The sequence below is a fragment of the Rhodospirillum rubrum ATCC 11170 genome (genome assembly GCF_000013085.1).
Lineage (GTDB): Bacteria > Pseudomonadota > Alphaproteobacteria > Rhodospirillales > Rhodospirillaceae > Rhodospirillum > Rhodospirillum rubrum.
The window spans coordinates 195,001-252,671 of the sequence record NC_007643.1 but is presented as its reverse complement, the minus strand read 5'-3'; the positions used below and the strand labels follow the sequence as shown (position 1 = coordinate 252,671).

The window sequence follows — 57,671 nt, the reverse complement described above, 5'->3', positions numbered from 1 at the left end:
TCGATCTGCCCAAGCTGTGGGCCTGTCATCCGCGCCTGCATTTCGTTGAGGACGGCGATCTGCCGGCCCTGGCCAGCCATCACCAGAAGATCGTCGCCATCGATGGCCGCTTGGCCTTCAGCGGCGGTCTCGACCTCACCACCTCGCGCTGGGACACATCGCGCCATCTCGCCCATGATCCGCGCCGGGTGAACCCGGACGGCGCCTTTGGCCGACCCTGGCACGATGTGCAGGTCATGGTCGATGGCGACGCCGCCCGCGCCCTGACCGAGATCGCCCGCCGCCGCTGGGAGCGGGCCACCGCCGAGCCCTTGCCCGCCCACGACATCCTCCCCGCGCCGGCCGAGGCCGTTTCCGATCCCTGGCCGGCCGCTATCGCGCCGGACTTCACCGATATCGCGGTGTCGATCGCCCGCACCGAACACGAATACGCCGGCCGCTCCGAGGTCCGCGAAGTCGAAGCCGGCTTTATCGCCACCTTGGAAAACGCCCGCGACTGGCTGTTCATCGAGCAGCAGTATCTGACCAGCGAGGCGGTCGGCGCCGTTCTCGAACGCCGCCTTGCCGAGGAGGACGGCCCGGAGGTCGTGATCATCCTGCCCCAAGGGTCGGATGGCCCGGCCCAGCAGGCGATCATGGACAAGGGCCGCGACGACATGCTCGACCGCCTGCGCGCGGCCGATCGCCATGGCCGTTTCGCCGCCTATTGGCCGATCGCCCGCGACAGCGACGAAGGACCGAACGGGGCGGAGAACGCCGAGGCCGCCGACCCCACCGATCCAACCGATCCGCCGGCCGAGCCCGAGGGCCGGGGCGTTTACGTTCATTGCAAGGTGATGATCGCCGACGGCACCAGCCTGCGCATCGGATCGGCCAATATGGCCAACCGCTCGATGGGCCTCGACACCGAATGCGACGTTATTTTGGAAGACGACGGCACCGCTGACTTCCACGCCAAGCTTTTTGCTTTGGCCTGTCGGCTGGCGGGCGATCTGCTCGGCCTTGATGCCCAGACGGTGGCGGCGCGGATCGAGGCCGAGGGCTCGTGGATCAAGGCGATCGAGGCCCTGCGCGACAAGCCCGGCAACACCTTGCTGCCCTTCACCCACCGCACCCCCACCTTGCTTGCCGACCTCGCCCCCGATCTTCGCCTGTGCGATCCCGACCGGCCGCTTGATCCCGACACGGCGGCGGCCATGCTGATCGCGCCGTCGATCGAAGAACTGCCGCCGGCCCCGCCGCCCGATCCTTCCGGCGGACGCAAGCGCCGCAAGGCGTGGCTGGCCCTGGCGGCGGTGGTGGCGGTGGGCGGCGCCCTGGGGCTGGCCTGGACCAATCCCGATCTGCTGAAATGGGCCGATCCCCATCGCCTGCTTGATGCCCTGGGATCGTGGACCAGCTCGCCCTTCGCGCCGTTGGTCGCCGTGCTTGGCATCGTCGCCCTGGGACTGGTCGGCTTTCCGGTGATGGTGATGATTCTCGGCACCGGCATGGCCTTTGATCCGTGGATCGCCCTGATCGTCAATCTTCTGGGGGTCGGCGCCAGCGCCTCGCTGTTGTTCCTGATCGGCCGCATGGCCGGCCGCGACGCCATCGAGCGCTTCGGCGGCCGGGCGATTCCGGCGCTCAGCCAGCGCTTGGCCAAACAGGGGGCGGCCACCGTGGCGGCGCTGCGCAATGTGCCGGTGATGCCCTTCACCCTGGTCAATCTGGTGTGCGGCGCCACCCATATCCGCTTTCGCGATTATCTGGTCGGCACCCTCCTGGGGATGGCTCCGGGCATCGCCGCCCTGTCGTTCCTGGGCGAGCGGGTCGCCGCCAGCTTGCGCGACCCCACCTGGGGCAGCTTGCTCGCCCTGGCCGGGGTCGGCATCACCACGGCGGTGCTCGCCCATGCCCTGCAGCGCTGGGCCGAAAAGCGCGAGAAGACCTCGGGCAAGCCGGCGGGAGAGACCGGGACGACCGCCGAGCCGGAGACCCGATCAGACGCGGCAGCCCGACCGGCCGCCCGCCCGGCGGAATGACGCTCCATCAGCCCAGTCCCCTGGTCCCGCACAGCACGTCAACGAGCGAGGGGTTCGCCGGTTCGATCGCCCTTCGCGTCGTCTGCTGGAACCTTCATGGCTGCGTCGGCACCGACCGCCGCCGCGATCCGTCGCGGGTGGCCAAGGCCCTGGCGGTGCTGTCGCCCGATGTCGTAGGCCTGCAAGAGGTCGATCTGCGCCGCCATCCCGGCGAGGCCGAGGATCCGCTGACGTTGATCGCCCGCGCCACCGGCATGCGCGCCGTCCATTCGCCAACGCTCAAACGCGACGGCGGCGCCTATGGCAACGCCATTCTCAGCCGCTGGCCGGTGGTCGCCGCCCTGCCGCTGGATCTATCCGTTCCCGGATGCGAACCGCGCCGGGCGATGGACGCCACCCTCGAGCATCCGGCCGGCCCGCTGCGGGTGATGGTCACCCACCTCGGCCTGGGCCGCAAGGAGCGGCGCTGGCAGGTCGGCCGGCTGGGCGAACGCCTGTCGCGACCGCTGGCCGGCGCCGACGGCCGCGACGCCCATCATCCGCTGATCCTGATGGGCGATTTCAACGAATGGCTGCCCTGGGGGCAAACGGCGGTGGCCGGCTTGAAGACGTGGTTCGACGCCGATTGCTCGCGCCGCACCTTCCCCAGCTGGCTGCCGATCCTGCGCCTCGACCGCCTGCTGGTGCGCCCCTCCCCCCGCCGCCTGACCCCCTGGCCAACCCTGCCCCAAGGCCAAGGCATCCGCCGCGCCTCCGACCACCTGCCCTTGGTCGTCGACCTGGAGTTTTAAGGGACGGCGGGCATGCGAAAAAGGCGCCCGGCTTTCGCGGACCGCCTTGAGGTTGTTCGGGTCTGGTTGCGGGCGCACAAAACTACCGATATCGGCATTCGCTTCAAGTCGCGGTTTAAAAGGACAAGTTCCGATAGCTTATTGGGCCAAGACTTGTTCAACGCCGCAGAACGATAACCTTAATCACAGAGATTGAAATGCACGGGCTCGCCGTTCCAAGCCCTGAATAAATCATGCCCGTTCCAGTACCTCACCTTTCCGTCGCTCACCGACCGCTTCGCGCGGAACACGTTATCCGCTGTCAGGCCCTCTAGGCATTTAGAGCCTATGTCAGGCACTTCAAAACCCTCCTGCCAGTAACCGGAGATCGTTCGCGAAGGAATCCCCATTAACAGGGCTGCGTACTTCGTTTCCTTTAGCACAACCGCGAACTGGTTCGTGATGACCGAGTAGCCAGTACGAGCGTAGACTATGCGGGAATCTTTCGACGAAAGATTCTGAAGCAAGTACGATACTGCTGATGGCGCGACAAGTTTTGATTTGTCACGAATAATCCCGTCGCTTGCATTCTGACACCAGTTCCGCACGTCGTTCGACGTAGCAAGTGTCATCGGAATGCGCGTTCGGCCAGCGAACTTGCGTGCTGAGGGTAGGTAATCGGATGTTGTCACGAAAATGCTCTTTTGCGCATTCTCGACATCTGCCACACCATGCAGTGCTGCCACAGCAGACATATCTATTTTGTTTCTCGGTGAGTATTTTTTTGCCTGAACAAGCGTCAGTACGTCCCCGAGAGGATCGCGCTGAAGCACGCGAACATCAATTCCCCCATCATTCGAGCCGGGGCCGAGCTCACACGTAAAGCCTTGGCTTTGAAATATTCTGAATAGTAAAATTTCAAACTCGCGCCATGTGAGCCGATGCAAATCGTCTGGTCGCTTGGCGAAATGCGAATACAGCTCCTCGTGAACATCGGCTATGTCCTGCTGTACCAGCCCGCATACCCATTGCCAGTTGACATAGTCGAGGAACGGTTGGAACAGAGGGCTATCGTCCTCAGGATAGATATGAACGCTCACCTCATCGATCCGATCGAACCAGAAACCATGCCGCGCGAGTAGCTCGATGAACTCGACATCGAGATCACCAAATTCCCCATCTAGCGCACGACCAATATCTCCATTGAAATGCAAAATAGTTGCAACAGGGGCTGCTTCAGGTTCACCATCCACTCGTTGGGCGTAAGTCTGAAAGCCGCAGTCGAACCAAAGCTCGTGCCTAGCCGCCCATTCTCGAATGGAATTTTGCAGTGATATAACCACTGCTTCCAACTCAGCATCAGAAGGCGTGGCTTTCACCTTACTTTCCTTGAACTCGTCGTTAGGCTTCATATTTCACCATCACAAGCGCAAGAAAGTGCCACCCATCTCATTATTACATAGTGCCAATATTCGCTGACATGTGCTGCTGTCTGGGCGGACGCTACGCTCCCCCCACCCCTCCGCCAGGGCGATTGGCGATGGTATGATCGTGCCCGTGAAGACACGAGGAGGGAAGCATGGAGATCGACACCGACCGTATCGACGAGGCCGTTCTGGCAGTGCTGCTTCTTGGCCTGCATAACAACGATCGGGCCTGGAAGGGGTTCGATTGGCAGACCCTGAACCGCCTGCACACACGGGGCGCAGGGCTGGCGCGCTCTGGGCCAGGGTGCCGGGGATTTGGCCTATGGCGAAGAAACCGCGTGGGGTGATTGCAAGGCCGGGGCGGGCGATGCGCGGTCTTGGCGCTCTTGCGCCCAGAGGGCCGTCGCGAGATCGGACAGCCCCGGCCCGCAGGTCGCGCCCTCCGCATCGGCGGATGGCCGCAGCAGGCGGGCAAGGGGGAAGGCGAGCCCGAGGGAGAGGAGCCAGAGGCGTGTGGCGGCCTCGCCCGAGGTCGCCAGTCCTGGGAACAGCGGCGTCTCCTGCCCGTCCACGGCGGCGACCGCCGTTGCTAGCGCCTTGGCAAGGGCGTCGATATCCTCGTCAAGCTGGGGGGTGACGCCTTCGCAATGCAGCCGCAGCTCCGCCATCCCCACCCTGGGCACCAAGGCCAGCAAGGCCGCCGCGCCGTGCCGATTTTTCGCTAGATCAAGAGCGCCGGGGGGCGCGCCGCCAAGCGCCGCCGCCCCCTCGGCCAGCTTGGTCCACGGGTCGCCCGCCGCTGCGGCGGCCTCTGGCGGAACGGATGGCGGAACGGACGAAGCCGCCCCCACCATCTCGCCGATCCAGGCGACAAGGCCTTGGCCCCGCGCCCTCTCCGCCCCGCCGAGAGCGAGAAGGGTCGCCCCATGGAGCAAAAGGCCGGTCAGCCTCTGAACGCCGCCGGCGAGTTGGGGGGCCGTGGGTCGGCGCGGATCGTCGAGCGCGATCACCCGGCCCGTCCGCGGATCACGGCCCATCTTCAGGCCCCAGCCATAGGTGACGCGCCGCGACGGCGACTCTTCCACCGCGACGATGCCGTCGATTTCGCCGGCATGCAGGGTCAGCCCCTCCGGCGCATGGCAGACGACGGCGGGGGCGCCGAAGGGCTCCACGGCGATGTCGCCCACCCATAATTCGCGCAGACCGGCGGGCACGGCGACAGCGGCGCCGCCGCGAAGACGCAGCCGATCGGCAAGGCCTCCCGTCGCCGCGCCGGTGGCAAGGGCCGGCGACATCGCCGGCTCTCCCTGCGAAACGGCGGCGGTCCCGGCGCCATAGCGCTGGACCAGGGCGACGTTGAGCACCTTCTGCCACACGCGGGCGCGCCCCTCGCCCATGAGATAGGCCTGCGACATCAGATGCAGGCGAAGGGGACCGCCGGCGCCAAAACCATCCAGCAGCCGGGCGGCCCGCCACTCGGCTTCAAGGAACGGCGCGGCAAGCACATCGGCGTCGCCGACGCCTTTGAACGCTCCGGCCGCCACCAGCCCGGGCAGGGTATCCTCCGGGGTCAGCGCCAGGATTTCGCTCCGCCGGTCACACCATTCGGGGCCGCAGAACTGGGCGAAGGACGCGGCCAGCGCTCCCTCCGCCCGTCCGCCGGGAACGACGCGGCGAAAATGATCGACCAGGAACGCCATGCGCTCGGCACGGAGGGCGAAGACCTGCCAGAGCCGCTGGCCATAGCCGATCCGCGAGATGAAATGGGTGCCGTGGTGATAAAAATAGTCGAGATAGCGCGCCATTTGCGCCTGACGCACGAACGGCCGCCACACGCCGTCGGCGTCGAGCCGTGTCGCCGTCGAGCGCAGGCGCGCCATGGCGCGCTTGCCCGCCTCCGTCCAATAGTCCGCCATATGAACGCGGTCATCGATGCCGATCGACGCCACATCATGGACGACCTCGCCATCGTCGCGGTCGAGGGTGAAGAGCAGATAGCCGGCGGCGGGGGCGCCGATCCGCGCCAAGAACGCCGGATCGGGGGCGATCAGCGCGGCGGCGTCGAGCCGGCGCTGCCCCAGGTGCTCGCGCGAGACATCGACCCTCACATCGAAAAGCGCCGTGAGCAGACCGCCAAGGCTCTCATGCAGCGTCACGGCTAGCGGCGCGAAGGGTCGCAAGGAGGGCGGTTGGGCGCGGGAAATGGCGATGAGCGGGCGCGGCCCCGGCGGCGGCGCCACCTCCCCCGCCACCGAGCCGAGTCCGGAAAGCACGTTGACCGGATCACCAAGCTGAAACATCGGCATGAGGGGTCACCCGAGCGGCTGGAAGGTGCAGGCCAAAAGCAGATCGGCCGGAGCGGCCACCCGGCCAATGGTGATGAGGTGGTCGGGAAAAAGCAGGTTTTCAAAAGCCAGCAGGCTCACCGGCGCGAAGGACACGCTTGTCAGCGAGTTCTGGATCGAGCCCTGCAAAATGCTGGAAAGCTGGGTCTTGACCTCGTTCTCGCAGGCCCCGGTGACTGAAACGCTGATGCTGCCCGGGGTGATGGCGATCCCCTGCGCCCTGCCCTGGCCGGAAAGCGCCATCGGATACACGCCGTTGACATCGATCGTCACCGGCAGGTTACCCCCGGTCTGAATGTGATCGTAAACCCGCAGACCCGGGCCGGGAAATCCACCAAAGATCAGATTGACGTAAATGCTGTAGGTGTCCGTATGCCGGTTGCAGCAGTCGCCATAATCAAAGCTGCCGGCGATGTGCATGGCGGGATAAAGCCGCATTTGCCAAGCCGCGCCGGATCCGCCATCGCGGAAGGCGGACAGGCTGAAGCCGGCCGAATTGTGAAAGCCGCCGGCCAGAATATCGTTCATCAGCCGGTAGGATGAGATCATCACGCTGCAAGTATAGCCATCGGCGGTGGGAATGGGTTCATCGACCAGAACGCCCAGGGTCGGCGGGATGGCGCCACTCGTCGAAATCATGATCTGCACCAGCGTATTGCCGCCGCGCGTCGTCACCACGTTGAAGCGGAACGCCCGCGGAGTCAGGCCCGGTCCGGCGCCGAAATCGCGCATGTCGACCGAACACAGGCAATAGCGCACCTCATGGGCGGCGAACCAGTTCATGATCTGATCGGCAATGACGGCCGGCGGTTGGCCAGACAGGGTCATATTGCCGAAGGTGAAGGCGCCCATGGCGAAATCCAGCACCACCGATTGGGCGCCGGGGGTGACAACCCCTGTGACCTCGCTCACCGGAACCGTCCCGGTCAGCACCGGCTTTTGACCAACATCGATGAGTTCAGGCGGGCCCCAGTCCACACGCGGATCATCGGGCTGGCAATCGCAGGTGCCGGGTTTGAAGCTCTGCGGCACGATCATCGAACCGACCGCGAGGGAACCGGCGAGGACCGCCTGACTGACGGTGACCTGGGCGGCCCCCGAAGTGAACTGGAACAGCGGCGGGCCGAGGGTCACCGTGAAGCGGCTGACCGTGGTGTAATACTGGTCTGGCGTCGGCGCTTTGTAGACGCCCTCGCACCAGACCATGACCATGGTCATCTGGCCCTGACCGGCGGTTTGCTGGTGCCAATGGCTTAGAAGAAAGGCGTCGAGCGCGCTTTGCAGCACGTTGACGACCGCGTCCCAGCCCTGAAGCACCTCTTGATTCTGGGCCATTTGGCCGACAAGACTGTCAAAGGTCGCCCCGGTCGACGGCATCGGTAAGGGTCCTTGTTGATCGTGCGAGGAAGGGCGGGTCAAAAAGCCGACGGTCAGCCGAATTCTCCGACCAGCACCATCTGGCCGAACAGGCCGCCACCGGTCACCCGCGGCGTCTTGTCGATAAGGCGGAGGCTTTGGGCCAGAAGCGCCGTCGCCGCCGACAGCGGAACGGCTTCCAACGCCTGCTTGAACGGGCCGTCAAACAGCTCGCGGACAATTCCCATCAGCGTTTCCTCGGCGATGCCCGCACCGGACACCCGCAGCTCGGAGCCTTTCAGCCTGAGCTCCGCCCCGCCGGCCGCGGCGACGCTTTCAAGGCCGAAGCTTTGGCAAAGATGAACGTCAATCTGAAGGGTGGCGCCGCGCGAATGGGTTTGCCGAACGGCCAAACGGCCGTCCGCGTCGCCGTGCAGTTCAAACCCCAGTTGCTCATGCTGTCGGCTGACCGGCGGGGCGTCGCCCCATTGGATCGTCCCTTGAAACAGAATTCGGTTCTGGCCACGCAGAAACCAGTCCATCGCGGCCTCCCCCGGCCCCCCCTCTCCTGGAGGGACCGCCTCGAGCTTGAGGTGATCGGAAAGGGCATTGAAGCCATCGGCGATCAACCGACGAAAGGTCACCTCGCCCGCAAGCGCAAAGGTCCAGTCGGTGCCGGCGAGGGGGGCGATGACCGGAAGGGGCACATCCGCGACTTGGTGCGATGCGCGAGGCGCGCTTCGCAGATTGAGAACCCGCCGGCCATCGATGGTTTGCCAAAACAGGCGCGCGGCCTTGGGGTCCGGCCCGCCGACATCAAGGCCGAGGGCCTGACCCAGCCCGAGGCCCCCAGTCCGCGGCGTGAGCGCCACCCCATCCCGGGCGGTGCCGATCAGGGATCGCAACGCCGGCGGCAGGGTCCCGGCCACACGGTCGAAATCGACCGCCAGCACGGCGCCCGGCCCCTGAAGCCTTGGAAGCGTCGCCCCCCATGATGCGAGCCTCCGTTCCTGATCGCCGGCCACGGCCTTCCCCCTTTTCTGAACGTTCCCAAACGCCTGGGCCCCACCCGGGCGACCCGCGCCCGGGTGGGGTCCGTCCCCCGTCAGGTTCCCACCCCAAAGCCCGGCGGCAGAAGCACCACCTGCTTGGGAGCCTTGTCGACGTCGGGCTGCACCACGACAAGCAGAAGGGTGCCCGGGTTGATGGTGCCGGCCTCGATATCGACCGTATAGGTCACCATGCCTCCCAGGGCGGGCTCGATCGGCCCGTATTGGAACGAGAAGGCCTTGGGCAGACCGCTGATCGTGGCGCTGCCGTTGCCCTGGCCGTTTTGGAAAGCGGTCGTCCCGAACACGCCCTTGGCCCCCGAGGAAGCCGAAAGGGTGACGTCATAGGCGGCGGCCGTCTTGCGCACCTTGTTATAGAAACTGCCGACCACCAGCAGGTCGCCCGGCACCGAGGCGTCGCGCATGTTGACCAGTTGATCGGCCGGAAACAGCAAGGACTCCAGGGCCAGAACCGAAATCGATTTGAACTGCACCTTCTCGATGCTGGCCTTCAACTTGGCCGGCACCGCCGCGCCGAGCGCATTGAGCAGGGCGATCTTCAGGTCGTTGTCGTTGCAGTCGCACGGTCCCTGCGGCGTAAGATTGGAGGCCTTGGAGAAGGTCACGCTCGGATTGGTGTTGGCGAACTCGACCACCTGCGCCAACCCTTGCCCCGTGGTCTTCAGTGGATAGCTGCCGGTCATGGTGACATAAGCGATGGCCGAGTTGTCGTCCCAATCGGTCCAATAGCCCGGGACATAGACCATGTCGTACGAGTAAGGCGGGATCCATTGGCTGTATTGGAAGGCAACCGTCGTTCCCCCCTCCGGCTTGGTGGCATCGCCGTTTGAGTAATAAAGATCATAGCCGCCGTGTTCCGAAGGCTTAAACTCCAGCCCGGCCAGATCCCAATTGATCGTATTGCCCGAGGCCGAGATCCGGTACTTCACCCGTGTTCCATGAACGTCATATTCACTCTTGAAATCGACGTTCGCCGCGACCGTACCGCTGGCGATCTTGGCGGTATAGGTTTGATAACCCTGGGCCGGAGCCACCGCCTTGGCCTGGAGGTTGGCCGATCCCTGGTTGAAGTTCGCGACGAAAACATGCTCGAAGGTGAGCTTGGAACTCAGGATCAGCGAGGCGGTGAAATCGCTGCCCCCCGGCACCGGATTGGCGGGATTATAGGGCACCGGCTCATCGACCTGAACTAGACCGGTCGATTGCGGTTTCTTCGATGTCGTCACGATCTGCATTTGCAGAATGTTGTTCCCGGCGCGGGTGGTGCCGGCGTGAAGCTTGAAGAGGCTCGGGGTCAGATGCGTATCGGCATTGAGGTTTTTGAGGTTGATCGTCTGCACGACGTATTTGATTTCGTGGAAGGCGAAATAATTGGCCAGCGCATTGGAAATCTGGGTGCCGTGTTTCTCGGGGTCCCAGTCCGGCGGGTTGACGCTGAACTGCTGGAAGGTGAACGAGCCCGACGGGAAATCAAGCAGCACCGTGCGGGTGTCATCCTTGCTGCCCTGACCATCGGGCGGCGTCACCACGCCTTCCACCTGGGCCAGCGGCACGCTGCCGCGGACATAGGGGTTTTTCGAAACGTCAATCTCATAAGGATCGTTCCAGTCGATGGCGGGCGAAATGGTGTGCGTGCCCGCCCCGGTATTCGTCAGCACGATCGGCTTGCCCCCGGCGGTCTCTGACACTTGGACCGTCGTCACTTTGCCCACCGTCTTCAGGGCGACGAGCCAATAGGTCTGGTCGCCCCCTTGCAAGGGCGCGGGCAGCGTGCCGGTGGAGCCCAGCGTCACCACCATGCCTTCGGCAAACACCGGGCTGACACTCAGCGTCAGGGTGCTGTCGCTCGGGTTGGCGGTGAAGGTCACCGGGTCGGCGGGCAGACTGCACTGCGCGGGCACGAAGGTTTTCTTGTCCACCTGCATGGAGCCGGTCTTGATCGTGCCGCTGATGATGGTCTGAATCACGGTCACGCTGTCGTTGCCGGGAATGAACTGCACCAGCGGATTGCTCAGCGAAAACGCCAATTGGGTTACGGTGGTCAGCGCCAGCTTGCCAAAGGGGATGACGTTATCGCAGTAGTAACTGGCGACGGCCATCTGATTGGTGCCGCCCGTCATCTGGTTGAACTGCCAGTACAAGAAGGCGTTGACCGGCCCCACCAACGTGGTGAACGCCGCATCCCAGCCCTGGAGCACCTCTTGGTTCTGGTACATCTGGGTTTGCAAGGAGGCGAGGGTCGGACCGCTGTCGCCGGCGGCCGCCAGGGCATTGGCCGTCAGCGCATTGGCCGCCAGCAGCTTGCGATTGGCCGCCCGCACCACGCGCTGGCGGCGAATCGGGTCGTCGTAATGGGCGGTGATATAGAAATCGACCTCGATATCGAGAAGGACGCGCGTTTCAAGGTCCTTGTTGCTGGCCCGGTCGGCCGGCAGGGCGATGTCCCATTCGGCAAAGGGCGTGACTTGGGTCACCCGGTTGTCAAACGGTCCCTCCGAACCACCGCTGATCAGGGCGCCAGAGGAGATATCGTAGACATAGGGGCCGAACTTGCGCAAATCCGTGGCGAAAAGCCGGGCCTTGCGGTTGTAGGCCCGATCCATGAACGGGTTCGCCGATGTCGAGAAGGCCAGTTCATAGCGCCCCGAGGCGCTGGAGCGGATGCCCTGGACGATGCGCGGCACCACGCGGCGCACGCGGACCATGTCATAGGTCAGGAAGGGAACGGCGGCGAGATCGATCTGGAAGCGGAAGGTATTACCGCCGGTCAGCCGGCTCGCCGGCACGTCGGTGATGCGGAAGGTGATGGGATCAGCGACATCCTGCGGCGGCGGATTGAGGTTGCCGATGCCGTGGATGGCATTGAGGTCCTGCTGCGACACCACCGCCAGCAGGTTCTGCAGCGAAAATGAGGTGATGATCGCCGGATCGCCGAAATATTCATATTGAACGGCGCCGTCCTGGAGCTCCAGCGTGTTGGCGAGAACCGAAAGCACTTGTTTGAGCTGGAACTGCAACGGGCCGGTCGTGCCGATGAGATCGATGCTGTTGATGTCGGGCGGGCGGGAAACACTGTTCAGATTGAGCTTATCGCTCAGCGCCGACATCGACGCCTGCTGTTGGCCATTGATGGTCTTCAGCCGGTTTTGATTGACGATCTCCATCGCCAGGGCCACCGACCGCGACTGTGTTTGAACCAGTGCGCTGCCGATATTGGAAAGCGTGTTGACGGCGGCGATGAGGTTGGCCTTGTCCTGATTGAGGCGGCCGCTGTCGGGCACATTGGTGAGCGCCGCCCGGACGTTTTCGGCGAGGGTCTGGAACTCCAGTTGCGTCGGCATCTGCAATTCATTGAGCTTGCCGGCGGCGGCGATGGTCTTGGACAGGTCGTTGAGACTGGCCACCTTGTTCATCGTCTTCAGCGCCGACTGCAGCTTTTCCAGCGTGGCGACGATGGCCTTGATCTTGTCATAGGTGTCTTTCAACGCCTTCAGCGCCTTCAGCACACCGCCCGCCGCTTCGCTGGGAATGGCGGCCATGGAGAGCCCGGCCGTGAACAGGCCCTCCACCACCGAAACCACGCAGGCGGCGACCTGATCGCGCGCATAATCGGCGTAGTCGTCTTGGAAGGTCTGAACGATGCCGGGGGGATCGCCGGTGTTGCTGATCACCACCCGCTGGGCATCAAGCTTGGCGCCGAGAGTGGCGATCTCCTTCAGCGTTTCCGCCTGCTGCTGGCCAAGTTGGTCGAGCACTTGGTCGTAATAGCCGTTCATGGCCTTCTGGCCATCGGCCAGCGCCTTGAAATACCCCGTCAGCACGCCGCCGATCCGCTTGACGTTGTCGTTGAGATCGGCCAGCGAGGTCATGACCTTATAACTGTTGATCGTGTCGCGGATCATGATTTCGTTGGCGATGATCGTCTGCGACAGGGTCTGCGCCTGGGTGATCATGCTCGACACGTAGGGTCGGTAGGTTTCATAGGTCACATAGGGCACGAAGACGATGTCGGTGCCGAAGGTCGCCACGTTTTCGGCGATGTAGAGGGCGTGCGAGCGCGAATAGGCCAGATCGAGATCCTCGGTATCGGCCGGGATGATGGAGGCGAGCCAGCGCAGATAGGCCTGCTCTATGCCGCGGATCCGCTCGGCGTCGTCGCTACGGGCATGCAGGAGCGACTCAGCCGCCGTCACCGACATGCCGATGCTGCCCTTGAGCTTGAGCACAAGCTCGGGCGACGGCGTGTTGGCGAGCGCGCCGGCGATGGCCACTCCGGCGCGCCCCGTCGCGGGCTGGACCGAGGTGGTTTCAAAGAGCAGGCCATCGAGCGCCGCCTTGCGGATCACCGCACCCGACCGCGTCGTGGCGGCGAAAAGCACGGCGCCGAACATGGTGTCGCACACCACGGTAAGACCAAGAAGCGCCGCCTCGCTCATGGTGAGAACCGGCGTTTCGATCGACCGGCTGGCGTCGATGGTTCCGGCGACCAGCACCACGCGATCGCTTGGCAGCATCACCGGACCGCTGCCCGCCGGCACATTGGCCTCCAGCACCTGGGAAAAGCAGGTAAAGGAGTTCATCTGGAAATTCGCGCCGACCACATCGGCGCCGAGGAAGGACACCCGAGAGATATCGACCAGTTCCTGATAGACGTCGATGGTCGGGGTGACGATACCCGAGGCCCAGGAGGCGTTGGCGTCGGGAAAGAAGGTGGACCAGTCGATATCGACCGGCGAGGGCTGGGGAATGCGCACCGCATCGCCCCATTTCTGCAACAGGGCGCCCTTGACGATCCGGTCCCACGGGCCGGCGACATAGGGGTTGGAGATCAAGGCGGCCAGCGGCGCCAGCACCAGGGCGCTCGGCACGACCGACTCGAAATCCTCGATAAGCCGGTAGTCCGTCGCATAGGCGAAGATCGAGGCGATGTCCTTGGGAACATAAGGGCTCGCCCATTTCCCCTCCGTGAGGGCGGCGTCGAGGGCCGGGTCGCGGCTTTGCAAACGCAGCGCGCCGTACTCGGACACATAGCCAAAGCCGTTGTCGGTGACCGGGGTGGTCCAATAGGCCCAACTCGCCGCCGGCGCGCCCGTCACCGCCAGATGGCCGTCGGCTTGCAGGGTCGCCTGACGCTGAAAGGCCGCCTCGATCACGCGGAAATGCTCGGCGTCAAAGGCGAAGACCTGGAACAGCACATCGCCGAAGACTTCGCTGGCGACGACATGCGAGCCGAGCGCGGTGATGGCGGCGAGATAGGACGCGGCGTCGCCCTGGCTGATGGCGGCATGGGAAAAGGGCGCGACAAACTGGGCGGCATCGATCGGCTTGAGCGCCGCGATCAGCGCCAAAGCCTCGGCCGTCAGATAGTGGTCGCGGTCCGCCTCCCCCGGCTCGGCGAAATAGGGATGGCGCAAGGTGGCGTTGGCGCGCCGCGTCGTCACCAGCATGTAGCTGCGGGCTTTGGCGAGATCGAGACCGATCCAGTCGCCGGCCTGCTTGAGCGCCTTCGCGCCATCGGCATCGCTGAGCATGAGCGGACCGGGCTGGACGACCACTCCCTTCTGCAAGCCGGTGACGCGATAGGCGTTGAGGCCGGAAAGCAGCGAACTGGCGGAGTCATGCAAGGTGATGGTGGGATAGGGGGCCCAATAGTCGACATCGTGGGGGGTCACGTTCGGCGTCACGCTCGACAGCGCCGCCACCGGCGGTTCGAAATAGGGATAGGGCGCCGCGGTGTCCTGCGGCGTCCACACCGGGCGATAGCCAAAAACGAGATTGGCGGCGGCGCTGGCCCACGAATACTGTCCCATCATTTCTCCCCGGACGTTGAAAGACGGCCCGCCACGGCGGGATCCGCCTGTTTTAAAAACAGGGCATACGTCCCGAACCAGGGCGCCCCCGCGAGAGAATGAACGCGCGCCTCCGCGTCACTTTCTCTGAACGCCCAACCCGGATACTGAATAAAGCGGAACAAAAAGAGGTCTATAAGTCTGATCTGAGAGCGGTAAGCGTAAACCAGATTTCACGCGCACCGCTCTAGGCGGGCGCCCCGGCCTTCTTGCGCTGGGCGTTTTCCAAAAGGCGGTAAATATCGGCGAAGGTTTTCACCTCGGCGCGAATTTTCGAGGGATCCTTTTCCAGCTCAAGGCCGGTTTTTTCCTCGATCAGAAAGCACAATTCGATAAAATCGAAGGAATCGACGTTGAAGTCATCGAGCAGGCGCTCGGGCGCCAACTCCTCGGGCGGGCGATCGAGAAAATCGGCGATAAGGACCCGCACCTGGTGGGCGAGCGGCGACGGACCATCGGCGGCTTGTTCGCTCATTTGCGTTTTCCCATGGGGCAAGGAGCCGGCCGGAAACGGCCGTTTTTGGTGTCTTTGTCTGGAAATCGGATTGCCCGCTTAATCGCCAACCCCGTCTTGGCCAATGCGGGTGGGTGCCCCCATACCAATAAAACTACTTTAGGTACTTTACAAAACCTTAGATGGCATTTCAATAATCGCCTCGTTCTGTCGCGATATATTTATTTTTCTAGGAGCCGCCATGCGAACCGTCGCCATCACCGGCTTGGGAATCGTCGCCGCGACCGGGGTGGGGGTGCCCTCCTTCTGGGCGGACGTCTGCGCCGGAGAGCCGCGGTTTTCCCCGTTGCCGCCTTTCGCGCAAGGGACGCTGGGCTTCGGTCTCGGGGCGCAGGCCCTGGCCTTTGACCCCGAGCGGTTCTTTGGCCGCCGGCAGCAGGGCCATCTTGACCGCTTCGCCCAATTGGCCCTCGTTGCCGCACGCGAAGCCGTCGCCGACAGCGGCCTTGACTGGAGCGAAGACCTGCGGGCGCGCAGCGCCGTTGTCACCGGATCGGCCATCGGCGGGGAACTGACGCAAGACGAGGCGTTCTTGCGCATCTATGGCCACGGCGGCCAGCAGGTGAACCCGGTGACGATCCCGCGGGTGATGCCCTCGGCCGGCGCTGTGGCGATTTCCATGGAGTTCGGCCTCACCGGTCCGGTGCTGACCCATTCCACCGCCTGTTCCTCCGCCAGCCACGCCATCGGCCAGGCGTTCATGATGGTGCGGTCGGGCATGGTCGATATCGCGATCGCCGGCGGCAGCGAGGCGCCCTTCGCCTTTGGCTATCTGAAAGCCTGGGAGGCGATGCAGGTGGTTTCGCCGGAAGCCTGCCGCCCCTTTTCCCTGGGGCGCAAGGGCATGAGCCTTGGCGAGGCGGGGGCGATGCTGGTTCTGGAACCTCTTGAGCGGGCACAGGCGCGCGGCGCGCGGATTTATGCCGAACTCGCCGGCTTCGGCATGTCGTCGGACGCCAGCCATCTCACCCGCCCCCATGAGGCGGGTCCCGCCCGCGCCATCCGCGCCGCCTTGGACGATGCCGGCTTGAGCCCTGGCGAGATCGGCCACATCAACGCCCATGGCACCGGCACCGTGATGAACGACACCGTGGAGGCCCGCGCCATCCGTGAGGTGTTTGGCGAGACGATACCGATGCTGACCTCGACCAAGGCCGTCCACGGCCATACCCTGGGGGCAGCCGGCGCCGTGGAGGCGATCGCCACCGTCCTTGCCGTCAGCGACGCCATGGTGCCGCCGACGGCCGGGTTCACCGCCTTTGATCCAGAGTGCGGCCTCGCCCCGGTCAGCGGGGCGGCGAGCCCCCCCCGCCATCGGGCGGCGTTGAGCCATTCCTTCGCCTTCGGCGGGCTTAACGCGGTCCTCGCCTTCCGCCCGACGGACAGCGCCGAGAACCGGCGCTGAGCCGCGTCGCCGAACCGGGACGGTGAAGGGTGCGGCGTTCTCCCGGCCACGGCTTCCCCCGGGACCAAACACCTAGGCGGCGCCGAACGTACTCCGTGGTGGCCTTTCCGCCCCCTCCAGATCCGGAAAGGGCGGCGGAACCGCGGCAGAAGCTGATCGCCGCCTTCCTTAAACGAGGTCGTCCAGGAGGTCGCGCCAAGTCTTGACGGTGTGCAGAAAGGGGGGCCGGGGTCCCCCCGCTCCCCCAGGACCTCGGCATCCACCCCCACGATCGCGCCGTCGGCGGCCACGGCGGCCACGGCGGCCACGGCGGCCACGGCGGCCACCAGCCCATCCGTGTGGGTCAAGTTGCAGTCAAGGCGGTGATGGGCCAGAAACGGGGCAATACGCCGGTCAATGCGCGGTTTTTCCAAAGGCTGACCAGTGAACCGCCAAGCCCCTGCCGGAAGCCTGCAGGTTCTGGCCAGCAGAGCCCGCCGAAGAGCATGCGCGCAAATGAACGTGCGACGATCGCAGGCACGGGCGAACCGCGCCGCCCGTTCCCGCTCCCGGTCGTCGAGACATCGCCGAAATTCGGACGGAAGCGGATCGGGAACGGCTCCAGGGACCAGAGCCGGACCACGGGCGCGGGTTCGGGAACAGGAATCACGCCACCCCCCTACTCCGCGACCCCGGCCACCGTCGCCTCGGCCGGGGAACAGACCGGCTGGGCGGCACGACTTAGCCTTTGCCGGAGACGAAGCCCCAAGAGGCAGCATGCGACCAGCAAACCGGTGGACAGCCCGTACCACCAGCCGAGAGGACCTTGCGGCGCCACGACCCAGTCCGTGAAGCACAGCACGTACCCCACAGGCAGGCTGATCAGCCAATGCGCCGCCAGCAAAATCAGGAAGGGGCTGCCCGGATCACCCAGCCCGCGCAGGAAAAATCCCAAGGCGATGGCCACCACGTCGATGGTGAGGATAAACACGACGACCCCCAGCAGGTCGAGGGCTAGGGCGATAACCTCCGCATCGTCGGTATAAAGGCGGATCACCGGCGCATCGAACGCCGCCAGCAGGACGGCAAGGACGATGGAAAACGCAACGCCAATCCCCAGCGTCCAGCTCATCACCGGGCCGAGGGTGGCCGTGTGCCCGCCGCCCGGGGATCGCGAGATCAGAATCGTCGCCGCCATGCTAAGTCCGGTGGGCATCATCAACAAAACCATCAATATATTGAAGGTGATCTGATGAGCGCCGATGGCAACCGCGCCCAGCGTGGCGATGAACACCGCCACCACCGCCATGATCAGGTAGTCGGACAGGAAGTTCAGGGCGATGGGCAAGCCGAACCGTAAAAACCGGCCGATCGCGGCGAGCGACAGGTCGGCGCCCGACAGACGGTGAGTCCACAAGGGCTTGACCGCCCCGTGCAGAAAAGTGGCGCCCGCCAGCATCACCGCCATCCCCCAATACAGCGCCACCGAGGCCGCGCCGAACCCACCGGTTCCAAGGGCCGGCAGGCCGGCATGTCCATGAACCAGGGCGTCGTTCAGCCAGATTTTGGCGGCCACGCCCAAAACGGCCACCACTGTCACGATCCAACCGACGTGATGGGCTTCGATAACGAACCTAAAGGCCAGGAAAAGCCCCATGCCGGGCATGGCCAAGGCCATCCAGTTCAGGTAGGCGGAGGCCTCGGGAATCAGCTCCGGCGCCACCCCGAAAAGGCGGAACAACGGCGTGGACATCCAAAACAGCAGCGCTCCCAGCAACGCCCCCCCGAGGAGGCCGACCAGCAAGCCGCGCGCCGCCACGCCGGACACGGCCTCCGACGCATTCTCCCCCAGCATCTTGCCGATCGTCGGGGTTACGCCGTAGAGCAGGCCCAGAAGAAAGATCATCATCGGCACCCAGAGGGCGGCTCCGGTGGCGACCGTGCCCAACGTCAGCACATCGAGGTTGCCGGCCATAATCACATCCACCACACCGCTGGCCATCTGCGCGCATTGGGAGATGATGATGGGAGCCGAAAGCAACAGCAGGGGTGGCAGGACGGACGCCGGGCGGCCTGCATCGGGTCCTGCGGTCGGGGTTTGGGTCATGAACCGTCCTCCATCCTCACGTCGTCTTTCATGATGGGACTCTCGTATCGGGAGCCAGACCGAAGGACAGCCCCTACCGCATGTCGTTCACGCAGGCATGCCCGAGCCTTCGACAAAGGGTGTTCCACCCGTCGGATGCCCCTTTATGGCGATAGCAATGCGACTCACTCGCATTAGCCGAGCGCACTCTATGACACAGCCGGCACGGATGCCAAGATCTCTCTTCTCGTTTTACCGGTCACGGTGCGTCGCACCGGCTGCCCGTGTCAGCATCTGGAACAAACCCAACGGCGCCCGGGTGTTGACATATGTCATCTTCGGCGCCCCGGGATCGCGCTGCTGCATCCTGAACGGTGCCGCCGCGCGTCTATGGGCGCCGTCCCATGGAGACACCATCCCATACCGCACCCACCCACCCTCCCTCCTCGCCGTCCAGCACCGGCGGCGGTTCCATCCAGACCGAGAACAGCCCGAAGCATGGAACGATGGATCAGAGGCCGGTTGAGCGAAATCAAGGCACTCCCCCCGGACGCGGCGGATACGGCCGTTACGCTTGAGGATCTCGGGTATTGCCAACCTCGCATCCTTCGTATTCGACCTTAGCCAAAAAGCCGCCCCCCACGGCAGCTCCCTTGAGGAGTCGGGAAGCCAAGCCCCGGGAGCGACACGGTAACGCGCGTTTTACGGGTTAAAATAATAAAAAGCACCCATATTGAGATATGACCCTGCCCAATGATGAACCTTACAACCCTATTTATGCACCTGAGTCGCATTCGCAATAGAATCCCCTTTTAATATTGTTTATATCCTCCCCTTGCGTGTCGTTACGGCAGTTACTCTCTCGTAACGAGTAAATTTCTGGGGAGGGAAAGATGCCGCTTCGGTTGAGGAAAAATCGTCTTGTTTCCGGAGTCTCGGCATACGCCGTGCTCATGGCCTTGGCCGGCTCCGCCCTGGCCCAGAGCCCGGACATCCCGGATTCCGCAACCGAAGCGGAGACGCAGACGACCGGGCAGGACACCCCCTCGACGGCATCCGCTCCGACGGTTTTGGCGCCGGTCGAGGTGACGGCGCGTAAGCGTGTCGAAAACGCGCAGGAAGTCCCCATTTCCATCACGACCATCACGGCCGGCGACATCCAGGACACCGGACTGGAAAATATGGAGGACGTGGTCCGCTTGACGCCTGGGTTCAACGCCATGCATGGCGCGCAATCATGGGGAAGCACCTTCAATGTGCGGGGCGTCGGTTCCCTCAATCCAGGTGGGCACGAGGACGGTTCCATCAGCGCCTATGTGGACGGCATTCCGGTCCCGATGGGGCAGTTGGACACGTATTATCTCGATATCGATCAGGTCGAGGTGCTGCGCGGTCCGCAGGGAACCTTGTACGGCAAGACCTCGCAGGCCGGGGCGATCAACATCACCACGGTCGCGCCCAGCGATACCTTCGAGGGGCGCCTGGGGGTCGGTATCGGCACGGGCGGAACACGCGGCATTGACGGGGTCGTCAGCGGACCGATCCTGAAGGATCGCCTGAACGGGCGCCTTGTGTTCGATCTTAAGTCGGAAGACGGACTGATGTATGCGCAGGACCTGGGGCGCGACCTTGGGGATGTCGATCGCGCCATGGTGCGGGGAACCTTCGATGCGACGTGGAACGACCGGGCGTCGACCCGCTTGAGCCTGGGCTACGATGTTTTGGACAACAACGATCAAGCCCTCGCCGAGCGGAAAGACTATGACAAGTTCATGGGGGTGTTCGAGCCTTACGAAGACCGAACCCACGCCAGCCTGGGCATGACCAACACCTTTGACTTAACGGACAATGTGACTTTGAACCTGGTGACCGGCGCGCATCTGGTTGACCTCGAATACGCGTCCGTCCCGAACGCGATGATCACGGGCATCAACAAGGACGGGGAAACCCATTTCAGCCAGGAGGTCCGCCTGGACGGCACCGCGAACCGCCTGGACTGGACCGCCGGCGGCTTCCTGTCCCAGTATCACCGCGACATCGACATGAAAACGACCGGTCTCCTCTCCTTCGTCGACAGCGGCGAGCAGGAAATCTCGAGCCAAGCGATCTTCGGCGAGGCCACCTACGCGGTTCTGGACGACGTCAAGGTCACCACCGGCCTGCGCCTGAACCGGGACAACAAGTCCATGGATGAGACGGTCGTCAACAATACCTACGGCTTCACCCACACCATGGACGAGGACAAGGCCTTCTACGGCTGGAACGGCCGCGTTGCCCTGGCCTACACCCCGACCAAGACGGATACCTTCTTCGCCTCGATCAGTCGCGGATACAAGGCGGGAGGCTTCCAGACCAACCACTCCACGGCGATGTCCGGCCTTCAGGAAAATACACCGTCCTTCGATTCCACAACGTCGATCTCGTATGAGGTCGGCTACAAGGGATTCTTCCTTGACGAACGCCTCAACATCGAAGGCTCGGCCTATTACATCTCGACGTCCGGCGAGCAGGTTTTAGGCTACGACACGACAACATACAAAGGCATATATCATAATGTCGATGCCGAATCCATGGGCCTGGAACTGTCCTCCCGCGCCCGCCTGACCGAAGAACTGACGCTTGGCGGAAGCCTCGCCTACACGCATGCCTATATCACCCAGGATGCCGACCTCGGCGTTTCCGGTTTCGCGAGCGCCGGCTCCGAAATTCCGAACGTCCCCAAAGTCGCCTACACGGTGTTCGCCGAATACCGCGACGCCCTGCCCGAATCGCTAATCGATGCGAGTTGGTTCGTCCGTGTGGATTTTCGTGGCCAAACCGGGCGCTGGTTCGACATCACCCATGACTACAGGGGCGATTCCTTCGCCACGACCGACCTGCGCTTGGGCCTGGATACCGACGGCTGGAGCGTCAACGGCTATGTCACCAACGTGACGGACGAAAAATACTACGCTTATGGCATGCTCAATCGCGTGCGCCCCGCCGAAGAGCGCGAGTTTGGCCTGAAGGTCAACCTGTTCTTCTAAAGCATTCTCAGCCGCAATGGGACCCGTTCCCTTGGTTCGAAATGCGACACATCAAAACTCCAGCGCGCGTTCCCTGATCGATTTTGAGCGGAATGCGCCCTAGGACAACACCCCACCGATCGACGCAGGCCCACCATCGCTTCGACAGCGCAGGTTTTTCCTCGGTGCGACGAAGTGCCGTTTCCCCGGTCGGGCCGGCGCCGGCCTCACGGACAGGATCCCGATCCATGGCCATCCTCTTCGACCTGATACGCCAACGGGCCGCGCTTCTGTCCTTGGCCATGCTGGCCTCGGCCGGCGCGGCCGTCCTGGGGCTGGCGCCTTTGCTGGCGATCTACACGCTGGCCCTGGAGATCATGGGGGACGCCCCGGACCGCCAGGCCATCCACGCGGTCGTTTTCTGGACCGCGCTCGCCATGGGCGGGCGCTGGTTGCTTTTATTTCTTTCAAACAATTGGTCGCACATGGCCGCCTATGCCTTGTTGTTCGACCTGCGCCTCCGCATCGCGGATCGCCTGACCCAGCTGCCACTGGGATTCATCTTGACGTGGTCCTCCGGTGATTTGAAGCGAGTGCTCCAAGAAGACGTGGAACGCCTGGAAATGGTCCTGGGTCACACGCTCACCGATGTCGTGGCGGCGGTCACCTTGTTGATCGGGGCGGGCATCGTGCTGGTCTGGATGGACCCTATCATGGCCGCGGCGGCCTTCGCCCCCTTGCCGGTGGCGATCGGCTTGCAAGCGATGTTATGGCGGGGATCGCACGACACGGTCGAGGCGTACACCCAGGCCGCCGGGCGCATGAACGCGGCCATCGTGGAGTTCATTCGCGCCATTCCCGTCATCAAGACCTTCGGGCGCGGTCAGACGTCCATGGGGCACTTGAAACGAACGATCGACGACTATCAAGGTATTGTCGTCGCGTTTTCCTCGGCCATGGTCCCGGCCTGGGTCGGCTTCATGGTGGCGCTGGGCAGCGGGTTGCTGTTCGTGCTGCCGATCGGCGGCTGGCGCCTGCTGTCCGGCGCCATCGATGGGCCGACCTTTATCTTGTTCTTGCTGCTGGGCGTCGGCCTCATGCAGTCGCTGGTGCAGATCATCACCTTCGGCAACCACATGCGCACAACCCTGGCAAGCATCGAGCGGGTACGGGGGATCTTGGACGCCCCCACGCTGGCCGGCGGCGCCATCACCACTCCCCCGGCCTCTCTCGATGTCTCGTTCTCCCATGTCTCGTTTTCGTATGGGGAGAAAAAGGTTCTCGACGACATCACCTTGACCTGCCCGCCGGGGGCCCGAACCGCCATTGTCGGCCCCAGCGGCGCCGGAAAGACCACCTTGGCCCATCTGGCGGCGCGCTTTTGGGATCCCCAGCAAGGCGCAATCAGCATCGGCGGCGTGCCCTTGTCCGACTACGCCCCGGAAACCTTGGTTCGCCTAACCGCCAGCGTGTTTCAAGACGTCTTCTTGTTCCACGACACCATCCTGGCCAATCTACGGGTCGGCGCGCCGGACGCCACCCGTGAGCAGGTCATCGCGGCGGCCCGGGAGGCGCAGATCCATGATTTCATCATGACCCTGCCGGACGGCTACGACACCGTTCTTGGCGATCGTGGCGCCCGATTGTCCGGCGGGGAAAAACAACGGCTGTCCATCGCACGCGCCATCCTCAAGGATGCCCCTATCGTCATCTTGGACGAGGCCACGGCCTTCGCCGATCCCGTCAACGAACGCCGCATCCGCACCGCGCTCGAGCGGCTGTGCCGGGACAAGACTGTCATCACCATCGCCCACCGCCTGTCGACCATCCAAGATGCCGACCAGATTGCCGTGCTTGACGACGGACGCCTTGTTGACGTCGGCCGCCATGACATCCTTCTGACCCACTGCGCCGTCTACCAGCGCCTTTGGTCCGCCTACACGTCGCCCTGGGACGGCGGGAACGGATCGGCCGCGCATCCCCCCCATTCCCAGCCCGGTTTCGCCGCGAGACAAGGAGAGGTCCGATGATCGTGCTGGACGTTTTGCGCATGGCCGACGGCCCTCACGCCGCGCGGGTCCGGCGGGGCATGCTGTTCAAGATTGGCGAGACCTTTTGCGCCGCCGTGCCGTTCGCCGCCCTCTATGGCGCCTTGATGCTGGTGTTCGGCGAGGCACCCTTCGGCATGGGCGAGATCCTCGGGCTGACCGGCCTGGTCGCGGCGGGCCTCGCCGGACAATTCGCCTTCGGAGTCCTTGGCGCCCGCACCGCCTTCATCAGCGGCTACGGTATGATGGGGGATTTCCGCTTCACGATGATGGATCATCTGAGCAAGCTGCCCCTGGGCTTCTTCACCTTTCAGCGTACTGGCGCCCTGACGACGACCGTCGCGGAAAACGTGAAAATGGTCGAAGAGATGTTCACCAAGGTCGTGAACGAGATCGTGGCCGGGTTCACCTTGCCGCTGTTCATCGGCATCCTTCTGGTGGTCATCGACTGGCGCATGGGGCTTGCCGCCGTGGCCTCCGTGCCCCTGGCGTTCGCGGTTCTGCGACTGACGCAAGGGCGTTTCATGCGCCTGTCGGCCAAGCGCGTGGATGTCCATGCGGAGGTCTCCGGACGGCTGCTTGAATACATCGACGGCCTCCGCGTCATCCGCGGCTATGGCTTGGCGGGCGCCAAATTCGCTTCCTTGCGCGATAGCCTGGACACCCAGCGACGGGTCTCCGTCGCCCTGGAGATCCAAGGCGGGCTTGGCATCATGGCCATGGCCGTGGTCTTGGAAATGGGCTTCATCGCGCTGTTGATGGTCGGCGCCTTCGCCATGCTGGGAGGAGCGCTGTCTCCCGCCAGTTACCTGATGGCGATGGTTCTGGCGCAGAAGTTCTATGCGCCCATCACCCGCTCGCTCATGCTGCTGGTGGATATCAAGTATTTGTCCTTGGCCCTGAAGCGGGTTCAGACCCTCTTGAATGCGCCCCGTCTGCCCGAACCGGTCGAGCCGAAGGTGCCGTCGAACAACGCCATCGTCTTCGACGCGGTATCGTTCCGCTACGACGAGGCCGGGGACGAGCCGGCCTTGTCCGAGGTCACCTTCACCCTGCGCGAGGGCACCACGACGGCCCTGGTCGGGCCGTCCGGCGCCGGAAAAAGCACGGTGGCCCACTTGATCGCGCGCTTTCACGACGTCACAAGCGGCGCCGTCCGCATCGGTGGCGTCGATCTCCGCGACATGGCCTCGGACGAGCTCATGCGCCGCGTCTCGATGGTGCTGCAAGATGTCCACCTGTTCGACGACACCGTCGCCAACAACATCCGCATCGGCCGGTCGGACGCCAGCGACGAGGACGTGGTGGCCGCCGCCCGTCACGCCCAGTGCCATGCGTTCATCGAGGCCCTTCCCCAGGGTTATCAGGCCCCCATTGGGGAAGGCGGGGCGTGGTTGTCGGGCGGACAGAAACAACGGCTGTCCATCGCCCGCGCGCTGCTGAAAGACGCCCCCATCGTCTTGCTCGACGAATCCACCGCCTCCCTTGATCCTGAATGCGAGGCGGCCTTCCATCAGGCCTTCAAGATCCTGGCGGCCGGGAAAACCGTGCTGGTCATCGCCCACCGCCTGCACACCGTCGTAAACGCCGATCAGATCGTGGTGATGGAGCGCGGTCGCGTCGTCCAGACGGGAACGCACGGCGATCTGATCGCCAGCCCCGGTCTCTACCGCACCCTTTGGACGGACATGGCGGAACCGACCCCATAACGGGAGCGACGTGCCTTGTTATTGACACCATCCATTCTTGGTCTTGATGCGTTATACCCAAGGATAAACGCCCCTTCTCGACCTTGGACGCCCGATGAAAGACGTCTCTTCTTTCGTCGGGCGGTATTGCACCGTTCCCAAAGGACCGCCTTCATGGCATCGACGAGACGCGACAGGCAGTCGTTCAGTCCCGGCGGGCGTTTGCGGTCGCAATGGTCGTGCTCGGTCACGCGAATCTCGGCGCGTTGAACGGAAGGGGGGCACGGCGGTGCGGTGTCGTCCGTGATGATGAGCAGGGATTTCCTGGTCCTGGAGGTCTTTGGCAATGCCGCCCCGTGAGGGATCCATGGCCAAGGCCCAAGTTCGCCGTCATCTTCGGCGACCGCTTCATTCGAGCCATGATAGCGTAAGGTTCAACCACCCGCCCGCACACGAAATTCCTGACAGTCCCTTCGTCAAAGCCGGGAAAGCGGCGCTGATCCTTGGCGATTACTTACGGATCGAAGCTCGACTGACGGTCGCGCGGCACGTCGATGGCAAGAATGCTCGTATTCGTCTGACCACTCTCCCCTGTCAGCCGGGAAATCACCGCGGGCGACAGGCAGGGCGCCTCCTTGCCGAGCAGGGCCGACAAGGCCTCCTGGAAGTCGCCGGTCGAAATTCCGCGCAGATACAGCGCGGGCAGTAGGGCGTCCAGGCTCTTGGTCCGCCGATTTTGCGCCAGAGCTTTCCCTCTGGCGCTTCCACGACGCGTCCACGGTGGCCTGGAAGCGGCAGGGTCCACAAAGCAAAAAGCCGCTGATTCCGGTCTGGAATCAACGGCTTGATATCTGGTTGCGGGGGCACGCGATGACCGAGAGCGACATTCGTTGGAAGTGGCGATTTGATCCTGGGCTCCGAATCCAAGTTAACACGGGGTTAAGCCAAGAAGCGATGCGAGGTAGGTGACATCCCATCCAGCGACCTTGCGTCTGGGTTTAATGATCTGTTTGTCGGCGATGGCTCGGACGAGGTTGATGGCGAAGTGCCTGACGACGGCCATGTTTTTGGCGCCATGGCCGGTGCCGTAGGCGGGCCGGATCGTCGCCATCGCCCGCCCCGTATGGCCCCTCTCCATAAATCGATCTCGGGAAGAGGGAATCATGCCAGGACGTCAGGGGAAAGGGGGTGTTCCGCAGGTTGCTAGGCTAGAATTATAGATAGAATTTATTTTTTCTACTAAAAATAGTATCGGCCCCTTTACGAAGATCAAGGTGGTGCCACCCCATTGGAACACGCCATAGCCCCCCTTTGAAAACCATTGCGCGAATTTTCTTGGAAATCCCGCGTGCATCTTCCTAGGGTATTTCCTGCCCCGCGCGGGGATTGCGGGAGTAATGAGTGCTCAGAGGGGGAAGACGGGTGGGCGCAACGCATTATATCCAAATGGAGGGGGTTAACATGGCCTCCTTCATCCTGGACACCGAGGATCTCAGCACCATTCGTGGCGGCGGCTTGCTGTTGCTGGATGCGGTTTACAAGGTTCAGGATAGGTTCTTTCAGCCGGACAGCGGCGGCGATGTGCTGTCCACCGGGGCCTCTGTCGGTCTGTTCCGCTTCCAGGGAGACGAGGCCGCGGCGGACCAACTGGTGCGGAAGATCCGAAAGTTTCTGCGGGCCGAGTATCGCCATGCCACTCTTTTGGTCGAGCGGGTGACGGCCACGCCGGGAGCCTTCCTGCGCGACCGCGAGCGCCTGATCGCCCGGATCCGCCGCGCACAGTTGGCCACCCCCTCGCTGGCCGTGCCCACATTCCCCCCCGATAAGACTCCGCGCCTTGGAAACCAGGATAACGCCGTGTGCGCGCTGGATCACCTGCGCCCGGCGGCGGGGGATGAGCGAAAAATGAAAGGCCAATCCCTCCCGCTAAGCCCCAGCACCCGGTGCCGGCGCAAGCATGGCGTGAAACAGAAAACAGACTTTTATGCCGAGGTTCTAAAACGCGACCTCCCTGGAGAGACCGCGCTGTTGGCCGACCTTGAGGCCACTCACTTCGCTCTGCATTTCAATCATATCGCCGCCAGCCAGTCCTGGGGGCCGCTGAACAACAAGATGGCGGTGCTGTATCTGGACGGAAACCGCTTTTCGAAGAGTCAGAATACGGTCGTGCGGAAGGCTTGCGCAAAGTTCGAGGGTGCGAAGGCCGACGAGGAGGCCATCGCGGCGCTGCGCAGGTTTGACGCGACCGTAAAGGCCAATCGGGCGCGCTTCCTTCACGCCGTGCTCGAACAGGCTCTGGAGACTGGGCCAAACGATGACGCGTGGTGGTTCAACACCGAACACGAGAATCGGGACGACGACGATTGGGATGAGAAGGTCAGCAAGCGCCTGCGCCTGGAGACGCTGCTGTGGGGTGGCGACGAGATCATCCTGGTCCTTCCCGCCTGGAAAGGGTGGGAGGTGGCCCGGCTGTTCTTGAATGAAAGCAAGTGCTGGTCCATCGACGATCAGCCCCTGGACCATGCCCTTGGGTTAGTCTTCTGCCATGAGAAAGCGCCCATCCATCGGGTCGTCTCTTTGGCCCGATCGCTGGCCGATCACGCAAAAAAGGCGGTGGGACGCGATTTATCCAGCCTTGCTTATCAGGTTCTCGAGTCCTTCGACCACATCGGCGCCGATGTGGCAGCCCGTTTCGCTGATCTGTGCGAAGGCTTGGACGCCCATCCGCGCCGGCTGATCTTAACACGAGAGGGCGTGGAAGCGCTCGATCAGCATATGAAGCCCCTGAGATCAGAGGGCGGCCTGCCGCAGCGCCAGATGAAGCGACTGGTTCGGGCGTTATTCACAAATCATAGCATCGACAACGCCAAAGCGGCGAACGAGGAGATGGCATTAGACAAAACATTCAGCGAAAAAACGCTCAAACCGCTGCTTGCCGGCCTCGCCTCCGGGTACCGGGATCTTGACGAAAGCAGGGAACGTCGGGGTAACGAGTCTTGGCTCGCTTGGTACCACATTGAACAACTTTGGGATTACGTTTCTCCGTCCCAGCCCGGACTGGAGGATCGTTCATGATCGCCGCACAAGCGCCAATCCGCCACCACAGGCTCACAATCGACTTGACGGTACAGGCGCCGGTTCTCGTCCACGCCACGGGCATGGGCCGGCCCGGCCTCGACAGCCCCACTTTGCGCAATGCCCGCAAGCAAATCATTTTGCCCGGCACCTTGGTGCATGGCCGCGTGCGGACGGCTTTGACGGAACTGGGCGAACTGGCCGGGGTGTCGCCCGATGATTGCAAGGCGTGGTTCGGCGCCGAGGGACAGAACCGTCACCAGCGCGCCAAAGCGGTGGTGTTTGATGATTTCATCTGCACCACCGCACCAAATGAAACTGAGCGCTCTGCCGGAACGGATGAGATCGTGCGGATCCGCCTGGACCAGGAAAGCGGCGCGGTCCAGCGCGGCATGCTGCAGGTGATCGAAGCCCCGTTTCCAGTGGGGCAGCAGGTGACGTTCGAGGGCCATGTGCGCGTGGCGGTCGGGGACGACGAGCTGTCGCGGGTGTGCAAGGCCATTCGGCTTGCGCTGGCCTGGAACACCCAGGTGGGCGCGCTGCGCACCCTGGGCTTCGGGCGGGTGTTGTCGGTGTCGGTGGGCGACAGGCCAGCCGATGAACCGCCAGCCCCTGACCTTTCAGACCTGGATCTGCGGCCCCGCGTCGCATCCGATGCCGACCCCGAGGCCGTAACGATGGTCTTGCGATTCCATCAACCGCTCTGTGTGCCGGCACGCACTCTGTCCAACAATCTTTTCGTTTCGGACACGATACTCTCCGGGGCGACCCTGAAAGGGGCCATCGCCGCCCAATGGAGCGCCGCCCTGGGCACGCCGTCTTCGCATATCGATCAGGAGGACTACGATTCGACGCGCCCCCACCTGTCGGCGGCCTTCGCGCGCCTGAGGGTGGGATCGTTCCTGCCCGTCGCCTTAGCGCGCCCTGAAGGGTGGTCAGCCGATCGGATGCGGCGCCCCGTCGCCTTGCCACTCACCTTGGGTGCAGCCGGGGACGACACAATCCGGGATTTGCGGACGTGCGAACCCGATACCGTTTTTCAGATCTCGAAAACAGGCGAGACCTTTTTCTCCGCCCCCCGATTCGCCCCCGACTGGAAAGACGATGACGTCGCCGCCGCCGATAGAGCCCGTGGTTGGCACGAGCCGGACAAGGACCTCCGGGTGCGCACCAGCATCGATCACGAGCGGCGGCGGAGCGAAGATTCCAAACTGTTCGCCTACGAGACGGTTCTGACCGATAAGCACCAATGGATCGGCGAAATCGGCCTCAATGACGCGTCTCCGGGAGAGACCGAGCGGGTTCTGGCCGAACTGAAAGACCTGCTTGGCGAAACCGGCCTGTGGTGGGTAGGAAAGACCAAGGCCGGTGCCACGGTAACATGGTGCGATGGGCAAATCCTGGAAGACCACCTGTCGCATGGGCCGGTGACCGGAAACAGCGTCGCTTGGAGGCTCGTGCTGCAGACTCCGGCGCTGATGCTGGGACCGGACCTGTCCGAAGACACCGACGCCGAGGCCTTGTTCAAGGCCACCGCAACCTATTGGTCCGAGGCGTCTGAAGGCGCTGTTCGCCTGACGCGCCACTGGTCGCGACAGCACCTCTGGGGTGGCGCCTATGCGGCCCATAGCTATCAGGCCAATCATCCTTACCGACCGTTTCTGCTCACCGATCCCGGCGCGGTGTTCTGCCTGGAAGCGGCCGATGGCCAAGACTCTCGGGCACGCGAGTACCTGACCAAGTGGCGTCGTCAGGGCCTACCGCTGACAAGATCCCTAGCAGACCATTACGGCTTGGGCGCCGACCCGGCCGAGTGGTGGCAGGGAACGCCATTCGTTCCCGAAAACGGCTACGGCGTCATCCATCTCGATCCCGCCTTGCCAAAGACCATGCCGCTCGCGCAGGCAAGGGAGGGCGTGGTGGAGATATCGATGACCATGGAGACCCAGCCATGAGCGCATCTTTGCAGACTGCCGATCGGGTCCGGCGCTGGCGCATCGAAGGAGAGCTGACCACCCGGACGCCCCTCCATATGGGAAGCGGCAGCTTTGAGGCCCGCCAGGAGTTGCGACGCGCTCCGCAGACTGACGACATCGCCAAGGCCAAAGCGGTATTGCTCGATAGTGACCAGCGCCCCTGTCTGACGGGCAGCGGCCTGAAAGGAGCCATGCTGGCTTGGGCGAATGCCTATCTGCCCGACCCAGAGAGGGACCGGCTTTTGTTCGGCTGCGAGCCGGATGGGGACGGAAAAGGTCAGGGTGGACGACTGGAGTTTCAGACCGCCTTTCTCAGCCAAAACAAGGAAAACACGTCTCCATCCTCTTCGCCGACACCGTTTTGGATGTCAGATCGGCGGACCGACGTGGATACCGGCGTGCGCATCAACCGCGCCTCTGGCACCGCCCTGGACAAGCATCTCTTCTACAAGGAAGTTGTGGCGCCGGGGACCGCCTTCCGCATGGTTCTTGACTTGGATCTGCCGGCTTGCTGCACCGACAAGGGGCACGCGCTGGTCAATCGCGTCTTGGCGCTGCTGGAAGCGTTCAACCTCTCGGATGACGACCGCGTCCCGCCCCTGACCCTGGGCGCCATGACGGGACGGGGCCACGGGCGCTTTGCCTGGAGGCTGACAAACCTGTCGCGCGTCACCGACGCCTCGGCGCGGACCTGGATCGACAAGGGAGCGCCCGGGACCTGGGCGGCGGCGCTAACGCCGGTGCCGGACAAGGGACCATGGCAGACGACGGCGAAGGCCACGCTTGAGGTGGTTCAATCCCCAGCCACCCTCGTTTGCGAGGTAACGCTGACATTCGATCACCGCTTCCTGATCTCGGAGCCGGCGCGCGTCGTTACCGAGGACGAGGCGAGGACGCGCTCTGGCAAGACCCGCACGGCCGGCATCATGCCCAAGGTGGATGGCAAGGGAAACGCCGTGCTGCCCACCGCTTCGATCAAGGGGGTCCTGCGCAGCCGGGCCGAACGCATCCTGGCGACGCTGACCGGCGACGCGTCTGCGTTCGAGCACGCCCCCGGCCGCGGCCCCGCCGGCCAGGATAATCCGGCGGCGGACATGATGACCGATCGCTGCTTACCCACCAGCCGTTTGTTTGGAGCCGCGTCCTGGCGCGCGGCGCTGGATGTGGAACCGTTTCGGCCCCTGTCGGGCCATACCACGGTCGCGCATCAGGAATTGGTGGCCATCGATCGCTTCACCGGCGGCGTCAGCGGCTCGGCCAAATACGACATCGACGCCTTCCACCGCCCCCAATTCAAGGGCCGCCTGCGCCTCAATCTGCGCCGAAGTCGACTAGAGGACGTTGGCCTGCTGGTCTTGCTCTTGCGCGATCTGGCCGAGGGCGACTTGAGCTTCGGCTATGGCGGGACCAAAGGCTATGGCGGCACCCAGGCCATGGTCACCGTTCAGGTGCGGGGCACCACGGCGGGAACCCAGGCATTGCCACTGCCGGAAGAGACCGGCGGTGCGGGGATTGACACGCCGGTTTCGTGGTCTTCCATCCAAGACAGCGCCCTGGCTTCGCCGCTGAGGGAGGCCGTCGCGGCGTTTCGCAGGCTTTATTGCAAGGGGGAAGCGGTCTGATGCCCGGCGAATTCCTGAATACCTATCATTTCGTCCCGGTACGGGATGGCGGCCCAACCCTCGGCCCAACCCATGACTTGGAGAACGTGCGCGTGGCGCTGGCCAACGACAGGGCGGGAGCCAAGGAATGGGATATCTGGAGCCATGACCGCTGGCACGACGGGCATCTGTCTGGACGCATCACCTGCACCTTGACCACCGAAGATCCGCTGGTCATCGGCGCCGAACAGAAAAGGGGGGAGAATGGCGAGACCTGCACGATCGTCGCGCCCTATCTGCTGGACGGCAAGCCGGCCATCCCCCCCACCACTCTCAAGGGGATGCTGTCGGCGCTGATCGAGGCCGCGACGAATTCGGCGATGCGGGTGCTCGATGATCGGGCGCTGTCGGTGCGCCAGGATATGAACAAGGCGTTATCGGCTATCGGCATGGTGATGCGCAAACCGGGGGTGGCACAAACCGAGAGCGAAGGATGGGATTTGATCCCGCTGACTCTGCCGACGATAAAGCTAAAGCCGGGGGCAGGATACCCGGAATCCCCGCCGCCTTCTTTTCCAATCCCGCACAGCTTTCTTACGCTTATGAAGACGTTGCGCTGGAAGCCGGCACAGAAGGTTTTTGTCGGAACTCTGACGTGGCCAAAAGCTCCGCCGGGCACAAATCGGCAAGAGCCCCCAACTCCAGATGAAGATTTCAAATTTATGATGAGGGCGGGAACCTACTCGTCCGCAGCGCCCGCAACATATCTGATGGACATAACGCCGCTGCCCCTGACCCCGGATGGCAAGGCCATCACCTATAAGCCGTTGGTCACCCGCGTGAAACAGCTCCAAACCCCTGGAAAACCCGAATTCTTGATCGGGCAGAAATCCAGGAATTCGAAGCTGTCGCGGCCGATTCTCGAGAGCGACGTCCCCGAGGAGCAGCGCCAGACCATGACACGCGGTATTCTGCGGGTCATGCACCATGACGACCGCGTCAATGACTTACCCCATACGCGCAAGCATGAAGTGTTTATCCCTCTGCCTCAGGATCTCGAATGCGCTCCTCGTCTGCCTATCCCATCGGCCGTTGTCCGCCTGTTCCATGCCCTGGCCGACGAGCGCACACAAACCCAATCGGGCGGCAGAGACCAGAGTGAATGGGGGGCCTTGCCCTTCCACCCAGTCGGAACCCGCCGTGCCGAGTCCCCCGCCCCGTTTGGCAATGCCCTGCGGCTGAAAGAGGGAGACCTCGTGTTTTTCGATCTCAAGACGGGAACGGATAAACAGCTTGAGGTGGCGGCGATCTCCTTTTCCTCAATCTGGCGCCAGTCCAAAGAGAGCGTTTACGACTACGTGCCGAAGGATGCGCAGCCGCTGACTTCAAACCGGTCCAGCCTGTCGCCGACCGAATTGATGTTTGGCGTTGTCGAGGTGCGGCCCGAGGATACGGCGGGAACGGATGGATCGAATACCATTGCCCTGAAAGGCCGCGTGCGCTGCGGCCCGGCGCGGTGTGAGCGGGGGCAAGACGCCTTCATGACACCCGACCCCTCGGTGCGTCTTAAGATCCTGGCCTCGCCAAAGCCACCCTCCCCGGCGCTCTATTTCCGCCCGAAAGGAGTGAAAGACGGCTTCATTGCCAAGACCGATTTAGCATCGGCCAATCACGAGATCCGCGGCCGTAAGATGTATCTTCACCCCACCGCCCAGGCGCTGGGGGTGAAGGCTGTGGAACAATCCAAGTCTCGAACCCCTGAAAACGACCCATCCAACAATCAGCGCAACATGGTCCGCCCCGTCAAACCGGGCGTGACCTTCACCTTTTCCATAGACTTCGATGATCTGCCCACAGAGTGCCTGGACCTGCTGCTTTTCGCCTGCCGTCCGACCAAGGACTTCCGGCACAGGCTGGGGATGGGCAAGGCCCTTGGCCTGGGCCGGGTCCGCGTGGACGTGACAGAGGTCAGCGTCATCGACCGGGGGCGGCGCTATCGCGTGGACGATCCGTTTACCACCAAGCGCGCCCATCGGCTCTGGTCGGACGGGGTCGGTGATGCCGATTTGGACCCGGCGCAGGCCGCGCGGCGGGTGGTGGATAAGATGGACGACGTTATCCTGGCGCATCTGCTGGGCATCGGCGAACCCCGCCACATCGGCGATCGCCCGGTCCATCCGCCCTATACGGACGACCAGCAAGCAGCCTTCCTGAAGCGCCTGTCGGGAGCGGAGGAAAAGACCTACGCGTGGTTCGTCGAGGTCTATACGCGCGGTCCCGCAAACCAGAAGTTCCTCCAGGACATTCGCCTAACCCGCTCCCCCCCGGGAACGGACGATCCCGTAGCGACGATCGAGATGCTGTCCCTTCCAACGACGGGGGCGACCTTGCCTCGAAAAGGGTCCAGGGCCGACCGACCGCCGCCACCTTCCCCGAAACCCGCCGGACCCGCCAAACCCGCCGGACCCGAGATTAGGGGCACAGTGAAGCACTATGACCCTATAAAGGGGCGCGGTTACATCATTCCCGATGGGAAAGGGAGCGATATCCTCATCGAAAAAGCCGTTCTCAAAGCCTGCGGCATGGGACGTTTGAAGAAGAACGACCGGGTTGTCGTCATAACCAAGGATCAGGGCGGAAAGCCGGTAGCGATAGACGTGCGACGTTAGCCAAATGCTGAGGGGGAAGCCTCCGATACCCCCTCCCGTGGCCAGCCACGCGACCGCAAGCCCTCCGCACATCGTCCTTGAAGACTGCGCCGAACCGGAGAACCCAAGACCACTTAGGGCCTTCATCCCCCTTACCCTTCAACCAATGGAACGCCATGACGGACGGTCTAGACGCTTCTAAAATCCTGGTGGACGGCTTTACCGAGATTCTTTTCTGGCCCCTTAATCTGGATCTCGGCCCCAAAACGACGACCGACGCCTTGAAAAAGGCTATGATCAAGGTCGAGGATGGGCTGAAGGACGAGGAGATTTGGCAAGAGGTCAAGGATCCGCTCCGCGCCCTTGATGAAGGTTCAGACGAAGAAAAAAACAAACGCGAGGCCTATGCCGCCTTCGTCTATTTCCACCCCTTTATCCAGAAGGTGCTTTTCCCCAAAACAGACGATCCAAACCGCCTGTTACGCCAGTTCCGCCGGTCGGGCATCACCCATATGACGGCGGTTTTCAAGAATCTTTCACTAACTTTCGTTGTCAAGCGCTGCCATTTGTACTTAATTTCAGAAACAGGTACGGCTCTTTTTGTTCTGGAGATTTCAACGCAACATCTCTTATCCTTGGATAAAGTACAAACCATTCTCGAAATTTTGAGACGGGCCTATCCTCCATTTTGGGAAACCGACAAAAAGGCGGGAAACATCCCGGGAAACATCCCAAGAGAGGTCTTTTGGCATGGACCGAAAGAAGATCGTCATCAGCCCCCTCTGACCTTTGAGGACTGCTGGGAGCAGGTGGCGGCGAAGGACACCAGACGCACACCCCGCGCCCGCCATTGGGAGGAGGTTCTGGGTAAGGCTTTCTTCGAACACCCGTGGATGCAAGTCACGGATGAACGCATCCCGGCGATGGCCTGGATAAGCGTAGACCAGCCAAAGGAAATTTCTTACGGCGACTGGGTCCGCCTGGCTTTTCTGGATTCTCCTGGCCTTGCCAAAATACCCTATGGCTCTGGATATCTGACCGACTTCGAAAAAAACCACTGTTACGATGCCTTTTGGAACCCAAAGGAGAATTTAACCACACGGTATTTGGTTTCTGGCTATGGCTTTGTTTCTGTCGGCGATAAAGATAGCGGTTACTTTAAAGATGCCATACACCAGCATTTCCGACGTCATTATTTTTACATGGGATTGATCGCCCACCTTCAGACCGCTATTTTGCTGTCGCTCTCAGATCGCTTGTCTGATGCCAACGAGTTAGACGACCAAGACGCGCAGGATCTGCAAAAATCCACCCTAGACTTTACCCATCGCCTGTGGTTTCCCGAAATCAGCAATCACGTCCAGGGACGCGCCCTCTTCGCTTTGTGGCGCAGGCATTTGGGAACGGACCGGCTTTATGAGCAAGTGATGCGCGAAGCCCAGGAGCACAACGCCTTTCTAAATGTCCAGGCCGATCGCAAGGCCGCCGAGGCGGCAACGACGCTGAACTTGATCGCGACGATCGGCCTTTCCCTGTCCCTGGTCGCAGGGATTTTGGGAATGAATGTTCTGGTGGATGCGGGCCCCATGCCCGTTGTCCTTCAAGAAAAGACCTCGTTGAAATCCGCGGCGTCCTGGGACTGGTCCCACCTGCCTTTGGTCTTGAACACGCTGACCATGGTTTTGGGCCTTTCGGCAGTTGGTTTGTTGTTGCTGCCAAAGGAGAAAGGATCCCTCTTGGGTAAGGCAGGAAAAGGGCTGGTCGTCGCGGCGATTTTGGCCGGGGTCGGCTGGGCGGTCAGTTCGTTGTGGCGGTACGCCCCATGACTCCTCCCGCCTTTCTCTTCTTCCTGGGGGGCCAGGATCTTGAAATGAAAACCCTGGCCACCCTGGTGCGGGAGACCCTGGGGGAGCAAGCCGTGCGCGATCGAAATCTCGGCTGGGGGGCGCGCCTGTCCGATTATGCCGATGATCTTGCCACCCTGCCCGCCACGACCGTCCCGGTGCTGGTGGAACTGGACCTGGATGCCCCCCTCCCCCCCCGCGCCCTAGTCATCGATCATCACGGCGCGGCGGCGGGGGAAAACCAGCCGACGGCGCTGGAACAGGCCTTCCACCTGCTCGCCTTGCCGGCCGAGCGGTGGACCCGCTGGCACGCGCTGGTCGCCGCCAACGACAAGGGCCATATCGCCGCCCTGCGGGCGATGGGCGCCACGCCCGAGGAAATCGACCGCGTCCGCGAAGCCGACCGCTTGGCCCAGGGAATTTCCCCAGCCGAAGAGGCGGCGGGCCGCGACGCGCTATCCCGCGCCGAGCGGCCGTTTGACGACCTTCTTTTGGTGCACCTACCCCATAATCGCACGGCCGTGGTCATGGATCGTTTACCACCGGGATCGCCAGCCAATGTGCTGATCCTTTCTCCGGAGGAAACGAATTTTTATGGCGCCGCCCCCCTGATCCAGGCTTTGAATCACGCCATTCCCGGTGGCTGGTTCGGCGGCGCCCTCCCCTCCCAGGGCTTTTGGGGCTACCCGGCCCCCCTTGACGCAACACGGATTTTCGCGGCTTTGGGCAAAACCAACCACGAGCGCTTCGCCAAAGGCGATCCGCCCCTATAATCTCTGGCGACCTGGGGGAGCCCCACCGATGGGACGAAGCGAAACGATAGGGCACGCGCCGACGGCAAAAGGCGTGACGCCCCTCCCTGCGACGATAGCCGCTCCCCCCGCTGTCCATGGCTTCATCCTGGACGGCCCGGCGCTTGCCCCCGCCCTATGCCTGCGCTTGGCCGGCGCCCTGCGTCGGGCGGTGATGGCGCGGGTGCGCGATACCCTGGGGCTAGGCCCCCAGGATGGCTTGCCCGCCTTCTTCTGTGGTCATCAGAGCGATGGCGCCCCGGTGCGGCCGGGGCACCATGACCACCTGTTTTTCCTGGCCGATCCCGGCCCGCCGGCGCGGGTGCTGATCGTTCCCCCCAGCCATGCCGAACATCGCCCGCCGTCGCCCGAGGAATGCGGCCATCGCGAAACCCTGGTCAAGGCCCTGGCCGGAATGACCCATCTGATCGCCGGGGCCGATGGCGTTTTCACCCTCCACCCCCAGGATCGGCCGTCGCCTGCCGACCCCGTGCTCGGATCCGGCCTGTATTGGCGATCGGCGACAGCCTTTCATCCGCCCCGCCACCCCAAGCGCGGCGATGATCCCCAAGCCTTCCTAACCGCCTTGATCGCCAAGGAGTGCTTGGCCCGCGCCCTGCCCCTCCCCGCCATCAAGATCATCGCGCTGCGCCGCGGCGCCCGCGATGGTCTGGCCGCCCTGGCCCATTTGACCTTCCCCAAGCCGGTAAGCGGACCGATCCTGCTTGGCCGGGACGCCCACCGGGGGGGCGGCGTCTTCCTCCTTGGGGCGGTGCGGCGGCCCCCGGCCGAAGAGAGCCTCCCCTCGCGCGAGGGGTCCGCTGACTCAAACGACTCGCGGAGCGCTCGCAATGAGCCAATCATTTGATTTTCCCGTTCTTTTTGACACCGCCCCTCGAATGGCCGGCTTGAGGACAGCCCTTTTCAAGCCATTTTTTTCGACCCCTCGCAAATCACCCCCTATCCCCCCGCCCCCATTATGCTATTTTAGGGGGCCGTCTCCCGAGGCAGTAATGCCTCGGCCTCATTGAAACGCCTAAAGAGGCGCTTTTCTGCAGAACGGCTAAAGGCGTCTCCCGAGGCAGTAATGCCTCGGCCTCATTGAAACAACATACGCCCCTGGAGATCATCTTCGACGCAGTCCCGTCTCCCGAGGCAGTAATGCCTCGGCCTCATTGAAACGCGCTGCTCCACGGTCGGCTGATTGGCCGGCGGGGCGGGAGTCTCCCGAGGCAGTAATGCCTCGGCCTCATTGAAACACGCACTTCCGATAAAAGTCCGCCTCAACTGGATAGCCGGCCTCGGCCACCTCGTCTCCCGAGGCAGTAATGCCTCGGCCTCATTGAAACCCGGACTTCTTTTCAACGATGGTTTCGGTCTTCTCGTCTCCCGAGGCAGTAATGCCTCGGCCTCATTGAAACTATCAGCCATTGCGGCGCGCCTCGGCAATCTGGAGGTGGTGTCTCCCGAGGCAGTAATGCCTCGGCCTCATTGAAACACCGCGATTTCTTTCGCCTCTTCGAGCGAGGCGACGGGGTCTCCCTAGGCAGTAATGCCTCGGCCTCATTGAAACTCCCCTGACCCGCGCCGCTATCTCCGCCTTGCCGGGATTAAAGGGGGCGGACCCCTTTTTATCTCTTTGATGCCTCGGCTGATTGAAGCAGCGATGCCACCGCCGGGAAGATCGGAACTGGTTACGCCGTTAAAAGCTCTCCTTTCCGGGATTTTTGACTCATGGGGGGTTCTCTCTAAAAGCGGCGCCCCCATTTGCTTCAAGGTATCCAGATCCCTGTCTGCCTTTAGCCCCACCAGATCGGTTTTGGAGAGACGCCCCGATGGCCCCCTCCGACACACCGCCTTCCGCGGAAGATCTCCCCTCCCAGGGCGAATTGGCCCTGTTCGCCCCACCGGCGACCGCCGAGGATGCCCTGGTGCCCGCCAGCATGGTCAACGCCTGGATCTATTGTCCCCGGCTGGCTGTTTTGGAATGGGGGCGTGGCGAAAAGGCCCGCAGTGTGGATCTCATCGCCGGCCTGCGCGCCCATCAAGCCACGGAAAGCGGCCCGACTCCCGCCCTCCCCGATCCCATGGTCCTGCGAGAAGACCAAAGCCTGAAAACCCGCAGATTATCGCTGTCTTCGGAGCGCCTTGGGCTGACGGCCGAGCTTGATCTTCTCGATGTCGAAGAGGGGATGGTGATCCCGGTCGAGATCAAGGTCGGCAAACGCCCCTCCGTCGACGAGGGGGCTTATCTGCCCGAACGCGCCCAGGTTTGCGCCCAGGCCCTTTTGCTCCGCGAGGCGGGCTACACCTGCCTTGAAGGAGCGCTGTGGTTCGCCGAAAGCCGCGAGCGTGTAACGGTGGATCTGACCGAGGCGTTGGTCACCGCCACCCTGGTCGCCACATCGGATCTGCGCTTGACCGTGGCCAGCGGCCGGCTGCCGCCGCCTTTGGATCATTCGGCCAAATGCCCCCGCTGTTCGCTTTTGCCGATCTGCCTGCCCGATGAAATCGCTTGGTTCCGCAAGGGATCGATCGCGCGAACCCCTCCGCCCCCGGCTTCTCCGGCCTTGCCACTTTACGGACAGACCCCCGGGGCCCGCATCGGCAAGAAAGACTATACGCTTGTCATCCAGGTCGAGGGCGAGGCCGACCGCAGCTTGGCGCTCGACGAGATATCGGAGGTGGTTCTGGCCGGCCCGGTGTCTCTGACCACACCGGCCATTCATGAATTGCTGCGTCGCGAGATCCCCGTGGCCTGGATGTCCTCGGGCTTTTGGTTCCTGGGATCCACCGGCGGCCAGGGCCCCAGAAGCGCCGCGGTTCGTACGGCCCAATACGCCCTTGCCGGTGACGAAAGGCGACGCCAAGCCTTCGCCCGCGATCTGGTTTCGGCGAAAATCCGCAATGGCCGGACCTTGTTGCGCCGCAACTGGCGGGGAGCGGAAGCCGAGCGCCAGATCGCGTTGGACCGCTTGGCCCGCCTTGCCGAGCGGGCGACCACGGCCGAAACCACCGCCTGTTTATTGGGGATCGAGGGGGAAGCCGCTGCGGTCTATTTCCGCGCCTTCCCACAGCTTTTCACCCAGGCCGTAACCACCCTTCCGGCCTTTGCCTTCGAGCGCCGCAACCGTCGCCCGCCGGCCGATCCGGTAAACGCCTGCCTGTCGCTGTGCTACGCCGTGCTCACCCGCACCTTATCGTCGGCGTTGAGCATCGCCGGCCTTGATCCGTGGAAGGGCTTCTATCACACCGAGCGCCCCGGTCGCCCGGCCCTCGCCCTTGATCTGATCGAATCCTTTCGCCCCGTTCTGGCCGATTCCACCGTCTTGATGGTTTTAAACAATGGCGAGATCGGCACCAATGATTTCCTGTACGCTGGCGGCGGCTGCGCTTTGAAGCCAAACGCCCGACGCGGCCTGATCGCGGCCTATGAACGCCGATTGGACCAGGAAACCACCCACCCGGTCTTTGGGTATCAGCTTTCCATGCGGCGCCTGATTCAGGTGCAGGCCCGCTTGCTCGCCCGCTTCGTCTCTGGCGATATTCCCCGCTACCCTCATTATTGTCCTCGTTAGCCAAAGGCCTCTGTCGATGGGCACCCGCCGCTCCAACGCCGAACACGCCTATGTGGTCGCTTACGATATCGCCGATCCGAAGCGTTGGCGCCAGGTCTTCAAGACCATGAAGGGCTATGGCCAATGGGTGCAGCTTTCGGTCTTTCAATGTCGCCTGGATGGAGGACGCCGCATCGCCATGGCCTCGATCCTCGAAAGCCTGATCGATCGTGAAACCGACCACGTTCTGATGCTAGACCTTGGGCCGGCCGAGGATGTGGATCTCGCCGTGGAAAGCCTGGGCAAGGCCTTTGAGACGCTTGAGCGCCAAGCGATGATCATTTGATCCTTCCCAGCCTCAAAGAGGGGCCGGTTTGTCTCAAAACCCGCCCCGCACCACAACCGACGAGAGGGTGGCACTGCGCACGATGTTGGAAAAGGGGGCAGATACCGATGTTCTGCGGGACATGATCGGCTTTGCCGATCGTAACGAGTTCCTGCGCAAGCGCGGTTTTTCCAAGGCCGAAACGACGAAGATCATCGAGACCGGACCGGAGCCGCCGGGTGGGTGCATACCCTCCGCTTCGCCTTTCCCTTCCTCCTTTCCGGCCTGTCCCTGACAGCCGCGTTACCGGTGGTCGCCCAGATTCCAACTGCCGCGCCGATCACCGAAGCGGCGCGGCGCTTCGGCCTTTCCGCAGACCTGATTCGCGCCGTTCTCCGGTTGGAAAGTGGCGGCGATCCGCAAGCCCGCTCGCCCAAGGGAGCCCTGGGCCTGATGCAGATCATGCCCGAAACCTGGACCGATCTGCGCCGCCGCCATGCGCTGGGCGACGACCCGTTCGATCCCCGTGACAGCATTCTGGCCGGTGCGGCCTACCTGCGCGAGTTGCTCGACCACTACGGTTCACCCGGCTTCCTCGCCGCCTAAAATGCCGGTCCCACCCGCTACGAGGATTATCTCGCCAGCCGAACCACGATGCGATCTTGGACCACGGCGCCGTTGTTCGTTGTGCAAGCCAACCGCACGCCGGCTGCTGTTCCGGTGCAACCCAGCCGTCCGTCGCGCGACACGCCGATGGCGGGGCCAGTGCGCGATCTTTCCGTCTTCCGACCGCCTTCAGACGGCCTGTTCGTCGCTCTCTCCCGTACTGCGCCGCCCGATGACCCTGCCCGCACGCTGGCGCGTCCTGGCGGGCTACCGGAAAGAAACAGCGGTCAGGCGGGGAACGGGGAAGATCACGACGACCGGACGGCGAGATAAAAGCGGGCTCGCCACATGACCCGCAAGCCTTTGACAGGACTTGGGTTCTGGCGTGCCGGTCGGTCGGTCGGCGTGCCGCCTCCAGGATTTTCCGCAATGGTTTCAAAGGCGTTTTCGGCACCCCCCTCCCCCCTGTCCTGGAAAGGCGGCGATGAGCAAGGATGACAACGACTTTCACGTCGGCCCGGGGCGCATCCGTTCAGGCCGCTCGCCGCAAGCGATCCGCCCTGAGCAGGGGGGACGGGACATGAGCGATGCGCTTCTTCCGGTGTTTTCGCCGGCATCCGTTCTGTTCGACCATGGCGAAGGGGCTTGGTTGGTCGCGGCCAATGGCGAGCGCTATCTTGATTTCGGCGCGGGCATCGCGGTTAACGCCCTGGGCTATTCCCATCCGCATCTGGTCGGGGCGTTGGAACGGCAAGGCCGCAAGCTTTGGCATCTGTCCAATGTCTATCGGATTTCCGAAGCGGAGAGACTGGCCGAGCGCCTGACGGCCGCCTGCTTCGCCGACGTCGCATTCTTTGCGAACTCCGGGGCCGAAGCCAATGAATGCGCGATCAAGATCGCCCGGCGCCACCATCACGCCCATGGCCGTCCCGAGCGCTGGCGCATCATCACCTTTGACGGCGCGTTTCACGGGCGAACGCTGGCAACGATGGCCGCTGGCGGCAACCGGAAATATCTCGATGGCTTTGGCCCCCCGGTCGATGGCTTCGACCAATGCCCGCTTGAAGACATCGAGGCGGTCCGCGCCCGCGTCGGCCCACGGACCGCCGCCCTTATGATCGAACCCATTCAGGGGGAAAGCGGCATTCGGCCGGTGAGCCACGGCTTCTTGCGCCAGCTTCGCGAGCTTTGCGACGAACGCGGTCTTTTGCTGATCTTCGATGAAATACAGTGCGGCATGGCCCGCACCGGCCATCTCTTCGCCCATCAGGAAGCCGGCGTCGTCCCCGATATCATGAGTCTGGCCAAGGGGCTCGGCGGCGGCTTCCCGATCGGCGCCTGCCTTGCCACCCGCGGCGCGGCATTCGGCATGAGGCCCGGCGCGCACGGCTCGACTTTTGGCGGAAATCCGCTTGCCGGAGCCGTCGCCAATGCGGTGCTCGACATCGTGATGGACGATGGGGTGCTCGCGGAAATCCGCCGCAAGAGCGCTTTGCTGCGCGGGCTGCCATGCCGGCCTTGATGTCAGGAGATGCGCCCCCTAAGGTTGCCGAGAGGAAAGGTGGTCGCTGAGGGGGCGTTGAACCCCGCTTTCCGTTTCCTTGGCAAAGCCCCTGGCGACGCCCCTGGTCGCCACGGCCGTGAGCCCGCGCTGGCCCGATCCCTATCGGAAAACCGATCTGATGACCCTCCCGCGTTGGATTTTAGGCTATTGGGGAAAGGCGCGCCCCGCCCGCGCCGATGGCCCGGCGTGGCATCCCCTGGCCTATCACGGCTTGGATGTCGCCGCGGCGATGGCCGCTCTTCTGGATCTTCGGCCGGCGCTTCTCAACGCCATCGCCCGGGCGGCCGGCCTTTCGCCGCAAGACGCCCGGCGGGCGCTGATTCTGCTGGCCGCCTTTCACGATCTGGGGAAATTCGCCGAGAATTTCCAACAGAAGGTCGAAATTCCCGGGATCATTCCGGCGGCGCCGGGGGTCATCGGGTCGAGCCAAAGGGGGCATGGCGGCGTTGGGCTTCGGTTGTGGGAAACGGCCGTCCAAGCGGGGCCAGCGCCGCTAAGCGTCATCGCCGCTCGGCTTGGCCAATGGATCGACGCCGCCTTTGGTCACCACGGCGCCCCGGTCGAGTCCAAGGGGTTTCATCTGGCCGAGGCCCTGTCCCCCGCCGCCCGGGACGACGCCCTGGCCTTTGTGAACGACTGCCTGGGTTTCCTGCCGATGCCCGAAGCCAGCGTCGATGGCGCCGATGAGATCTGGCAGGTCGCCGGGCTGCTGATCCTGGCCGATTGGATCGGTTCCAACCAAACGTGGTTTCCCTATGCGCCGCCGGACTCCTCGTTGGAGGCGTACTGGCAAAAGGCGCAAGGGAACGCCAAAGACGCCCTGGCCAAGGCCGCCCTGCGCGAGGCGCCGATCGCCCCCGGGCTTGATCTATCCGATCTGATCGGCCCCCAGGCCCGGCCCTCGCCCCTGCAACGCTTCGCCGCGGCGGAAGCCCCGCCCCGCGAGCCGACGCTTTATATCATTGAAGACCTGACCGGATCGGGCAAGACCGAGGCCGCCCTTCTGCTCGCCCATCGCCTGATGGCCGCCGGACAGGCCGAGGGGCTTTATTGGGCCCTGCCCAGCAAGGCCACCGCCAATGCCCTTTACGCGCGGCTGGCCGCCGTTTATCGGCGCCTGTTCCAGCCCGATACCGATATTTCCCCGTGGATCGTGCTGGCCCATGGCGACCGCGACCTGAACCCGCTGTTTGCCGACAGCCGGCGGCCCGGGGGCGAGTATTACGGCGAGACGCGCTTGGCCGACGAGCAAAGCGCCGAGGCCCAATGCGCCGCCTTCCTGGCCGACGATATGAAGAAGACGTTTCTCGGCCAAATCGGCATCGGCACCATCGATCAGGCGCTGCTCTCGGTGCTGCCGGTGCGCCATCAATCCCTGCGGATTTGCGCCCTGTCGCGGCGCGTTTTAGTTGTTGACGAGGCCCATGCCTATGATGATTACGTGCAAGCCGAGTTGGCGCGTCTTTTGGAGTTCCACAGCGCCCTGGGCGGCAGCGCCATCGTGCTGTCGGCGACCCTGACCAAAAGCCAGCGCCGCGACCTCTGCCGACGCTATCAACGAACCCGGGGCGGCGATTTGCCCAACGCCGGGGCGGTGAAACTGACCGAAGACGCCTTTCCCCTGGTGACGCGGGTGAGCGCCCAAAGCCTTGTCGAAACCCCGCAAGACGCGGCGCGCGGCACCCGCCGCGATCTGCCATTCCGCCTGTTCTCCACCGTCGATCAGGCGCTGGAGTCGTTGATCGACGCCGCCTCGGCCGGGCTCTGCGGCGTTTACATCCGCAACACGGTCACCGACGCCATCGCCGCGGTTCAAAGGCTGCGCGCCCTGGCCCCGCCGGGGGTCGACGTGGCGCTGTTCCACGCCCGCTTCGCCCTGGGGGATCGGCTGGCCCATGAAAACAACGCCCTTGGGCGTTTCGGAAAAAACAGCACGCCCGACGACCGACGCGGCCGGATTTTGGTGGCGACCCAGGTTGTCGAGCAATCCTTGGATGTTGATTTCGACGTTATGGTCACGGACCTCTGCCCGATGGACCTGCTGATCCAGCGCGCCGGACGGCTGCACCGCCATGCCGACCGTCCCAGCCGCCCACCGCCGGTTCTGTCGGTGGTCGCCCCGCCGACCGAGGGCGCCATCACCGCCCAATGGTACGCCGCGCTGTTTCCACAGGGGCAATTCGTTTATCGCGATGTCGGCCAACTGTGGCGAACCCTGAGCGTTCTGAAAGAGCGCGGCGGCCTGCCGCTTCTCAGCGCCTCGCCGCGCCTTCTAATCGAGGCGGTCTTTGGCGATTCCGCCGCTCCTTTGCCCCCCACCCTGGAACAGCCCTCGTTCAAGGCCGAAGGCAAGCGTCAGGCAGAGCGGGCGGTTGGTTACGTGGTCAGCCTGGAGCGCTCGGCGGGCTATTCCCAACAGGTCGACGCCTGGAAGACCGAGACCCAAGCCACCACCCGCCTGGGCGACCAAGGCATTCGCCTGCGCCTTGCCCGTTGGCAGAAGGGCCAGTTGCGGCCCTGGTTCGATGATCCCGATCCGTGGCGGGCTTGGCGGCTTTCCGAGGTCTCGGTACGCCGGGGCTTTGGCACGCCGATCCCCCCCGATGCCCTGGCCGCCAAGGCGATGGCGGCGCACCAAGCGCGGTGGCCCGATCGTAGCGACCCGCCTTTGCTGGTGGCGCTGACCGCCACCGATGATCCCGATCTTTGGGGCGCAACCTGGAGCGACGAGGACGACGCGGTTCGGCGCCTGCACTACTCCGCCAGCGAGGGATTTCAGATCGACGAAATCCTGCCTTGAGACTCTCTTAAGGCGCTTTGATCTAGGGTGGCCCTCCATCGGCGGCCGCCTTTGCGGCATGAACCGTCTCTTAGCGGTACTAATCCGATGTTCCCCGCGCCAGCGGGGATTCTAAAAAATCATAAGTCTCTAAGAGGTACTAACGTTCCCCCTTGCTCTTTTTTAAAATTCAGCCCTAAAGTGTATCTCTAGGTTGCGTCGCGTCTATAAATCGCCGCCAAGGCACACCCTTTCCCCCTGAAAAGACCGGGTTTTCGTTTTTATCCCTTCGATCCAAGAGAGACCGCCATGGCCTTTAATCTCCTCCTTGAACGATGGTTGCCCGTCCGCCGGGTCTCGGGAAAGCGGGACTGGGTCGCCCCCCATCAGCTTACCGAGGGCTTTGCCGAGGATCCCATCGTCGGCCTGGATTTCCCCCGCGCCGATTTCAATGCCGCCGTCCTCGAGTTTCTAATCGGCGTCGTTTATGTCGCCCTTCCCTGCCAAAAGGCTGCGGACTGGGTAAAGGGCTCCCTCACCCCCCCCGCGCCCGCCACCTTGCAAGCCGCCCTTTCCCCCCTGGCCTTCGCCTTCGATTTCGATGGCGACGGACCGCGGGCCTATCAGGATACGTCCGATTTGGCCGCAGCCGATTGTCGGCCCATCACCGGATTATTCATCGATTTCCCCGGCGAAAATACTTTAAAAAACAACGCGGATTTGTTTATCAAGCGGCGCGACGCCTCGGCCCTTTGCCTGCCTTACGCCGCCGCCGCGACGATCACCTTGCAAACCTATGCGCCAAGCGGCGGCGCCGGCCACCGCACCTCGATCCGTGGCGGCGGCCCTTTGACCACCCTGGTCGCCCCCCGGCGCCGCTTGGCTGGCGGGGGTGAGGTCGCCACGCTTTGGGATCGCATTTGGGCCAATGTCCCCGATCAGAAATGGGATGGCAGCGATCCGATCGCCGGCGACCCGGCCGACCATGCCAATTGGCCCTTGGTTTTTCCCTGGCTGGCCGCGGCGATCACCTCGTCCCACGGCCAAATCGTCGCCCCCGCTGATGCGACGAAACGGCAAAGCTTTTTTGGCTGCCCGCGCCGCTTGCGCTTGGTCTTCCAACAGGCCTCCCCGGACCACCCTTGCGTCCTCGGCGGGCCGGCGGGCGCCATCATGGCGGTGGGCTTTCGCACCCAGAACTATGGCGCCAATTACGAGGGGTGGACGCATCCGCTGTCCCCCTATCGCGACGACAAAAAGGCCGGACGTCTGCCCATCCATCCCCACGGCGGCGCGGCGACCTATGGGGATTGGTTGGCGATTTGGGGGTATGATGGAACCCCGGCCGTCGGCGTCGAGATCTGGGACCGGCGCCGCGCTTTGCTGGGCGCCACCCTGGCCGGCGACGCGATCGAGGCTTTCGGCTTCGATATGGACAACGCCAAGGCCCGCCAATGGCTCGACATCCGCCTGCCCTGGGTCGGCGTTTATGGCGAAGACGCCGCGACCTTGCGAACGGCGATCGCCCAGATGATCGGCGCGACGCAAAAGGCCAGCCAGCGCCTACGCTTGGCCATCCGGCTGGCGCTCTGGGGGCAACGCGCCACGGATCCGAAAACCGGAAAACCCGGCTTCCGCCTTCCCGATGAGCTTCCCGCCGATGCCGCCACCATCGATGTCACGCCGATTTGGCAAGAAACGGAAGGCCCCTTCCGCCGGCATGTTCAAGACCTGATCGCCAAGCCCGATGGGCATTTGGCGGTGCGCAAACTATGGCTGAAAACCCTGCGCGGCCAGACCCTGCGCCAGTTTGATACGACCGTCGATCTTGATGGTCTGACCGACGCCGATCCCCACCGCCTGTTGTTCGCCCGCGACGGGCTTTCGCGCGCCCTGGCGCCATGGAGCGAGGTGGCGAAGACCCTTGATATCGCCGAGCCCAAAAACCCCAAGCAGCCTGCAAAGGAGCCAGCATGAACCGGGCCAGTCCTCTCAACGAGACGTTTTCCGAATGGTGGGAAAAATCGATCGACAAGGACGACGGTCAGGCCAAGGCCGATCGGGCGGCCCTTTGCCGGCTGGGGGTGGCCGATCAGGTGTTCCCCCCCGCCATCGATGTCGCCGGTGCGCTGACCATCGGCGCCTTTCGCACCCTGTACCGCCAAATCAACCAGCGGGAGATCCTGAAGGATTTTCGCACGGGTGATTGGGAAGACCGATTGGCGGTCGCCGCCATGGTTTTGGCCCAGGTGCGCACCAACACGCCGTCGCACACCACGGCGGCCCTGCTGGGTGGTGACGACGATACCCCGCTGATGGCTGAAAGCCGGTTCCGTCGGCTGCTGCGCGCCAAGGATCCGGTTGACCTATGGGCTCAGGCGCGGCGCGCCGTCGCCCTGCTCAAACGCGAAGCCCCGGTGGGCGATTTGGGCGCAAGCCTGTTCACCTGGGATGCCCATACCCGCCGCCGCTGGGCCGGCGCCTATTGGCGCCTTCAGGCCCCTGCCGAAGACCAATCCGCCCCCTCCGCCGCCGTCCTCTCCCCAACTCCGCTGTCGACCTTAGGAGCCCCGTGATCATGTCGCGCTTTCTGCAATTGCATGTGCTGACCGCCTATGCCGCGTCCAATCTCAATCGCGATGACACCGGTCGCCCCAAGACCCTTAATTTTGGCGGCGCCGAACGCCTGCGGGTTTCCTCGCAAAGCCTGAAGCGGGCCTTCCGCCAGTCGGAGCTGTTCCAAAGCCGCCTGCCGGGCGAATTGGGCACGCGCTCGCAAGATTTCGCCAAAGCCCTGGTGAGCGCCCTGGTGGCCAGGGGGGTGGAGGAAGCCGAAGCCATTACCCGCGCCGAAGCCCTGATCGACCATGACAAACTTGGCAAGGTCAAGAAAGGCAAGGCGCAGACCGAACAACTTGTTCATCTCGGCCCCGATGAACTGGCCGCGATCGACGCCTTGGCCGAGCGCTTGGCCACCAGCGCCACGCTTGATGACAAGGCGATGCTGGTCCTGAAAAGCAAGCCGCGCGCCGTCGATATCGCCATGTTCGGCCGGATGCTGGCGGGCAATCCCGGCTTCAATGTCGAAGCCGCCGTCCAGGTCGCCCACGCCTTCACCACCCATCGCGCTACCCCGGAAGACGACTATTACACCACCGTCGACGACATCAAGAACGCCGACCAGGAAGAAGATCGCGGGGCGGGGTTCCTGGGAATCCTCGAATACGGGTCGGGGCTGTTTTATCTTTACATCTGCATTAACGCCGATCTGCTGGTCGATAATCTGGCCGGCGATCAGGCCCTGGCCGCCGAAGCCGCCGCGCTGCTGATCGAGGCGGCCTGCACCATCAGCCCCACGGGCAAGCAAAACACCTTCGCCAGCCGGGCGCGCGGACTGTATGCGCTTCTGGAAATCGGCGAGGAGACGCCACGCAGCCTTGCCGCCGCCTTCCAATACGCCGTTGGCAGTCGCGCCACCGAGGCCGACCATTTGGCGGCCTCGATCCAGCGCCTGACCGCCCTGCGTGAGGGCTTTTCCAAGGCCTATGGCGAAAACCTGCGCAGCGTCGCCCTTGATGTCACCGATCCCGCCACCCCGGGCCTGAAGGCGCTGATCGCCGCCGCGCGCGACGCCGTCTGCCCGCCGACGGGCCAGTAAGACGATGGCCGTCCGTGACTTCCTGGTGTTTCGCTTGGTCGGCCCGATGGCCGCCTGGGGCGATATCGCGGTGGGCGAGCGCCGCGGCACCTGGGACGTCCCCGCGAAATCGGCGATCCTGGGTTTACTCGCCGCCGGGCTGGGCATTGATCGCGCCGATAGGACAGCCCACGAGGCCCTTGATCGCGGGCTAGGCTTCGCCGTTCGCCAGGATCGCCCCGGCCGCCTTTTGCGCGATTACCACACGGCCCAGGCGCCCAAGGCCCGCAAGAACGCGCGATGGTCAACCCGGCGCGACGAACTGAACGATGACGATCTGAACACCGTTCTTTCCGACCGCCTTTACCGGACCAACGCCATCGCCACCCCGGCGATCTGGCGGCGCCAGGGAACGGAGGGGCCAACGCTTGACCAACTGACCCAAGCACTGCTCCGCCCCCGCTTCACCCCCTATCTGGGCCGCAAGGCCTGCCCTTTGGGGTGGCCACCACGCCCCCGCCTTCTTCAGGCCGACGGGCTGTTGGCGGCGTTCGACGCTTACGATAGCGCCGAATGGGACGCCGCGCGCCAGTTCCACAAGGCATACCCGGGCGGGTGGCCGGGGGACACCGACCGGCCAACCCCCGTGTGGTTCGAGATCGCCGCCGGCCTGGATGACGAGGACACCGCCGCCCTGGAGCGACGCCAACGTCGCGACGGCATAACCAACCGCGCCCTGTGGCAGTTCACCGATCGTTGGGAAGGCCGGCTGGACTGGCGCCGGCTCATTCACGGAGAGAGCGCACCATGAGCCATATCACCCGCGCCGAGTTATCCCGCGACACCGGCGCCCGCAAAGCCCTGACCGCCTTGCTCCGCGATCAGGGCGGCACCGATGGCGGACACCGGCTGGTGTGGACCTTGTTCGCCGATGATCCCAAGGCTTCGCGCGATTTTGTCTTCCGCGAAGCCGAGCCGGGGCGCTATCTGATCGTTTCGGCCCGTCCGCCCGGCGATGGGCAAGGGCTGTGGCGGCTGGAAACCAAGCCCTATGCTCCGGCCTTTCGTGAAGGCCAGCGCTTTGGGTTCACCCTGCGCGCCAATCCGGCGACCGCCGTCAAACAAGCCGGAGAGACGCGTGGCAAGCGGGTTGACGCGATCATGCACGCCAAAACCCGCTCCGCCACCCCGCTGACGGTCGAGGATCGGGAACGCGTCGCGCTGGATTGGCTGCTCGATCGCCAGCAGGGCTTTGGGGTGCTCTTCGAGCGCGCCTTGTGTTCGGCCGGCGGCTATCGCCAAGTTCGCGTTCCCCGTGGCGGCAAGGCCATCACTTTTTCGGTGATCGATTACGAGGGCGTGTTCACCGTTCGCGATCCCGGCCTTTTGGGGCAAGCCCTGGTACGGGGGATCGGCAAGGCCAAAGCCTATGGCTGCGGCTTGATGCTGCTGCGGCGGCTGGCGGAATAAGCCCCATGGCCGATCCCGCCTTCGTCCCCTTGCGGCCCATCGCCATCAAGGACCGCTCGTCGATCGTTTTTCTTCAGCGCGGCCAACTCGACGTAGTGGACGGCGCCTTCGTTCTGATCGATCAAGAGGGGGTGCGCGTGCAGATCCCCGTGGGCGGGCTGGCCTGCCTGATGCTGGAGCCGGGAACGCGCATCACCCATGCCGCCATCGTTCTCTGCGCGCGGGTGGGATGTCTGGTGATCTGGGTCGGCGAACGCGGGACCCGTCTTTACGCCGCCGGGCAGCCCGGCGGCGCCAGGGCTGACAGATTATTGTTCCAGGCGCGCAACGCCCTTGATGAAACCGCCCGTCTGAATGTCGTTCGCGAAATGTATCGGCGCCGCTTTGACGACGACCCGCCCGCCCGCCGGTCGGTGGACCAATTGCGCGGCATGGAGGGCGTGCGGGTGCGCGAGATCTATCGCCTGCTCGCCAAAAAATACGCTGTGGACTGGAACGCCCGGCGCTACGATCACAACGATTGGGATGGCGCCGATATCCCCAACCGCTGTCTGTCGGCGGCCACCGCCTGTCTTTACGGGTTGTGCGAAGCGGCCATTCTGGCGGCGGGCTATGCCCCGGCCATCGGTTTTCTCCATCGCGGCAAGCCGCAAAGCTTCGTTTACGACGTCGCCGACCTCTATAAGGTCGAAACCGTCGTTCCCACCGCCTTTTCGATCGCCGCGAAGATCGCCGCCGGCAAGGGCGACGACAGCCCGCCCGAGCGTCAGGTCCGTATCGCCTGCCGCGACCAGTTCCGCAAATCCGGTCTGTTGGAAAAGATCATTCCCGACATCGAGGAGATCCTGCGCGCCGGGGGCCTGGAACCGCCCCTTGACGCCCCCGAGGCCGTCGATCCGGTTATCCCGCCAGAGGAGCCTTCGGGTGATGATGGTCATCGTGGTTGAAAACGCCCCGCCCCGGCTGCGTGGACGCCTCGCCCTCTGGCTGGCCGAGATCAGGGCGGGGGTCTACGTCGGGGTCTATTCCCGCCGTGTCCGCGAACGCATCTGGGACGAGGTGACCCAGATGATCGACAAGGGAAGCGCCGTGATAACCTGGAGCGCCCCAACGGATTCGGGCTTCGCCTTCGAGGCCGTCGGCGAAAACCGCCGCGAACCGGTCGAAATCGACGGCCTGACCCTGGTCCGCTTCCACCCCGTCAAACAGCCGCCCGACTAACCGCGACCGCCGCCCCGGCACGACGATCGCCAAAGACAAAAAGCAGCCCGCCGAGCCGCGAAATCGCACCTAGAACAAAAACGGAACATCGGTAAGTTTTTTGACATCGTGAAAAGATATGATAATCAACGACTTCCGTTGATGACTGTTCCCCGCATGCGCGGGGATGAACCGCCCATGAGATGGGTCTGGTGCTTGACCGTGAGCTGTTCCCCGCATGCGCGGGGATGAACCATTCCTGCAGCGCCTCAACGGACAGCCCGACCTCTGTTCCCCGCATGCGCGGGGATGAACCGCCAGCAGCGCCCTGAAGTCGCCCATCTGCCCCCTGTTCCCCGCATGCGCGGGGATGAACCGGCCTCCAGCGCTCCGCCGTCATCCTGGGCCCGCTGTTCCCCGCATGCGCGGGGATGAACCGGCGTCAGGCGAGGTGCGTTACACCCTGTTGCGCTGTTCCCCGCATGCGCGGGGATGAACCGCCTTAGGCTGGAAGGCCGACTTCACCGGCGCCCTGTTCCCCGCATGCGCGGGGATGAACCGCGCCTGTTCGCGCGATTGCAACGTCTTAACGACTGTTCCCCGCATGCGCGGGGATGAACCGCCCGAAATGATCGGCGGTCCCCATCACCAGAACTGTTCCCCGCATGCGCGGGGATGAACCGCTTCATCACGATCGCAATAGGTGATTTTCGCTCTGTTCCCCGCATGCGCGGGGATGAACCGATGGCGACCCTTGAGGCCGAGGCCGTGGGGCTCTGTTCCCCGCATGCGCGGGGATGAACCGCCCTTGACTTGGTCATGGGGGCGATGGCGGGACTGTTCCCCGCATGCGCGGGGATGAACCGCAGATCAGCGAGCAAAATCAAACGGCCTGGGGTCTGTTCCCCGCATGCGCGGGGATGAACCGCTCGATGACCGGCTTGCTCCCAATATTGTCGGCTGTTCCCCGCATGCGCGGGGATGAACCGCGATGGCTCGACCGGGTACTGCTATCGTGAGTCTGTTCCCCGCATGCGCGGGGATGAACCGCGCCCCCATGCGCAAATATTCCAGGGTGATCGCTGTTCCCCGCATGCGCGGGGATGAACCGGTCAATCTGGGCAGTCGGGCCTGGACCGATCTCTGTTCCCCGCATGCGCGGGGATGAACCGTAATCCACCCGGCCCTCGTCCGCCCCGGCAGCCTGTTCCCCGCATGCGCGGGGATGAACCGCGCGGGTCGATTCAGGCGAAACCTTGGGATTCCTGTTCCCCGCATGCGCGGGGATGAACCGGGCCTCCTCGGCCACGGCCCCGATATCCTGGTCTGCTCCCCGCATGCGCGGGGAGCAGACCATGGTAACGGTTCCCCCGCATCTGGGGGAGGGGTGGCTGGATGATGCCATGATCTTCTGCCTTCTTTACTACTTCGGCTATCGTTCACCTAATTGGCAAGCGCTCTATTAAATCGACCTTGCGCTTATTAACGACTCGCGACAAACAGAAAATAAGCACTAGGTGGATTTTTCTGGGTGATTAGAGCCCAATGATTTATTCTGGTGAGATGGAGGGTCCCACATGATCAAAGGTCTGTTGCGCCAGCTTGGCGCGCAAAAATCGATTGCCGCGCAGATCGGCGTATCTGAACAAAGCGTTTCGAAGGTCGTTCGCGGAGACGCCAAGGGTGGAGGTTTACGCGTCGCTCTGGTGGTGCTGGCCGCCGCGGTGGCGGAGGTTGGCAGTGAAGCCGCCTCGCGCATCCTGGCGCGGGCGGCCGAAATGCTGAGGGCGCAGCGCCCTGACAAAGTCTGACTGTCCGAAGCGATTGAGACACATCACAACCAATACCAGTCATGTCTCAATGGCGGCTCGAAGCGCCGTCGCCCCTCTGTTCCCCGCATACGCGGGGATGAACCGGGCGAGGCCTCGGCTTTTCACACTTGGCTAACCTGTTCCCCGCATACGCGGGGATGCCCGCCGATTTTGCGCCGGGGCTTTCCCTCTGGCGCTTCCACGACGCTTCCACGCTGGCCTGGAAGCTGCGGAATCCCCAAAGCAAAAAGCCGCTGATTCCGGTCTGGAATCAACGGCTTGATATCTGGTTGCGGGGGCAGGATTTGAACCTGCGGCCTTCAGGTTATGAGCCTGACGAGCTACCGGGCTGCTCCACCCCGCGATAAAGGGAGACGGGCCGTTTGAGCTGACATTGTGAGAGGGATTTTCTGAACCTGCTGTGGTGTTTTGTTGTGCCCTTTTGGGGGTCGTTTGGAAGGCCTGGCGGCGACCTACTCTCCCACGCCTTAAGACGCAGTACCATTGGCGCAGGGCTCTTTCACGGCCGAGTTCGGGATGGGATCGGGTGTTTCGAGCCCGCAATGACCACCAGGCCATCGAAACGGCCCCTTTGGGGTACGGGTAATGTGTTGTGTATTGGTTCGTTCTGGCGGTTGGTTTCTTCGAAGGTTTGCTGAAGGTGCGCATGGGGCCCAAGGTCTGGGCTGACCGCTGCGCGTGGTCAATCAAGCCGATCGGACGATTAGTACCGGTTAGCTTCACGCATTACTGCGCTTCCACACCCGGCCTATCAACGTGGTGGTCTTCCACGGTCCTGATAGGGATACCTGGTTTTGAGGGAGGCTTCCCGCTTAGATGCTTTCAGCGGTTATCCCGTCCATACTTAGCTACCCAGCGGTGCCACTGGCGTGACAACTGGTACACCAGAGGTATGTCCATCCCGGTCCTCTCGTACTAGGGACAGCTCCTCTCAAGTATCCTACACCCACGGTAGATAGGGACCGAACTGTCTCACGACGTTCTAAACCCAGCTCACGTACCACTTTAATCGGCGAACAGCCGAACCCTTGGGACCTGCTCCAGCCCCAGGATGTGATGAGCCGACATCGAGGTGCCAAACACTGCCGTCGATGTGGACTCTTGGGCAGTATCAGCCTGTTATCCCCAGAGTACCTTTTATCCGTTGAGCGATGGCCCTTCCACGCGGGACCACCGGATCACTATGACCGTCTTTCGACTCTGCTCGAACTGTCGCTCTCGCAGTCAGGCGGGCTTTTGCCATTGCACTCATCAGCCGATTTCCGACCGGCCTGAGCCCACCATCGCGCGCCTCCGTTACTCTTTGGGAGGCGACCGCCCCAGTCAAACTACCCACCACGCAGGGTCCCGGACCCGGATCACGGGCCGCGGTTAGACATCAGGAGACGGAAGGGCGGTATTTCAAGGGTGGCTCCACACAAGCTGGCGCCTATGCTTCAAAGCCTCCCGCCTATCCTACACATCCATCGCCTAATGCCACTGCGAAGTTGTAGTAAAGGTTCATGGGGTCTTTCCGTCTGGCCGTGGGAACTCCGCATCTTCACGGAGAATTCAATTTCGCTGAGTTGGTGTTGGAGACAGCGGGGAAGTCGTTACGCCATTCGTGCAGGTCGGAACTTACCCGACAAGGAATTTCGCTACCTTAGGACCGTTATAGTTACGGCCGCCGTTTACCGGGGCTTCGATTCAAAGCTTGCACCTCTCCTCTTAACCTTCCGGCACCGGGCAGGCGTCAGACCCTATACGTCGTCTTGCGACTTCGCAGAGCCCTGTGTTTTTAGTAAACAGTCGCCACCCCCTGGTCTGTGCCCCCCCATGATGGTTGCCCACCACGAGGGCCCCCTTCTCCCGAAGTTACGGGGGCAATTTGCCTAGTTCCTTCAACACCATTCTCTCAAGCGCCTTGGTATACTCTACCAGCCCACCTGTGTCGGTTTGGGGTACGGTTCATACGTGAGGTTATTTCCCGGCCTTTCCTGCCTGCCCCTCCAATCCGATAAGGAGGAACAACGTCCGAAAGGCGTCACATCTCACGAGTTCAGGAATATTAACCTGATTCCCATCGTCTACGGCTTTCGCCCTCGACTTAGGGGCCGACTCACCCTGCGCGGATTAGCCTTGCGCAGGAACCCTTGGGCTTTCGGCGGGAGTGTTTCTCACACTCCTTGTCGCTACTCATGTCAGCATTCTCGCTTCCGATACCTCCAGCATCCCTTACGAGACACCTTCACAGGCCTACGGAACGCTCCGCTACCACTCTTTCCGAAGAAAGAATCCACAGCTTCGGTGCACGGCTTGAGCCCCGGTACATCTTCGGCGCAGGATAGCTATTAGACCAGTGAGCTGTTACGCTTTCTTTAAAGGATGGCTGCTTCTAAGCCAACCTCCTGGTTGTTATGGCCGTCCCACATCCTTTCCCACTTAGCCGTGACTTGGGGACCTTAGCTGGTGGTCTGGGTTGTTTCCCTCTTGACCCAGGACGTTAGCACCCTGAGTCTGTCTGCCGGACTGTACTCACCGGTATTCGGAGTTTGGTTAGGTTTGGTAGGCCTCGCGGCCCCCTAGCCCATCCAGTGCTCTACCCCCGGTGGTAATCATCCGACGCGCTACCTAAATAGCTTTCGCGGAGAACCAGCTATTTCCGAGTTTGATTGGCCTTTCACCCCTAGCCACAGGTCATCCCCGTCTTTTTCAACAGACGTGGGTTCGGTCCTCCAGTGGGTGTTACTCCACCTTCAACCTGCCCATGGCTAGATCACCCGGTTTCGGGTCTAATCCGACGAACTCGACGCCCTATTAAGACTCGCTTTCGCTGCGCCTACACCTATCGGCTTAAGCTTGCTCGCCAGATTAAGTCGCTGACCCATTATACAAAAGGTACGCCGTCACCTCCGAAAAGGCTCCGACTGCTTGTAGGCATCCGGTTTCAGGATCTGTTTCACTCCCCTCATCGGGGTGCTTTTCACCTTTCCCTCACGGTACTGGTGCACTATCGGTCGTCAAGGAGTACTTAGCCTTGGAGGGTGGTCCCCCCACGTTCAGACAGGATTTCACGTGTCCCGCCCTACTCGAGGATATAAATGCCATCTACCCGTACGGGGCTGTCACCCGCTATGGCCCGACTTTCCAGACGGTTCCGGTTTAGACATAAATACCACTGGGCTGATCCGCGTTCGCTCGCCACTACTAACGGAGTCTCG

The 57,671-nt window shown here is 63.3% G+C and carries 36 protein-coding genes, 1 tRNA gene, 2 rRNA genes, 3 pseudogenes and 2 CRISPR repeat arrays (2 of these 44 only partly in view); of the genes and pseudogenes, 29 read left to right on the top strand and 13 right to left on the bottom strand.

Annotated features, from left to right (window positions below; genetic code table 11):
• Window positions 1–2,024: the 3' portion of a VTT domain-containing protein gene (locus tag RRU_RS01070; protein ID WP_011387955.1), read on the top strand. Its footprint begins 388 nt before the window's first position; 2,024 of the gene's 2,412 nt are visible here — the last part of the coding sequence; the start codon falls outside the window, past its left edge; it ends in the stop codon at window positions 2,022–2,024.
• A complete protein-coding gene (locus RRU_RS01065) occupies window positions 2,021–2,815 on the top strand; it encodes an endonuclease/exonuclease/phosphatase family protein (protein ID WP_011387954.1) in 795 nt (264 codons plus the stop codon). Before RRU_RS01070 ends, RRU_RS01065 begins: the two co-directional genes overlap by 4 nt.
• A 179-nt stretch (window positions 2,816–2,994) precedes the next feature.
• Here the strand turns inward: RRU_RS01065 and RRU_RS01060 are convergent, their stop codons facing one another.
• The gene (locus tag RRU_RS01060) at window positions 2,995–4,173 is read right to left on the bottom strand and encodes a restriction endonuclease (RefSeq protein WP_237703816.1); all 1,179 of its coding nucleotides are present in this window, start codon (window positions 4,171–4,173) and stop codon (window positions 2,995–2,997) included.
• 200 nt (window positions 4,174–4,373) lie between these two features.
• On the opposite strand from RRU_RS01060, the gene RRU_RS01055 reads away from it, so the two are divergent.
• Complete coding sequence (locus RRU_RS01055) at window positions 4,374–4,568, top strand: hypothetical protein (protein WP_011387952.1); 195 nt, start codon at window positions 4,374–4,376, stop codon at window positions 4,566–4,568.
• Here RRU_RS01055 and RRU_RS01050 read toward each other — a convergent pair.
• From RRU_RS01050 to RRU_RS01030, 5 genes are all read right to left on the bottom strand, one after another.
• Window positions 4,542–6,527 (bottom strand): hypothetical protein, encoded by a 1,986-nt coding sequence (locus tag RRU_RS01050; RefSeq protein WP_011387951.1) that lies wholly within the window; start codon window positions 6,525–6,527, stop codon window positions 4,542–4,544. The genes RRU_RS01055 and RRU_RS01050 overlap by 27 nt on opposite strands.
• 6 nt (window positions 6,528–6,533) lie before the next feature.
• Window positions 6,534–7,943: a hypothetical protein gene (locus RRU_RS01045; protein WP_011388145.1), complete on the bottom strand. Its 1,410-nt coding sequence runs from the start codon at window positions 7,941–7,943 to the stop codon at window positions 6,534–6,536.
• A gap of 53 nt (window positions 7,944–7,996) precedes the next feature.
• On the bottom strand, window positions 7,997–8,875 hold the full coding sequence (locus RRU_RS01040) for a hypothetical protein (RefSeq protein ID WP_014625890.1): 879 nt from the start codon (window positions 8,873–8,875) through the stop codon (window positions 7,997–7,999).
• A 152-nt stretch (window positions 8,876–9,027) separates the two neighbouring features.
• Window positions 9,028–14,802 (bottom strand): hypothetical protein, encoded by a 5,775-nt coding sequence (locus RRU_RS01035; protein ID WP_011388143.1) that lies wholly within the window; start codon window positions 14,800–14,802, stop codon window positions 9,028–9,030.
• A gap of 226 nt (window positions 14,803–15,028) precedes the next feature.
• Window positions 15,029–15,316, bottom strand: coding sequence for an acyl carrier protein (locus tag RRU_RS01030; RefSeq protein WP_011388142.1), 288 nt, complete (start codon window positions 15,314–15,316; stop codon window positions 15,029–15,031).
• Between the two features lie 220 nt (window positions 15,317–15,536).
• Here RRU_RS01030 and RRU_RS01025 point away from each other — a divergent pair, with 220 nt between their 5' ends.
• Window positions 15,537–16,760, top strand: a complete 1,224-nt coding sequence (locus RRU_RS01025; protein WP_011388141.1) for a beta-ketoacyl-[acyl-carrier-protein] synthase family protein — start codon at window positions 15,537–15,539, stop codon at window positions 16,758–16,760.
• Between the two features lie 343 nt (window positions 16,761–17,103).
• Here the strand turns inward: RRU_RS01025 and RRU_RS01020 are convergent, their stop codons facing one another.
• Both RRU_RS01020 and RRU_RS01015 read right to left on the bottom strand, forming a co-directional pair.
• Entirely contained in the window at window positions 17,104–17,409 is a 306-nt protein-coding gene (locus RRU_RS01020) for a hypothetical protein (protein ID WP_148265467.1), read from the bottom strand.
• 9 nt (window positions 17,410–17,418) lie between these two features.
• Window positions 17,419–18,846 carry an MATE family efflux transporter gene (locus RRU_RS01015; protein WP_011388140.1) on the bottom strand — a complete coding sequence of 476 codons (1,428 nt, stop codon included), beginning with the start codon at window positions 18,844–18,846 and terminating at the stop codon, window positions 17,419–17,421.
• Between the two features lie 262 nt (window positions 18,847–19,108).
• Here RRU_RS01015 and RRU_RS20115 point away from each other — a divergent pair.
• The 4 genes and pseudogenes from RRU_RS20115 to RRU_RS00995 all read left to right on the top strand — a co-directional run.
• Window positions 19,109–19,213, top strand: a pseudogene (locus RRU_RS20115) (aspartate 1-decarboxylase); the annotation flags it as partial.
• 505 nt (window positions 19,214–19,718) lie between these two features.
• Window positions 19,719–21,851, top strand: a complete 2,133-nt coding sequence (locus tag RRU_RS01005) for a TonB-dependent receptor (protein WP_011387949.1) — start codon at window positions 19,719–19,721, stop codon at window positions 21,849–21,851.
• A 92-nt stretch (window positions 21,852–21,943) separates the two neighbouring features.
• Window positions 21,944–23,860 carry an ABC transporter ATP-binding protein gene (locus tag RRU_RS01000; RefSeq protein WP_242601298.1) on the top strand — a complete coding sequence of 639 codons (1,917 nt, stop codon included), beginning with the start codon at window positions 21,944–21,946 and terminating at the stop codon, window positions 23,858–23,860.
• On the top strand, window positions 23,857–25,587 hold the full coding sequence (locus tag RRU_RS00995; protein ID WP_011387947.1) for an ABC transporter ATP-binding protein: 1,731 nt from the start codon (window positions 23,857–23,859) through the stop codon (window positions 25,585–25,587). The genes RRU_RS01000 and RRU_RS00995 overlap by 4 nt, the downstream gene beginning before the upstream one ends.
• Before the next feature lie 548 nt (window positions 25,588–26,135).
• Here the strand turns inward: RRU_RS00995 and RRU_RS00990 are convergent.
• Together RRU_RS00990 and RRU_RS00985 are read right to left on the bottom strand one after the other, a co-directional pair.
• A pseudogene (locus tag RRU_RS00990) lies at window positions 26,136–26,299 on the bottom strand (IS256 family transposase); the annotation flags it as partial.
• Window positions 26,300–26,494: 195 nt separating this feature from the next.
• Window positions 26,495–26,672: pseudogene (locus tag RRU_RS00985) on the bottom strand (ISAs1 family transposase); the annotation flags it as partial.
• Between the two features lie 355 nt (window positions 26,673–27,027).
• Between RRU_RS00985 and RRU_RS00980 the strand changes: the two are divergent.
• From RRU_RS00980 to RRU_RS00880, 21 genes are all read left to right on the top strand, one after another.
• Window positions 27,028–28,641: a hypothetical protein gene (locus tag RRU_RS00980; protein WP_164922571.1), complete on the top strand. Its 1,614-nt coding sequence runs from the start codon at window positions 27,028–27,030 to the stop codon at window positions 28,639–28,641.
• A complete protein-coding gene (locus tag RRU_RS00975; protein WP_011387944.1) occupies window positions 28,638–30,596 on the top strand; it encodes an RAMP superfamily CRISPR-associated protein in 1,959 nt (652 codons plus the stop codon). The genes RRU_RS00980 and RRU_RS00975 overlap by 4 nt, the downstream gene beginning before the upstream one ends.
• Window positions 30,593–32,239 carry an RAMP superfamily CRISPR-associated protein gene (locus tag RRU_RS00970; protein WP_011387943.1) on the top strand — a complete coding sequence of 549 codons (1,647 nt, stop codon included), beginning with the start codon at window positions 30,593–30,595 and terminating at the stop codon, window positions 32,237–32,239. Before RRU_RS00975 ends, RRU_RS00970 begins: the two co-directional genes overlap by 4 nt.
• A complete protein-coding gene (locus tag RRU_RS00965; RefSeq protein WP_011387942.1) occupies window positions 32,239–34,887 on the top strand; it encodes a TIGR03986 family type III CRISPR-associated RAMP protein in 2,649 nt (882 codons plus the stop codon). Before RRU_RS00970 ends, RRU_RS00965 begins: the two co-directional genes overlap by 1 nt.
• A 155-nt stretch (window positions 34,888–35,042) precedes the next feature.
• A complete protein-coding gene (locus tag RRU_RS00960; protein WP_011387941.1) occupies window positions 35,043–36,692 on the top strand; it encodes a hypothetical protein in 1,650 nt (549 codons plus the stop codon).
• Window positions 36,689–37,483 (top strand): hypothetical protein, encoded by a 795-nt coding sequence (locus tag RRU_RS19930; protein WP_011387940.1) that lies wholly within the window; start codon window positions 36,689–36,691, stop codon window positions 37,481–37,483. The genes RRU_RS00960 and RRU_RS19930 overlap by 4 nt, the downstream gene beginning before the upstream one ends.
• A gap of 73 nt (window positions 37,484–37,556) precedes the next feature.
• A complete protein-coding gene (locus tag RRU_RS00950; RefSeq protein ID WP_237703814.1) occupies window positions 37,557–38,369 on the top strand; it encodes a hypothetical protein in 813 nt (270 codons plus the stop codon).
• 129 nt (window positions 38,370–38,498) lie between these two features.
• Window positions 38,499–39,074: a CRISPR direct-repeat array (repeat unit 37 nt; unit sequence GTCTCCCGAGGCAGTAATGCCTCGGCCTCATTGAAAC).
• A 262-nt stretch (window positions 39,075–39,336) separates the two neighbouring features.
• On the top strand, window positions 39,337–41,079 hold the full coding sequence (gene cas4g/cas1g / locus RRU_RS00945; RefSeq protein ID WP_011387938.1) for a CRISPR-associated endonuclease Cas4g/Cas1g: 1,743 nt from the start codon (window positions 39,337–39,339) through the stop codon (window positions 41,077–41,079).
• 16 nt (window positions 41,080–41,095) lie between these two features.
• Window positions 41,096–41,404, top strand: coding sequence for a CRISPR-associated endonuclease Cas2 (gene cas2 / locus RRU_RS00940; RefSeq protein ID WP_011387937.1), 309 nt, complete (start codon window positions 41,096–41,098; stop codon window positions 41,402–41,404).
• A gap of 67 nt (window positions 41,405–41,471) precedes the next feature.
• Window positions 41,472–41,678, top strand: a complete 207-nt coding sequence (locus tag RRU_RS00935) for a hypothetical protein (protein WP_148265466.1) — start codon at window positions 41,472–41,474, stop codon at window positions 41,676–41,678.
• A complete protein-coding gene (locus RRU_RS00930; RefSeq protein WP_011387936.1) occupies window positions 41,627–41,989 on the top strand; it encodes a lytic transglycosylase domain-containing protein in 363 nt (120 codons plus the stop codon). Before RRU_RS00935 ends, RRU_RS00930 begins: the two co-directional genes overlap by 52 nt.
• Window positions 41,990–42,569: 580 nt before the next feature.
• Window positions 42,570–43,511, top strand: a complete 942-nt coding sequence (locus RRU_RS00925) for an aspartate aminotransferase family protein (protein WP_011387935.1) — start codon at window positions 42,570–42,572, stop codon at window positions 43,509–43,511.
• Window positions 43,512–43,671: 160 nt separating this feature from the next.
• Entirely contained in the window at window positions 43,672–46,353 is a 2,682-nt protein-coding gene (gene cas3, locus RRU_RS00920; RefSeq protein ID WP_237703813.1) for a CRISPR-associated helicase Cas3', read from the top strand.
• A gap of 288 nt (window positions 46,354–46,641) precedes the next feature.
• Window positions 46,642–48,309 (top strand): type I-E CRISPR-associated protein Cse1/CasA, encoded by a 1,668-nt coding sequence (gene casA / locus RRU_RS00915; protein WP_011387933.1) that lies wholly within the window; start codon window positions 46,642–46,644, stop codon window positions 48,307–48,309.
• Window positions 48,306–48,908: a type I-E CRISPR-associated protein Cse2/CasB gene (gene casB / locus RRU_RS00910; RefSeq protein ID WP_011387932.1), complete on the top strand. Its 603-nt coding sequence runs from the start codon at window positions 48,306–48,308 to the stop codon at window positions 48,906–48,908. The genes casA and casB overlap by 4 nt, the downstream gene beginning before the upstream one ends.
• Window positions 48,909–48,910: 2 nt before the next feature.
• Complete coding sequence (gene cas7e, locus RRU_RS00905; RefSeq protein WP_011387931.1) at window positions 48,911–49,990, top strand: type I-E CRISPR-associated protein Cas7/Cse4/CasC; 1,080 nt, start codon at window positions 48,911–48,913, stop codon at window positions 49,988–49,990.
• A 4-nt stretch (window positions 49,991–49,994) separates the two neighbouring features.
• Window positions 49,995–50,780, top strand: coding sequence for a type I-E CRISPR-associated protein Cas5/CasD (cas5e, locus tag RRU_RS00900; RefSeq protein ID WP_011387930.1), 786 nt, complete (start codon window positions 49,995–49,997; stop codon window positions 50,778–50,780).
• Window positions 50,777–51,439 (top strand): type I-E CRISPR-associated protein Cas6/Cse3/CasE, encoded by a 663-nt coding sequence (gene cas6e, locus RRU_RS00895; RefSeq protein ID WP_011387929.1) that lies wholly within the window; start codon window positions 50,777–50,779, stop codon window positions 51,437–51,439. Before cas5e ends, cas6e begins: the two co-directional genes overlap by 4 nt.
• Before the next feature lie 5 nt (window positions 51,440–51,444).
• A complete protein-coding gene (gene cas1e / locus RRU_RS00890; protein WP_011387928.1) occupies window positions 51,445–52,386 on the top strand; it encodes a type I-E CRISPR-associated endonuclease Cas1e in 942 nt (313 codons plus the stop codon).
• Entirely contained in the window at window positions 52,367–52,660 is a 294-nt protein-coding gene (gene cas2e, locus RRU_RS00885; RefSeq protein WP_014625880.1) for a type I-E CRISPR-associated endoribonuclease Cas2e, read from the top strand. The genes cas1e and cas2e overlap by 20 nt, the downstream gene beginning before the upstream one ends.
• 145 nt (window positions 52,661–52,805) lie before the next feature.
• Window positions 52,806–53,933: direct repeats of the CRISPR family, unit length 29 nt; unit sequence CTGTTCCCCGCATGCGCGGGGATGAACCG.
• A 283-nt stretch (window positions 53,934–54,216) separates the two neighbouring features.
• The gene (locus RRU_RS00880; protein ID WP_011387926.1) at window positions 54,217–54,450 is read left to right on the top strand and encodes a hypothetical protein; all 234 of its coding nucleotides are present in this window, start codon (window positions 54,217–54,219) and stop codon (window positions 54,448–54,450) included.
• A gap of 287 nt (window positions 54,451–54,737) precedes the next feature.
• On the opposite strand, the gene RRU_RS00875 is transcribed toward RRU_RS00880, so the two are convergent.
• From RRU_RS00875 to RRU_RS00865, 3 genes are all read right to left on the bottom strand, one after another.
• Window positions 54,738–54,814, bottom strand: a tRNA-Met gene (locus RRU_RS00875).
• A 96-nt stretch (window positions 54,815–54,910) separates the two neighbouring features.
• Window positions 54,911–55,025, bottom strand: a 5S ribosomal RNA gene (gene rrf, locus RRU_RS00870).
• Window positions 55,026–55,153: 128 nt separating this feature from the next.
• Window positions 55,154–57,671, bottom strand: a 23S ribosomal RNA gene (locus RRU_RS00865); it runs 224 nt beyond the window's last position.

Bases quoted from the DNA above. Each gene is read 5' to 3' on its own strand.
- RRU_RS01065 (WP_011387954.1), top strand. From the start codon at position 2,021: ATGACGCTCCATCAGCCCAGTCCCCTGGTCCCGCACAGCACGTCAACG.
- RRU_RS01055 (WP_011387952.1), top strand. From the start codon at position 4,374: ATGGAGATCGACACCGACCGTATCGACGAGGCCGTTCTGGCAGTGCTG.
- RRU_RS01050 (WP_011387951.1), bottom strand. From the start codon at position 6,527: ATGCCGATGTTTCAGCTTGGTGATCCGGTCAACGTGCTTTCCGGACTC.
- RRU_RS01045 (WP_011388145.1), bottom strand. From the start codon at position 7,943: ATGCCGTCGACCGGGGCGACCTTTGACAGTCTTGTCGGCCAAATGGCC.
- RRU_RS01035 (WP_011388143.1), bottom strand. From the start codon at position 14,802: ATGGGACAGTATTCGTGGGCCAGCGCCGCCGCCAATCTCGTTTTTGGC.
- RRU_RS01030 (WP_011388142.1), bottom strand. From the start codon at position 15,316: ATGAGCGAACAAGCCGCCGATGGTCCGTCGCCGCTCGCCCACCAGGTG.
- RRU_RS01025 (WP_011388141.1), top strand. From the start codon at position 15,537: ATGCGAACCGTCGCCATCACCGGCTTGGGAATCGTCGCCGCGACCGGG.
- RRU_RS01015 (WP_011388140.1), bottom strand. From the start codon at position 18,846: ATGACCCAAACCCCGACCGCAGGACCCGATGCAGGCCGCCCGGCGTCC.
- RRU_RS01005 (WP_011387949.1), top strand. From the start codon at position 19,719: ATGCCGCTTCGGTTGAGGAAAAATCGTCTTGTTTCCGGAGTCTCGGCA.
- RRU_RS01000 (WP_242601298.1), top strand. From the start codon at position 21,944: ATGCGCCCTAGGACAACACCCCACCGATCGACGCAGGCCCACCATCGC.
- RRU_RS00995 (WP_011387947.1), top strand. From the start codon at position 23,857: ATGATCGTGCTGGACGTTTTGCGCATGGCCGACGGCCCTCACGCCGCG.
- RRU_RS00980 (WP_164922571.1), top strand. From the start codon at position 27,028: ATGGCCTCCTTCATCCTGGACACCGAGGATCTCAGCACCATTCGTGGC.
- RRU_RS00975 (WP_011387944.1), top strand. From the start codon at position 28,638: ATGATCGCCGCACAAGCGCCAATCCGCCACCACAGGCTCACAATCGAC.
- RRU_RS00970 (WP_011387943.1), top strand. From the start codon at position 30,593: ATGAGCGCATCTTTGCAGACTGCCGATCGGGTCCGGCGCTGGCGCATC.
- RRU_RS00965 (WP_011387942.1), top strand. From the start codon at position 32,239: ATGCCCGGCGAATTCCTGAATACCTATCATTTCGTCCCGGTACGGGAT.
- RRU_RS00960 (WP_011387941.1), top strand. From the start codon at position 35,043: ATGACGGACGGTCTAGACGCTTCTAAAATCCTGGTGGACGGCTTTACC.
- RRU_RS19930 (WP_011387940.1), top strand. From the start codon at position 36,689: ATGACTCCTCCCGCCTTTCTCTTCTTCCTGGGGGGCCAGGATCTTGAA.
- cas4g/cas1g (WP_011387938.1), top strand. From the start codon at position 39,337: ATGGCCCCCTCCGACACACCGCCTTCCGCGGAAGATCTCCCCTCCCAG.
- cas2 (WP_011387937.1), top strand. From the start codon at position 41,096: ATGGGCACCCGCCGCTCCAACGCCGAACACGCCTATGTGGTCGCTTAC.
- RRU_RS00925 (WP_011387935.1), top strand. From the start codon at position 42,570: ATGAGCGATGCGCTTCTTCCGGTGTTTTCGCCGGCATCCGTTCTGTTC.
- cas3 (WP_237703813.1), top strand. From the start codon at position 43,672: ATGACCCTCCCGCGTTGGATTTTAGGCTATTGGGGAAAGGCGCGCCCC.
- casA (WP_011387933.1), top strand. From the start codon at position 46,642: ATGGCCTTTAATCTCCTCCTTGAACGATGGTTGCCCGTCCGCCGGGTC.
- casB (WP_011387932.1), top strand. From the start codon at position 48,306: ATGAACCGGGCCAGTCCTCTCAACGAGACGTTTTCCGAATGGTGGGAA.
- cas7e (WP_011387931.1), top strand. From the start codon at position 48,911: ATGTCGCGCTTTCTGCAATTGCATGTGCTGACCGCCTATGCCGCGTCC.
- cas5e (WP_011387930.1), top strand. From the start codon at position 49,995: ATGGCCGTCCGTGACTTCCTGGTGTTTCGCTTGGTCGGCCCGATGGCC.
- cas6e (WP_011387929.1), top strand. From the start codon at position 50,777: ATGAGCCATATCACCCGCGCCGAGTTATCCCGCGACACCGGCGCCCGC.
- cas1e (WP_011387928.1), top strand. From the start codon at position 51,445: ATGGCCGATCCCGCCTTCGTCCCCTTGCGGCCCATCGCCATCAAGGAC.
- cas2e (WP_014625880.1), top strand. From the start codon at position 52,367: ATGATGGTCATCGTGGTTGAAAACGCCCCGCCCCGGCTGCGTGGACGC.
- RRU_RS00880 (WP_011387926.1), top strand. From the start codon at position 54,217: ATGATCAAAGGTCTGTTGCGCCAGCTTGGCGCGCAAAAATCGATTGCC.